Annotated in this window: 59 protein-coding genes (2 of these 59 running past the window's edge); 30 read left to right on the forward strand and 29 right to left on the reverse strand. The window is 64.7% G+C overall.

Going from position 1 to position 55,385, the window contains the following annotated elements; genetic code table 11:
• The 3 genes from RFM41_RS03850 to RFM41_RS03860 form a co-directional block, all read left to right on the forward strand.
• Positions 1–274, forward strand: partial view of a TetR/AcrR family transcriptional regulator gene (locus RFM41_RS03850; RefSeq protein ID WP_320246967.1) — the final stretch only. It extends 320 nt beyond the left edge of the window; only the last 274 of its 594 coding nucleotides appear in the window; its start codon lies off the left edge, out of view; the stop codon is at positions 272–274.
• Between the two features lie 126 nt (positions 275–400).
• Positions 401–805 carry a YciI family protein gene (locus tag RFM41_RS03855; protein ID WP_320246840.1) on the forward strand — a complete coding sequence of 135 codons (405 nt, stop codon included), beginning with the start codon at positions 401–403 and terminating at the stop codon, positions 803–805.
• Positions 802–2,052, forward strand: coding sequence for an RNA polymerase sigma factor (locus RFM41_RS03860; RefSeq protein WP_320246839.1), 1,251 nt, complete (start codon positions 802–804; stop codon positions 2,050–2,052). The genes RFM41_RS03855 and RFM41_RS03860 overlap by 4 nt, the downstream gene beginning before the upstream one ends.
• A gap of 155 nt (positions 2,053–2,207) precedes the next feature.
• Here RFM41_RS03860 and RFM41_RS03865 read toward each other — a convergent pair whose 3' ends face one another.
• The 3 genes from RFM41_RS03865 to RFM41_RS03875 all read right to left on the reverse strand — a co-directional run bounded on the left by RFM41_RS03865 (position 2,208) and on the right by RFM41_RS03875 (position 3,590).
• Positions 2,208–2,660, reverse strand: coding sequence for a hypothetical protein (locus RFM41_RS03865; RefSeq protein ID WP_320246838.1), 453 nt, complete (start codon positions 2,658–2,660; stop codon positions 2,208–2,210).
• A 110-nt stretch (positions 2,661–2,770) separates the two neighbouring features.
• Positions 2,771–3,133, reverse strand: coding sequence for a DoxX family protein (locus RFM41_RS03870; RefSeq protein ID WP_320246836.1), 363 nt, complete (start codon positions 3,131–3,133; stop codon positions 2,771–2,773).
• Positions 3,134–3,167: 34 nt separating this feature from the next.
• Positions 3,168–3,590, reverse strand: a complete 423-nt coding sequence (locus tag RFM41_RS03875) for a VOC family protein (protein WP_320246835.1) — start codon at positions 3,588–3,590, stop codon at positions 3,168–3,170.
• 16 nt (positions 3,591–3,606) lie between these two features.
• Here RFM41_RS03875 and RFM41_RS03880 point away from each other — a divergent pair, with 16 nt between their 5' ends.
• A complete protein-coding gene (locus RFM41_RS03880; RefSeq protein WP_320246833.1) occupies positions 3,607–3,909 on the forward strand; it encodes a helix-turn-helix domain-containing protein in 303 nt (100 codons plus the stop codon).
• A 13-nt stretch (positions 3,910–3,922) separates the two neighbouring features.
• Here the strand turns inward: RFM41_RS03880 and RFM41_RS03885 are convergent, their stop codons facing one another.
• Genes RFM41_RS03885 through RFM41_RS03895 form a run of 3 tightly spaced genes read right to left on the reverse strand, consistent with a single transcriptional unit; the run spans position 3,923 to position 6,117 of the window.
• Entirely contained in the window at positions 3,923–4,774 is an 852-nt protein-coding gene (locus RFM41_RS03885; protein ID WP_320246832.1) for a 23S rRNA (adenine(2030)-N(6))-methyltransferase RlmJ, read from the reverse strand.
• 40 nt (positions 4,775–4,814) lie between these two features.
• The gene (locus RFM41_RS03890) at positions 4,815–5,438 is read right to left on the reverse strand and encodes a hypothetical protein (protein WP_320246830.1); all 624 of its coding nucleotides are present in this window, start codon (positions 5,436–5,438) and stop codon (positions 4,815–4,817) included.
• A gap of 19 nt (positions 5,439–5,457) precedes the next feature.
• On the reverse strand, positions 5,458–6,117 hold the full coding sequence (locus tag RFM41_RS03895) for a TetR/AcrR family transcriptional regulator (RefSeq protein WP_320246828.1): 660 nt from the start codon (positions 6,115–6,117) through the stop codon (positions 5,458–5,460).
• 84 nt (positions 6,118–6,201) lie between these two features.
• Here RFM41_RS03895 and RFM41_RS03900 point away from each other — a divergent pair, with 84 nt between their 5' ends.
• The 4 genes from RFM41_RS03900 (at position 6,202) to RFM41_RS03915 (ending at position 10,182) form a co-directional block, all read left to right on the forward strand.
• Positions 6,202–6,675, forward strand: coding sequence for a carboxymuconolactone decarboxylase family protein (locus RFM41_RS03900; RefSeq protein ID WP_320246827.1), 474 nt, complete (start codon positions 6,202–6,204; stop codon positions 6,673–6,675).
• A 239-nt stretch (positions 6,676–6,914) separates the two neighbouring features.
• Positions 6,915–7,832 (forward strand): lysylphosphatidylglycerol synthase domain-containing protein, encoded by a 918-nt coding sequence (locus tag RFM41_RS03905; protein ID WP_320246826.1) that lies wholly within the window; start codon positions 6,915–6,917, stop codon positions 7,830–7,832.
• A 5-nt stretch (positions 7,833–7,837) separates the two neighbouring features.
• Positions 7,838–8,917, forward strand: coding sequence for a glycosyltransferase family 2 protein (locus RFM41_RS03910; protein WP_320246824.1), 1,080 nt, complete (start codon positions 7,838–7,840; stop codon positions 8,915–8,917).
• 86 nt (positions 8,918–9,003) lie between these two features.
• Positions 9,004–10,182 (forward strand): ATP-grasp domain-containing protein, encoded by a 1,179-nt coding sequence (locus RFM41_RS03915; RefSeq protein WP_320246822.1) that lies wholly within the window; start codon positions 9,004–9,006, stop codon positions 10,180–10,182.
• A 223-nt stretch (positions 10,183–10,405) separates the two neighbouring features.
• Here the strand turns inward: RFM41_RS03915 and RFM41_RS03920 are convergent, their stop codons facing one another.
• From RFM41_RS03920 to RFM41_RS03950, 7 genes are all read right to left on the reverse strand, one after another.
• Positions 10,406–11,401: a Rieske 2Fe-2S domain-containing protein gene (locus RFM41_RS03920; protein ID WP_320246821.1), complete on the reverse strand. Its 996-nt coding sequence runs from the start codon at positions 11,399–11,401 to the stop codon at positions 10,406–10,408.
• Positions 11,398–12,543, reverse strand: coding sequence for a GNAT family N-acetyltransferase (locus RFM41_RS03925; protein WP_320246820.1), 1,146 nt, complete (start codon positions 12,541–12,543; stop codon positions 11,398–11,400). The genes RFM41_RS03920 and RFM41_RS03925 overlap by 4 nt, the downstream gene beginning before the upstream one ends.
• Positions 12,540–13,796: a F390 synthetase-related protein gene (locus RFM41_RS03930; RefSeq protein WP_320246819.1), complete on the reverse strand. Its 1,257-nt coding sequence runs from the start codon at positions 13,794–13,796 to the stop codon at positions 12,540–12,542. Before RFM41_RS03930 ends, RFM41_RS03925 begins: the two co-directional genes overlap by 4 nt.
• The gene (locus tag RFM41_RS03935) at positions 13,793–14,617 is read right to left on the reverse strand and encodes an MBL fold metallo-hydrolase (RefSeq protein ID WP_320246817.1); all 825 of its coding nucleotides are present in this window, start codon (positions 14,615–14,617) and stop codon (positions 13,793–13,795) included. Before RFM41_RS03935 ends, RFM41_RS03930 begins: the two co-directional genes overlap by 4 nt.
• Complete coding sequence (locus tag RFM41_RS03940; protein ID WP_320246816.1) at positions 14,614–15,597, reverse strand: NAD-dependent epimerase/dehydratase family protein; 984 nt, start codon at positions 15,595–15,597, stop codon at positions 14,614–14,616. The genes RFM41_RS03935 and RFM41_RS03940 overlap by 4 nt, the downstream gene beginning before the upstream one ends.
• 2 nt (positions 15,598–15,599) lie before the next feature.
• Entirely contained in the window at positions 15,600–16,589 is a 990-nt protein-coding gene (locus tag RFM41_RS03945) for a 3-oxoacyl-ACP synthase III family protein (RefSeq protein ID WP_320246815.1), read from the reverse strand.
• An 86-nt stretch (positions 16,590–16,675) separates the two neighbouring features.
• Positions 16,676–17,473, reverse strand: coding sequence for an alpha/beta fold hydrolase (locus RFM41_RS03950; RefSeq protein ID WP_320246813.1), 798 nt, complete (start codon positions 17,471–17,473; stop codon positions 16,676–16,678).
• A 114-nt stretch (positions 17,474–17,587) separates the two neighbouring features.
• On the opposite strand from RFM41_RS03950, the gene RFM41_RS03955 reads away from it, so the two are divergent.
• The gene (locus tag RFM41_RS03955) at positions 17,588–18,478 is read left to right on the forward strand and encodes a LysR family transcriptional regulator (protein ID WP_320246812.1); all 891 of its coding nucleotides are present in this window, start codon (positions 17,588–17,590) and stop codon (positions 18,476–18,478) included.
• Positions 18,479–18,481: 3 nt separating this feature from the next.
• On the opposite strand, the gene RFM41_RS03960 is transcribed toward RFM41_RS03955, so the two are convergent.
• Together RFM41_RS03960 and RFM41_RS03965 are read right to left on the reverse strand one after the other, a co-directional pair.
• Positions 18,482–18,931 carry a DNA polymerase III subunit chi gene (locus RFM41_RS03960; RefSeq protein ID WP_041008379.1) on the reverse strand — a complete coding sequence of 150 codons (450 nt, stop codon included), beginning with the start codon at positions 18,929–18,931 and terminating at the stop codon, positions 18,482–18,484.
• 3 nt (positions 18,932–18,934) lie between these two features.
• Positions 18,935–20,452 (reverse strand): leucyl aminopeptidase, encoded by a 1,518-nt coding sequence (locus RFM41_RS03965; protein WP_320246811.1) that lies wholly within the window; start codon positions 20,450–20,452, stop codon positions 18,935–18,937.
• 357 nt (positions 20,453–20,809) lie between these two features.
• Here RFM41_RS03965 and lptF point away from each other — a divergent pair, with 357 nt between their 5' ends.
• The 8 genes from lptF (at position 20,810) to RFM41_RS04005 (ending at position 29,458) form a co-directional block, all read left to right on the forward strand.
• Positions 20,810–22,006 carry an LPS export ABC transporter permease LptF gene (lptF, locus tag RFM41_RS03970; RefSeq protein WP_320246810.1) on the forward strand — a complete coding sequence of 399 codons (1,197 nt, stop codon included), beginning with the start codon at positions 20,810–20,812 and terminating at the stop codon, positions 22,004–22,006.
• Positions 22,007–22,008: 2 nt separating this feature from the next.
• A complete protein-coding gene (gene lptG, locus RFM41_RS03975; RefSeq protein WP_320246809.1) occupies positions 22,009–23,091 on the forward strand; it encodes an LPS export ABC transporter permease LptG in 1,083 nt (360 codons plus the stop codon).
• The gene (locus RFM41_RS03980) at positions 23,091–25,493 is read left to right on the forward strand and encodes an LPS-assembly protein LptD (RefSeq protein WP_320246808.1); all 2,403 of its coding nucleotides are present in this window, start codon (positions 23,091–23,093) and stop codon (positions 25,491–25,493) included. The genes lptG and RFM41_RS03980 overlap by 1 nt, the downstream gene beginning before the upstream one ends.
• A gap of 224 nt (positions 25,494–25,717) precedes the next feature.
• Positions 25,718–26,641: a SurA N-terminal domain-containing protein gene (locus RFM41_RS03985; protein ID WP_320246807.1), complete on the forward strand. Its 924-nt coding sequence runs from the start codon at positions 25,718–25,720 to the stop codon at positions 26,639–26,641.
• Between the two features lie 75 nt (positions 26,642–26,716).
• Positions 26,717–27,745 carry a 4-hydroxythreonine-4-phosphate dehydrogenase PdxA gene (gene pdxA, locus RFM41_RS03990; protein ID WP_320246806.1) on the forward strand — a complete coding sequence of 343 codons (1,029 nt, stop codon included), beginning with the start codon at positions 26,717–26,719 and terminating at the stop codon, positions 27,743–27,745.
• Positions 27,746–27,752: 7 nt separating this feature from the next.
• The gene (gene rsmA, locus RFM41_RS03995) at positions 27,753–28,598 is read left to right on the forward strand and encodes a 16S rRNA (adenine(1518)-N(6)/adenine(1519)-N(6))-dimethyltransferase RsmA (RefSeq protein WP_320246805.1); all 846 of its coding nucleotides are present in this window, start codon (positions 27,753–27,755) and stop codon (positions 28,596–28,598) included.
• 68 nt (positions 28,599–28,666) lie between these two features.
• The gene (locus RFM41_RS04000; protein WP_320246804.1) at positions 28,667–28,870 is read left to right on the forward strand and encodes a hypothetical protein; all 204 of its coding nucleotides are present in this window, start codon (positions 28,667–28,669) and stop codon (positions 28,868–28,870) included.
• Between the two features lie 9 nt (positions 28,871–28,879).
• A complete protein-coding gene (locus RFM41_RS04005) occupies positions 28,880–29,458 on the forward strand; it encodes a Fic/DOC family protein (RefSeq protein ID WP_320246802.1) in 579 nt (192 codons plus the stop codon).
• A 14-nt stretch (positions 29,459–29,472) separates the two neighbouring features.
• Here RFM41_RS04005 and gmk read toward each other — a convergent pair whose 3' ends face one another.
• From gmk to fabD, 9 genes are all read right to left on the reverse strand, one after another.
• On the reverse strand, positions 29,473–30,147 hold the full coding sequence (gene gmk, locus RFM41_RS04010) for a guanylate kinase (protein WP_320246800.1): 675 nt from the start codon (positions 30,145–30,147) through the stop codon (positions 29,473–29,475).
• Between the two features lie 5 nt (positions 30,148–30,152).
• On the reverse strand, positions 30,153–31,043 hold the full coding sequence (locus RFM41_RS04015) for a YicC/YloC family endoribonuclease (protein ID WP_320246798.1): 891 nt from the start codon (positions 31,041–31,043) through the stop codon (positions 30,153–30,155).
• A 135-nt stretch (positions 31,044–31,178) separates the two neighbouring features.
• Positions 31,179–32,426, reverse strand: coding sequence for an endolytic transglycosylase MltG (mltG, locus tag RFM41_RS04020; RefSeq protein ID WP_320246797.1), 1,248 nt, complete (start codon positions 32,424–32,426; stop codon positions 31,179–31,181).
• Positions 32,427–32,584: 158 nt separating this feature from the next.
• Positions 32,585–33,847 (reverse strand): beta-ketoacyl-ACP synthase II, encoded by a 1,263-nt coding sequence (gene fabF / locus RFM41_RS04025; RefSeq protein ID WP_320246795.1) that lies wholly within the window; start codon positions 33,845–33,847, stop codon positions 32,585–32,587.
• Positions 33,848–33,881: 34 nt separating this feature from the next.
• Positions 33,882–34,118, reverse strand: a complete 237-nt coding sequence (locus tag RFM41_RS04030) for an acyl carrier protein (RefSeq protein WP_006203723.1) — start codon at positions 34,116–34,118, stop codon at positions 33,882–33,884.
• 219 nt (positions 34,119–34,337) lie between these two features.
• Positions 34,338–35,075, reverse strand: a complete 738-nt coding sequence (gene fabG / locus RFM41_RS04035) for a 3-oxoacyl-[acyl-carrier-protein] reductase (protein WP_320246793.1) — start codon at positions 35,073–35,075, stop codon at positions 34,338–34,340.
• Positions 35,076–35,111: 36 nt separating this feature from the next.
• A complete protein-coding gene (locus tag RFM41_RS04040) occupies positions 35,112–35,378 on the reverse strand; it encodes a type II toxin-antitoxin system RelE family toxin (protein WP_320246791.1) in 267 nt (88 codons plus the stop codon).
• A complete protein-coding gene (gene relB / locus RFM41_RS04045) occupies positions 35,362–35,583 on the reverse strand; it encodes a type II toxin-antitoxin system RelB family antitoxin (protein ID WP_127864915.1) in 222 nt (73 codons plus the stop codon). The genes RFM41_RS04040 and relB overlap by 17 nt, the downstream gene beginning before the upstream one ends.
• A 64-nt stretch (positions 35,584–35,647) precedes the next feature.
• The gene (gene fabD / locus RFM41_RS04050) at positions 35,648–36,589 is read right to left on the reverse strand and encodes an ACP S-malonyltransferase (protein ID WP_320246787.1); all 942 of its coding nucleotides are present in this window, start codon (positions 36,587–36,589) and stop codon (positions 35,648–35,650) included.
• Positions 36,590–36,865: 276 nt separating this feature from the next.
• On the opposite strand from fabD, the gene RFM41_RS04055 reads away from it, so the two are divergent.
• Positions 36,866–38,794 (forward strand): LTA synthase family protein, encoded by a 1,929-nt coding sequence (locus RFM41_RS04055; protein WP_320246785.1) that lies wholly within the window; start codon positions 36,866–36,868, stop codon positions 38,792–38,794.
• Between the two features lie 73 nt (positions 38,795–38,867).
• On the opposite strand, the gene RFM41_RS04060 is transcribed toward RFM41_RS04055, so the two are convergent.
• From RFM41_RS04060 to RFM41_RS04075, 4 genes are all read right to left on the reverse strand, one after another.
• Positions 38,868–39,683 (reverse strand): oxidoreductase, encoded by an 816-nt coding sequence (locus RFM41_RS04060; RefSeq protein WP_320246783.1) that lies wholly within the window; start codon positions 39,681–39,683, stop codon positions 38,868–38,870.
• A gap of 41 nt (positions 39,684–39,724) precedes the next feature.
• Complete coding sequence (gene fabF / locus RFM41_RS04065; protein WP_320246781.1) at positions 39,725–41,023, reverse strand: beta-ketoacyl-ACP synthase II; 1,299 nt, start codon at positions 41,021–41,023, stop codon at positions 39,725–39,727.
• A gap of 68 nt (positions 41,024–41,091) precedes the next feature.
• Positions 41,092–41,538 (reverse strand): PaaI family thioesterase, encoded by a 447-nt coding sequence (locus RFM41_RS04070; protein ID WP_320246780.1) that lies wholly within the window; start codon positions 41,536–41,538, stop codon positions 41,092–41,094.
• Between the two features lie 41 nt (positions 41,539–41,579).
• Positions 41,580–42,185, reverse strand: coding sequence for a TetR/AcrR family transcriptional regulator (locus tag RFM41_RS04075; protein WP_320246778.1), 606 nt, complete (start codon positions 42,183–42,185; stop codon positions 41,580–41,582).
• A gap of 210 nt (positions 42,186–42,395) precedes the next feature.
• Between RFM41_RS04075 and RFM41_RS04080 the strand changes: the two genes are divergently transcribed.
• Complete coding sequence (locus tag RFM41_RS04080) at positions 42,396–42,758, forward strand: hypothetical protein (protein ID WP_320246776.1); 363 nt, start codon at positions 42,396–42,398, stop codon at positions 42,756–42,758.
• A gap of 138 nt (positions 42,759–42,896) precedes the next feature.
• Here RFM41_RS04080 and RFM41_RS04085 read toward each other — a convergent pair whose 3' ends face one another.
• Positions 42,897–44,477, reverse strand: coding sequence for a Tad domain-containing protein (locus RFM41_RS04085; RefSeq protein ID WP_430691509.1), 1,581 nt, complete (start codon positions 44,475–44,477; stop codon positions 42,897–42,899).
• A gap of 537 nt (positions 44,478–45,014) precedes the next feature.
• Between RFM41_RS04085 and rpsF the strand changes: the two genes are divergently transcribed.
• The 11 genes from rpsF to RFM41_RS04140 form a co-directional block, all read left to right on the forward strand.
• The gene (rpsF, locus tag RFM41_RS04090) at positions 45,015–45,509 is read left to right on the forward strand and encodes a 30S ribosomal protein S6 (protein ID WP_073987204.1); all 495 of its coding nucleotides are present in this window, start codon (positions 45,015–45,017) and stop codon (positions 45,507–45,509) included.
• Positions 45,509–45,757 carry a 30S ribosomal protein S18 gene (rpsR, locus tag RFM41_RS04095; RefSeq protein WP_006203718.1) on the forward strand — a complete coding sequence of 83 codons (249 nt, stop codon included), beginning with the start codon at positions 45,509–45,511 and terminating at the stop codon, positions 45,755–45,757. The genes rpsF and rpsR overlap by 1 nt, the downstream gene beginning before the upstream one ends.
• A gap of 219 nt (positions 45,758–45,976) precedes the next feature.
• A complete protein-coding gene (rplI, locus tag RFM41_RS04100; RefSeq protein ID WP_320246772.1) occupies positions 45,977–46,561 on the forward strand; it encodes a 50S ribosomal protein L9 in 585 nt (194 codons plus the stop codon).
• Between the two features lie 230 nt (positions 46,562–46,791).
• Entirely contained in the window at positions 46,792–48,078 is a 1,287-nt protein-coding gene (locus RFM41_RS04105; RefSeq protein ID WP_320246770.1) for a cyclopropane fatty acid synthase, read from the forward strand.
• Between the two features lie 67 nt (positions 48,079–48,145).
• Complete coding sequence (locus tag RFM41_RS04110; RefSeq protein ID WP_320246768.1) at positions 48,146–48,469, forward strand: YnfA family protein; 324 nt, start codon at positions 48,146–48,148, stop codon at positions 48,467–48,469.
• A gap of 1 nt (position 48,470) precedes the next feature.
• Positions 48,471–49,436: a small ribosomal subunit Rsm22 family protein gene (locus RFM41_RS04115; RefSeq protein ID WP_320246766.1), complete on the forward strand. Its 966-nt coding sequence runs from the start codon at positions 48,471–48,473 to the stop codon at positions 49,434–49,436.
• A gap of 239 nt (positions 49,437–49,675) precedes the next feature.
• On the forward strand, positions 49,676–51,166 hold the full coding sequence (locus RFM41_RS04120; RefSeq protein WP_320246764.1) for a replicative DNA helicase: 1,491 nt from the start codon (positions 49,676–49,678) through the stop codon (positions 51,164–51,166).
• A gap of 251 nt (positions 51,167–51,417) precedes the next feature.
• Entirely contained in the window at positions 51,418–52,821 is a 1,404-nt protein-coding gene (gene radA / locus RFM41_RS04125) for a DNA repair protein RadA (RefSeq protein ID WP_320246763.1), read from the forward strand.
• Positions 52,822–52,863: 42 nt separating this feature from the next.
• Positions 52,864–53,556, forward strand: coding sequence for a CvpA family protein (locus RFM41_RS04130; RefSeq protein ID WP_320246762.1), 693 nt, complete (start codon positions 52,864–52,866; stop codon positions 53,554–53,556).
• A gap of 112 nt (positions 53,557–53,668) precedes the next feature.
• Entirely contained in the window at positions 53,669–55,138 is a 1,470-nt protein-coding gene (purF, locus tag RFM41_RS04135; RefSeq protein ID WP_320246760.1) for an amidophosphoribosyltransferase, read from the forward strand.
• Between the two features lie 79 nt (positions 55,139–55,217).
• A protein-coding gene (locus tag RFM41_RS04140) for an SDR family NAD(P)-dependent oxidoreductase (RefSeq protein ID WP_320246758.1) crosses the window boundary here: on the forward strand, positions 55,218–55,385 show its 5' portion. 576 nt of this gene lie beyond the right edge of the window; 168 of the gene's 744 nt are visible here — the first part of the coding sequence; its start codon is at positions 55,218–55,220; its stop codon lies beyond the right edge, outside the window.

Genomic DNA, 55,385 nt, shown 5'->3' on the forward strand with positions numbered 1-55,385 from the left:
CCAGGTGCTGCTCGACGAGGCGCCCGGCGACCGCGGCTCACGCGCCGCGCATGCTTCGTTCCAGGCGCGCTATCTTGAACATTACGCGGCGGCCGTCGCGCAATACCGCAAGCGCCGCAAGGATACCGAGACGATGGCGCGCGTGCTCTCCTCGGCGGTCGAAGGCGTGATCCATAATGCGGCGCGCCGCAACATGCTCGACGCGCCGGAATTGCAGAGGCAGCTCGGCGAGCTGATCTGTGCCTATCTGTCCGGGCAAGGCGTGCGGGTGTAACGACGGCGATGTCTCGTGGTCGACACGGGGCCCAGGATCGATCGACCTAATTTTTGCACTGTTGTCGATTCCGCCGATCCTCGTTCGTCGTAGGATCGAAGCAACCCAATCGAAAGGAAGATACCGATGCGCTTCATGATGCTGATGATCCCCGGCGGCTATGCGACCGCGGCTCCCGACGTGATGCCGAGCGCCGAGGCGGTGGAGGCGATGATGAAATACAATGAGGAGCTCAAGCGGGCCGGCGTGCTGCTTGCGCTCGACGGGCTGCATCCGCCGTCCTCGGGCGCGCGGGTTTCCTTCAAGGGCGGCAAGCCGACCGTCACCGACGGTCCCTTCGCGGAGGTCAAGGAAGTGCTCGGCGGCTACTGGATGATCGACGTACGTTCGCGCGAGGAGGCCATCGAGTGGGCCCGCCGCTGCCCCGCCGGGGAGAATGACGTCATCGAGGTCCGCCGCGTTCAGGAGCTGAGCGATTTTCCCGAGGATGTCCAGAAGGCGGCCGAAGGTTTCAGCGGGCTGAAGAGTTGACCGCAGCCGCAACCATCGAAGCGGTCTGGCGGATCGAGCAACCAAGGCTCGCCGCCAGGCTCACACGCTATCTGCGCGATTTCGGGCTGGCCGAGGAGGTTGTGCAGGATGCATTCCTGACGGCGCTGGAGCGCTGGCCCCGGGATGGCATCCCGCATAACCCGACCGCCTGGCTGGCGCGGGTCGCCACCAACAGGGCGCTCGACCGGCTGCGCCGAACGGTTATGCTCGACGGCAAGCACCGCGAGCTGGCGATCGATCTTGCCGAACTGGAGCGCCAGATGCCCGACATCGAGGCCGCGCTCGATGAGGATATTGACGACGATCTATTGCGGCTGATCTTCACCTCTTGTCATCCGGTGCTGCCGGCCGAGCAGCGCGCGGCACTTGCCTTGCGCATGCTCGGCGGATTGTCGACGGCGGAGATCGCGCGCGCCTTCCTGGTGCCGGAGGCCACGGTTGCGCAGCGGATCGTGCGCGCCAAGCGGACATTGCGTGATGCCGGCATCGCCTTCGAGACACCGCGCGGGCAAGAGCGGCGCGAGCGCCTCGGCGCCGTGCTGGAGGTGATCTATCTGATCTTCAACGAAGGCTATGTCGCTTCCTCCGGACCGGACTGGCTGCGCGCAGATCTCGGCAACGAGGCGATGCGCCTCGGCCGCTTGCTGGTAGCGCTGATGCCGGAGCAACCGGAGGCGATCGGACTGCTGTCGCTGATGGAACTCAGCGCCTCGCGCTTCGGCACCCGCACCGACGGAGCGGGCAATCCGATCCTGCTGCTCGACCAGGACCGCGGCCGTTGGGACTGGTCGCTGATCCGGCGCGGCCTCGACGGGCTGAAACGCGCGATGGCGCTCACGCCGTCGCCCGGCCCCTATCAGTTGCAGACGATGATCGCGGCCTGCCATGCCCGCGCGGTCAGCGCGGCAGACACCGACTGGATCGCCATTGCCGCCTACTACCAGGCGCTCGCGCTGGCGGCCCCCTCGCCGATCGTCGAGATCAATCGTGCGGTCGCGGTCGGCATGGCGTTCGGCCCGGCGCAAGGACTGGCCATCGCCGATGCGTTGCGGGACGAGCCGCGGCTCAAGGATACCCATCTCTTGCCCACGGTGCGCGGCGACCTTCTGGCCAGGCTCGGACGGATGGAGGAGGCCCGCGCGGAGTTTCGCCGCGCCGCCGAGCTGACCGGCAATGCGCGGGAGCGTGCGCTGCTGCTGGCGCGGGCTGGCTCGAACTTGAGCTAGGAGTTTGAATGCCGGGGGGTGTCGAGATTCAGGTCAGGCCGAGTCGAGAATGACGGTGTCCGAGAACCGGAGCGGAGCGTACTTAAAGTACGTGAGCACCGGAAGCGCAGGACGCCGCCATTCGCAAGCCGGCATCACCTGAATATCGGCACCCCCTACCGCAGCACGCGGCAGCGGCCGTTGTAGACCAGCCAGCGGTCGAAGCCCGACACGCAGAATTCGACGTTGTCGCCGATCGAGGCAAAGCCCTGGCCTTCCTCGATCAGGTAGAAGATCGAGCGGTCGCGGCCATCCGACAGGTTGACGGTGGCGCGGCAATAGTGACGGCCGATCGGCCATTCGTCGCTTGACGGCTCATAACGGTGCTGGCGGATGTTGCGGAAGTCGGTGATCGCGACCTGCGGCAGATGCGGCACGTGATGCACCTGATAGGAGAAGCGGTCGGTGATCTTGTTCAGGACCCAGGCCTCACCGCAGACGCTGCCATCGTCACCGCTGTAGACGGAAAGATCGGCGGCCTGCGCCACCTGGGTGAAGCCCAGCGGAGCGGCGAAGGGAGTGGACAGCGCAACCAGTGCGGCAAGGGCGGAATGGGCGAAGCGAGTCATGACAGCCTCTCAAGGTCGACTGCACGCACTGTGCGGATTCGCTTGGCAGCGGTCAAGCGGTTGCGAAAACAATGGTTTCCGCAAACTTCGTTCCAGAGACCACCGGCCAATCAAAGGCAGCCGGCAAGCAGCAGCCCGCCGATGACGGCGATGTTGATCAGAAACGCATTGCGCAGCACCTGTCGCTCCGGCTCCTCGCTGGCCCAGAAACGCAGCAGCATGAGGTTCGTCGCCAGCGTGAAAACGACCAGCGCACCGGCGGCGAAGGGCCGGGCCATGCCGACAGCAAGCAGGAAACCCGCAATGATCTCGACCGCCGAACCGGCAGCCAGCATCAAGGCCGGGGCCGGGAATTTCTGCGCGGCCAGATAGCCGCGCATCGCCCCGAATTTCAGGAAATGCTCGATGCCGGCGAAGACGAACACGCCACCGATGAGGAGAGCGCCAAGCGCTTGAACGATTTGAACGGGCATGGCCGCCTCCTCTCGATGATATGCGTCGCTCCGCTCAGTCCTCGGGGACGAACGCCGGGTTGTAGACGACCTCCCACAGGTGATCATCGGGATCCTGGAAGTAGCCGGCATAGCCGCCCCAGAAGGTCTTTTGCGCCGGCTTTGCGACGCGCGCGCCGGCCTTGACGGCCTCGGCCATCACGGCGTCGACCTCGGCCTCGCTGCCGACATTGTGGCCGATGGTGAGCTCGGTCGGGCTGCGGCCGCTTTGCGGCACGGTGGCATCCCAGGCGATGCTGGCGCGCTCGTAGATGGCGAATTTCAGGCCGCCGGCGAGCTCGAAGAAGGCGACGGCGCCATGCTCGAATTCACGGCCGATGATGCCCTCGGTCGGCAGGCCGAGGCCCTCGCGATAGAATTTGAGTGAGGCTTCCAGATCGTCGACGCCGAGCGTCAGTACGGTGATGCGAGCTTTCATTTCTCTCGACCCGCAGATGGATCAGGCCTTCGACGTCATCGACAAAGGTTTGCCGCCGGAGACACCGCTGGTTCCGTTCCTGCAACGCCAGCTGCATATGAGCGAGCGGACGCTGCGCCGACGTTTCGAGGACGCTTTCGGCTATGGACCGAAGACGCTTGACCGCATCCTGCGCTTCCATCGGTATCGGCGCCTGCAGCGACAGCAGGGCGATAGTTCGACCGCGCTGCTCGCCATCGAGGCCGGCTATGCCGACCAGGCACATCTGATCCGCGAAAGCCGGCGGCTGACCGGTGTGACGCCTACGGCGCTGGCTTAGGCGGCGCGGCGCCCTACTCGCCCGCCAGCCACTCGAGCGACCAGCGCGACGGTTGCCGGAGGGCGAGCGCCTTGTGCAGCGCCGGCAGCATGAGCCGCAATTCGCCTTCCAGCGTGTAAGGCGGATTGACCACGATCAGCCCGCTACCGTCGAGGCTGGGCTCGTCCGAGGCGGGCCGTATCTCGAAGGCGATGTCGAGCAGCTTCGGAATACCCGTCTCCTTCAGCGCCGATCGGAAGGCGGTGACCGCCTTGCGGTCCTTGATCGGATACCAGAGCGCATAGATGCCGCCCGGCCAGCGCCGGCGCGCCTTGCGAAGCCCTTCGACGAGCCGGGAGAACTCGCCCTCCTCCTCGAAAGGCGGATCGATGAGGACGAGGCCGCGCTTTTCCTTCGGCGGCAATTGCGCGCCGAGCGCCAGCCAGCCGTCGAGCTCGATCACCCTTGCTTGGAAATCGCCGGCGAAGACCGATTTCAGCCGCGCGGCGTCCTCGGGGTGCAGCTCGATCGCCGTCAGCCGGTCCTGGTTGCGCAGGAGATGGCGCACGATCAGCGGCGAGCCGGGATAGTGCTCTAGGCGGCCGCCGTCGGGATTTTGCGCGCGCACGGCTTCCAGATAGGGCTGAAGCAGCGCCGCCGCTTGCGGCTCGAGCGTCGCCTCCGTGAGCCGGCCGATGCCGCCCTGCCACTCGCCGGTCTTGCCGGCCTCGACGGAAGCAAGATCGTAGCGGCCGATACCGGCATGGGTGTCGATGACGCGAAAAGCCTTGTCCTTCTGCTTGAGATATTCGACGAGGCGCGCGAGCACGGCATGCTTGACGACATCGGCGAAATTGCCGGCATGGTAGGCGTGGCGATAGTTCATGCGCGTCTACCTCTAAAGCGCGTAATCACACTTTTCGGCATCATGCTCGTGGCGAACCGTTGCGGCCCCAGCGCGGCGGCGGCTGCGAAATGGGATTTTGCGGACGGCCGCCGTCGCGGCGGCCGAAGAGCAGCGACAGCGCCAGTCCGGCAAGGCCGACGCCCATCAGCGTATAGCCGGCCGGCCGCGCGCGTTCGTCGATCGAGCCGGTGCCGGCGCGCAGGATGAGATCGACCGCGCGCATGTCGATGCCGTCGGCATCGCCGGGGCCAACGGTGAAGACGTAAGGACTGGGCGTGACCCTATCGATGACACCGGCCTCGTCGCGAAAGATCTTGTCGGGCAGTTGCGGGCTGGCCTGGCGCGGATTGTCGGTGTGGTTGAAGGAGAGCGCCGCGGCCAGCGCCGTGCGGCCGTTGCTCGCGGTCAGCGTCAGCACCGTGCGCTGCTGGCCCGCGACCCGTTCGCCCCGCGCGGTCAAGTCGACCAGCACCCTCACCGGGGCGTCGCTTGCGGCGAGCTGCACGGTGACCGGCTGGAAGCGGCCGCCCTCATAGACGCGGTAGGTGCCGATCGCATGGCCGGAAAAATTGCTCATCGCCCAGGGATAGAAGATGCCGATGGCGGCACCGGCGATGAGGAGAAGGACGGAAAGGAAGCGCATTCAAAGGCGAGCCTTGCAACTATTTTTCATTTGCACCGTCTCGGATACGCTCCATTTCGTCCAGCAGCATTTCCAGGCCGATATCGAAGGTCTTGTCGAATTCCGCCGTGCCGAAAAAGCGGCCGGCGGCGGCGATGTTGGGAAAGTCCCGGCCAAGCTGTTCGTCGCTGACTGTCGTGACGGCCGACGGACCTTTGGCATAGCCCAGAGTCTCGTCCAGGACCGCGCCACTCAGATAGTAACCAACGACGCGGAATAGCCTGGCGGCCATCTCCCGATCAAATCCGCCGTCGTTGAACAGACCGATGACACGATCCAGATAGCCAAGGCAGGCAGGTGAATTCATACGGTAGGTCAGGAAATACGCAGCGAAAGCTGGATGCGCGCGTCCGACCCGGCGGTAATCCAGCACTGCCATGCGCATCCTCTGCCGCCATGGCAGTTCCGGATCCGGCATCTCAAGCGAACCGAAGAGACGGTCGACCAGCGCCTCGTAGAGATGCGCCTGCGAGGGAAAGTGATGGTAGATGCTCATCGCCTCGCAGCCGAGCCTTGCGGCGAGCTTGCGCATCGAAAAGCCGGACAGCCCTTCCCGCTCGATCACCTCGAAGGCGGCATCCTCAATCATCTCGCGGGAGAGTTTTCCGCGGGCTGGCTTTTTTTTGCTCGATGCATCCATGGCTGCGCTTGACAACTTACACTGTAAGGTTCATCTTCCACATACCTTACATCGTAAGGCTAACAAAAACCAGAGGAGAACATCATGTCAGTCATTCGCATCGTCTCAACCGTGCATTCCTGCCTTCGTTCCGCCTCGCTCATCGCCGCCGCGGGCGTGTTTGCCACCGTGCTGGGGTCCGCGCCTGCCCGGGCCGACGATTACGACGCCGCCCTCAAGGACATCCAGTCGACGATGGGCGGCGTGCCGAGCTTCGTCAAACAATTCCCGAAAGCCGGTCTGCCCGGCGCCTGGGCCGAGGTCAAGACCATCGAGCTCAGCGACAAGACGGCGCTGACGCCGAAGGAGAAGTCGCTGATCTCGCTGGCAGTCGCGGCGCAGATCCCCTGCAGCTACTGCATCTGGTCGGACACGCAGAACGCCAAGCACGCCGGAGCGACCGACGAGGAGATCCAGGAAGCCGTCGCCATGGCGGCGCTGACGCGCCACTGGAGCACCATCTTCAACGGCATGCAGGTCGATTTCGACCAGTTCAAGAAAGACATGGGCGGAGAGTAACGCCTATCCCGGCAAAGCGGGCGGGCGCGACGTCCGCCTGCTTTTTCGCCGTCCCGATCGAGGCTCCAACCAAGCTTGTGGATTCGCCGCCGCCGCTGCTCTATAGGAACAGCGCCTTGTTAAAGCCGGCACGGGTCCGATATCGGGACCAGCCGGCCGGGCCGACATTCGAGAGGTGCCCCTTTGCTGGCCCTCGGATAGCGCTTCCGCCTCGACCGGGCGGCCCATTGGAGACCTGATTGAAGCGAGCGATATCGATAGTCGTCACCCTGGCGCTGCTGGCATGGCTTGCCAGCGACTCCCGCTGGAAGATGGTGGGCGATGCCTTCGCCTCCATCAAGCCCGGCGCTTTCGTGGCGGTCGCGGCGGCGCTGTTCGTCACCTATGTGCTCCGGGCGCTGCGCGTCTGCGACGAGTTCCGCGACGATGTGAGCGGCCGCTTCGGCGCCGTGCTGCGCGTCATCCTGATCCACAATGCGATGATCAACGTCGTGCCGTTCCGCGGCGGCGAAACGGCTTTCCCGATCCTGTTGCGCCAGGTGTTCGGCGTATCGGTCGTGCGCGCCAGCGCTTCGCTTCTGTGGTTCAGGCTGCAGGACGCCTTCGTCGTCGGCGTGCTGGCCTGCCTCGTCTGGCCAGGCCTGCATCCGGCGCTGAGGGCAGCCGGCATCGCGGCGCTGATCGCCGCCGCATGGTACCTGCCGCGCTGGGCGCGCGCGCCGCACGACTGGGCGGCCGGCGGCAGGATCGTCTCGAAACTCGGCAAACTGCGCGACATTTTCACCGAGGCGACGGGACGCTCGCGCTATGGCTGGTGGTGGACGATCGCCAACTGGGCGCTGAAGCTCGGCGTGCAAGGCTGGCTGCTCGCCATGCTGCTTAACACCTCGTTCCAGACCGCCTTTCCGGGCGCCGTTGGCGCTGAAGCCGCCGCCATCCTGCCGGTGCAAGGCGTCGCCGGCTTCGGCACCTATGAGGCGGGCGCCGCCGCGGCGCTGCTTTATTCCGGCATCGCCATGAAGGATGGCCTCCAGGCGGCGCTGGCGCTGCATCTCTTCATCCTTTGCTCGGCGGTCGCAACCGGTGCGATCGCCTGGCTGTTCCCCTCGAAATCGACGCTGCCGCAAACCCCGGCGGCGGGACCGGCAAGGAAATGACCGCCATGAACGTGCTTCCCATCCCCGCATCGGGATTGCCCGAGGGCGCCGTCATGCCCGAGCACAAGCTCTCCATCGTCATCCCGATGTACAACGAGGCCGACAATGTCGAGCCGCTGCTTGTCCGCATCCATCAGGCGATGGAGAACTACAGCCAGCCCTGGGAAGTGGTGCTGGTGGACGACGGCAGCACCGACGCCACGCCCGCCGAGATCCGCCGGCTGGCGGCTCAATACGGGCCGCATGTGCATGGCGTGGAGTTGGTGCGCAACTACAAGCAGACCGCCGCCATGCAGGCCGGGCTCGACGCCGCGCGCGGCGACGTCATCGCGACGCTCGACGGCGATCTGCAGAACGACCCGTTCGACATTCCGCGCATGGTCTACCGCCTGCTGACCGAGGATCTCGACCTCGTCGCCGGCTGGCGCAAGGACCGCAAGGAGGGTTTCTGGCTGCGCCGCCTGCCCTCGCGCATCGCCAACAGGCTGATCGCGCGCGTCACCGGCGTGCAGCTCAAGGACTATGGCTGCAGCCTGAAAGTGTTCCGCGGCAGCGTCATCCGCAGCGTGCGGCTCTATGGCGAGATGCATCGCTTCATCCCGGCGTGGCTCGCGACCGTGACGACGCCGCGCCGCATCGCCCAAGAGGTGGTGACGCATCACGCCCGCATCCACGGCCAGTCCAAATACGGCATCTCGCGCACCTTCCGCGTGGTGCTGGACCTCGTCTTCATGTTCTTCTTCTTGCGCTACCGAACGCGGCCCGGCCATTTCTTCGGCGGCATCGGCATCGTGCTCGGCGTGCTCGGCTCGCTGATCCTGGCCTATCTGTTCGCGATCAAGGTTTTCTGGGGGCAGGATATCGGCACGAGGCCGATGCTGATCACCGGCTTCTTCCTGGTGATCGCCGGGCTGCAGGCGGTGACGTCGGGCGTGCTCGCCGAAATGCTGTCGCGTGTCTATCTCGAGGCCAACGGCGCGCTCGCCTATGTGGCGCGGCCGCAGCCCGCGCATGGCGAGGGCGACGGCTGGCATTGGCCGAGCAAGCCGGCGGCAGTTGAAAAGCCGAAGATGCGCCGGAAGTGATCGGGCAGGCTGGCCGGTATTGGCCGCATTGCCAATCGCATTGATTTCGCGCAACGGTCCTCGCGAGGAACGACCGCGAATGAGCGATGCCGGGGGCTGACGGATCCATCCTGATTACATCCATCCTGATCACGGGGGCACGCGCGCCGGTGGCGCTGCATCTGGCGCGCCTTCTTCATGGCGCCGGGCATAGGATGATCCTGGCCGACACGCCGTCGCGGCCAATCGCTGCGGCGAGCAAGGCCTGCGCGCGCTATCACCGGCTCCCGCCGCCGCGCTTCGAGCCGCAGGCCTATGCGGATGCTGTGGAGGCGTTGATCCGGGCCGAAGGCATCAGCCTCGTCATCCCGACCTGCGAGGAAGTCTTCCACCTTGCGCTTGTCTGGCACGGTCGGACCATGCCGGCGCTTTTGTTCGCACCCGATATCGGGTTGCTGGCGAAGGTTCACAACAAGCACAGCTTCATCCGGTTGGCTGAACAGATTGGCCTGGCGGTGCCGGAGACCGCGCTTCTCAATTCCCCCGATGATCTGGAGGCGGTGCGAGGCCGTTCCCGCGAGCTGGTGTTCAAGCCGGTCTGGTCGCGCTTTGCCAGCCACGTGCTGCTGCGTCCGACGCCGCAAGCGCTCGATGCCGTTGCGCCCTCGCCCGCCATGCCGTGGGTGGCGCAGCGTTTCATCGAGGGCGAGGAAATCAGCGCCTATGCGGTGGCGCGCGGAGGCAGGCTTAAGGCGCTGGCGCTCTACCGTCCGCTCTACCGCGCCGGCAAGGGCGCCGGCATCTTCTTCGAGCGGGTCGAGGACGATGCCGCGCGCGAGCTGGTCGAGCGCGTCGTTGCAGGCACGACCTGGACCGGGCAGATCTCCTTCGACCTGATGCGCGAGCCGGGCGGCCGCGTGCTGCCGCTCGAATGCAATCCGCGCGCCGTCAGCGGCCTGCATTTCTTCCGCGATCCGGCGCATTTCGTGGATGCCGTGCTCGACGACGGCCCGGAAGTCGCGCCCGACGTCAGCGCGCCGCAAACGGTGCGGCTCGCGATGTGGATCTACGGCTTGCCGGCGGCGCTGCGTTTAGGCGGGCTCGCCCGCTTTCGCAAGGCGATGCGCGAAAGCGAGGAGTTGCTCGATTGGCCTGGCGATTCAGCGCCGGTAAAGGCGCAATGGCCGGCGCTGGCGGAGATCGCCAGGGTGGCGTTGCGCCAGCGGATCAGCCTGCAGTCGGCTTCGACGCGCGACATCGAATGGAACGGGCCTGGATCGGGCTAGTCGTGCATATTGTAGACGCTGGCGGGACAGCGCCCCCCTCTGTCCTGCCGGACATCTCCCCCACTCGGGGGGAGATTGGCAGTTTCGGCGCCTCGCTCATCTTGTAACGTCGGTGATTGGCGAAAGCCGGCGCGACGTCTGATCTCCCCCCTTGTGGGGGAGATGTCCGGCAGGACAGAGGGGGGCGCGAAGGAACGCGACCTAACCTTCTCCAGAGCGAAAACTACAACTCAATCTCATGCACCCTCGGCTCGCTCGCCGCCGCCGGCATCTTCCCCTCCATGATCGCGGCAATATCGCGGCGCAGGAAATCGAGCGGGCCGATCACCGGCAGGGCTTGCGGCGGCAGCCGAGCGTTGTCGCTGGCCGATTTCAGCACGCGGCGGTCCTGCTGGAGGGCGATGTTGAACAGAGGCTTGAAGGCCAGCGCCTTCAGCTCACCGAGCAGGCCCTGGCGCCGGCCGATCAGCCACCCGACGCCCTCGACGGTGCGCTCGTCGGCCTGACGGAGGTGGAAGGTGGTGGCCAAAACCAGCCCATCCTTGCCCCAATATTCAAGCTCGGCAATGCCCGGATGGCGGAAGCGGCCGATGGTCTTTGCGCGCTCGCCTTCCAGGAGCCGGCTGATCAGGCCCTGCTGACGGTCCTCGCCGGTGTAGCTCGCCTCGACCCAGCCCTCCCCGCCGGTCACCTCGACCCGCACCAGATGCCTCTTGGAGGTCAGGCCGCGCAGAAGCCCCTTATGGGTGAAATGGGTATGGGTGGCATCGAGGATGTTTTCCGCCGCATCGATGACCGTCGATTGCGTCGATGAGCGCACGCGCCGCACGATCACGTCCTTGCCCTGCATGCAATGCAGGTAAGGTTCGCCTTGCGGCATGCCGGACGAGATGAAGACGACGCCGTCGCGCTCGATCGCGGCGAAACGGCGGACCCGGTAATGCGGCATCGCGCCGACATGGCCGGGGATCGCGGTGCAACGTCCGTCGCCGTCATAACGCCAGCCGTGATAAGGGCACTCGATTTCGCCGCCGACGATCTTGCCGGTCGACAATTCGACCAGCCGGTGCGGGCAGCGGTCGAAAAGCGCCGCGATGCCTTGCGCCGAGCGGAACAGCACCACCGGCTCGCCGTCATAGAGGATTCGCTTCGGCCGCCTGCCGATGTCGGCGGCCAGCGCCACCGCCTGCCAACGGGCTTCGCCGCGGCGTTCGCTCACAATTCGAACCTCCTGAGCAAGGGAATGCCGACCAGCGCCAGCACGGCTTCCATGGCGCGGATCGCCATGCGCCGTCGGCGCGGAAGATGCCCAGCATAGACGGCGTTGTATTCGATCGCGGCGACCGCGCCGCGCCGGCGTTTGAAACCGGCGGCGCCCGCGCTCATGTTGAAGAACAGGCCGCGCGAAGTGGCGTGATCCTGCGCCATCGCCATCATCATGCGATAAAGCCCGTCTGCGACCGGCAGGCCTGTGTCGTAGCCGACGATAGGCTGGGTCAGCGTGCCGCCGTTTTCGAACAGGCCGGTGACGGCGACCAGCTCGCCGCCCGGCCGTCGCAATCCCGCCAGGCTGATGATGCCACGCCGGTGCATCTCGGCGATGTAGCGGGCGGTGTAGTGTGGATTGAGCGGCGTGTATTTGTCGAGATAGAGCATCGTGTAGAGCTGCTGGGCACGCGCATAATCCGCCTCGGTGAAATCGCCATTGCCGACCCGCTCGAACGGCGTCGCGCGCAGGCGGGCGCGGTCGCGCTTCATGTCGCGCGTCATCGCCGGCGCGGCGCTGCGGTCGGCGAAGATGTAGATCTGGCGCGCCGCCAGCATGCGGAACCCCTCCGCCTTCAAGGCGGCAATGGTCGCCGGGTCGGCGATATCGTTCAACGAACGGATGACGATGGCGCAATCGGGGAAACGCGCGGTGAGAGCCGAGCGCAGCGAAGCGGCCGTCGGCCGGTCGAGCAGCGGCACCGGATTGGTCGAATAGAGCCAGTTGTTGACCTGCGCTTGACGGTCGAGGCCGCTTGCCCTGACCAGCGGCGCGCAGGCGCCGATCAGCGCGTTCAAAGCGCGTCGCAGCAGCGGGTGGGCGGCGAAGTTGCGCGTCTCGTCCATCGCGTAATCGATGTAGGCGCTAGTCGGGCAACAGATATAGCAGTTGTGCGCTTCACTCTCGTCGTTCAGCGTCAGCGGAAAAATGCGCCCGGCGACTTCGAACATCTCGACTTTCGTTTCCAGGTTGGCGATGAGATCGCTTACCGGCACCTCATTGAAAAGCCTCACAAAAGCCTCGACTTTTGCAGGCTTGTTCTCGACCCGGTCGACCTGCTGCCGAGGTCGCTCCATCGTCGTCGCGCCGCTCATCGCGCCCGGCCCAGGCGGCATTCGACGCGGCGCAATTTACGGCCTGTTTCCAGCGGCAGCGGCGCGCGAATGAGTTTCACGGTGGCCGCCGTCTTTCGCATTTCCAGGAGCGCGCGCACTGCTTGGTGAGCGGCCGCCGCCGCATCATCCGCGAGCATCGGCGGAAGCCTGAGCTCGACGCTATCCGGCCCGGTCTGGACGAGGCGGAAATCGTCGATGCGGCGATCGGCCTTGAGCACCGCGTTGCGCAGCACATCCGGCGTGACGAGGATCGGGCCATCCTGCGACATGAGCCGGAAGACATCGTCCATGCGGCCGACGATCTCGTCGACGCAGCGCAGCGGCGAACCGCATCGGCAAGGTTCTTTGGACAAGCGCAACAGGTCGTTCATCCTGTAGCGCGCCATGATCTGGGTTTGGCGGCGAAAGGCCGTCACCAGCGGCGTCGCCAGCCCCTCGCCCGCCGGCTCGAATTCGAAGAAGACGGAGTCCTCGGCAAGATGCAGTCCGCCTTGACGGCAGGTCACGGCGAACAGGCCTTCCGTCGCCATGTAGATCTGGTCGAGCGGCAGCCGGAAGAAATCCTCGATAACCGGACGATCGACCGGATCCAGCGTTTCAGCCGCCGAGAAGACGCGCTTCGGACGCAGGCGGAAACTTTCGCTTGCGAAATGGCGAAGGATTTTCGGCGGTGCGATGATCACCGTCGGATCGAAGGCTTCGAGCGCGGCACGCCAGCTTTCCGGCCCTACTGTCAGGTCGAAGAAGGCGAGCTTCACCAGGCGCGATTTGCGAGCGCTGTCGTAGAGCCCGGTGTTCTGCGGCAGGATGACGGCGACGCGCATGCCGCGCCACAGAAGATCGGGCGCCGCCTTGGCGAGGATTGCGCCCAGCCAGCGGTACTTCTCGGCCTCCGAAATCACGAACAGGCCGCGATTGCCGGAGGTGCCGGTGCTGGCGCCGATGGTGAGCGCGCCAGCGCGGCCGTCATCAGCCTGAGCAGCCCAAGCGTCCGTGGCTGTCAGGCCATGGATGTTGAAGTCCTCGAAGCGCGCCATCAGCAGCGCCTTGTCGGTCACCGGCAGATCGGCAAGCCGGGCCGGTGGTTTGCGGTAGAAAGGCGCCTGCGGCAGGTCGCGATCCAGGAAGCGCCGCAAGGCCGCCGCCTGCCAGCGCTCGAAATCCGCCCGACTTTTGCGCGAGACCCAGCGCGTCAGGGTGAAGGAGCCTGCCGCTTCCGCCAACCCGTTCATGCGGCCTCCGGCGCGAGGTCGTAAGATGTCGGCGCGGGATCATGGCAGAGCATCACCTCGCCGCCGGCAGCGAGGAAACGGCGCAGCATCGCGCTGGTCGGCTCTATCGCCGCGGTATCCTCGGCGATCAGCGTGGCCGGGAAGCCCGGCGTGCGGTTCTGGGTCAAGGCCGTGAGCAGCCATTGCACGTCGACGGCGTAGAGCAGCGGACGATCGAGCCCGGCAAACAGCAGGCCGAACTGGCCGTCGGCATGTCCGGGAAGATCGACCGCCATCACGCTGCCGTCGCCGAAGAGATCGGCGCCGCCTGGGACGTCCTCGCGCGCTTCGACCCGCCGCTTGGCAGACAGGCCCTCAAGCCGCGCCTCGAAATCCGGCGGGAAAAGCTCGGTGAAGACGCCGTGGCGCAGGTTCTGCATCGAGCCGCGCGCCTTGACCCGTGCCCAAGCGGCGTCGCTGGCGATGAAACGCGCATTGCGAAACAGCGACAGGCCCGAAATGTGGTCGGCGTGGAAATGGGTGACGATGATCGTGCGGATGTCATCGGGCGACAGGCCGAAACGCCGCAGCACAGGGAGGACCTGCTCGGTTGCATTGAGATCGGGCTTCAGCAACCCGCTGTAGAGCCGCAGCATCCGGCCGCGCCGCTCGCCGCTCAGCGCCTCCTGCGTGTAGCCGGTGTCGATGAGCACCGGGCCGGCGGCCGGGTGAAAGATCAGCCCGTAACGAACCCGCAGCCTGACGCTTTGCCAGCCGCCGCCGTGCAGGATCAATCGCTCGGAGGCGCTCACCCAGGCGCTGTTTGCGAAGGCGATCCTCATGGCCCAACCTCACCGGCAAACGTGCGGTCAAGCCCTTGTTCGAACGAGACTTTCGATGTCCAGCCGAGCATCCGCTTCGCCTTGTAAAGATCGAGGCTTTGCGCATAGGCGAAGAGGCCGAGCCCGTAGCGGGTGACCGGCGGCTCAGGCCGTCCAGGCAGTCGGAGCGCCACCGCTTCCATCAGGCCCGCCGCCAGCATCGCCGGCATGAGCGGCGTCGGCCGCCAGCGAGCCTTGAGACCGGCCCGGGCGCAGGCCTCGTCGGCGATGCGACGGACCGGCAGCACCTCGCCGCCGGAGATGTTGAAGATCTGGCTCTCGGCCTCACCGGGCGCCGCGAGCGCCGCCATCACCGCGTCGACGACATCGTCGACATAAGTGAGGTCGATGGCCGCGCGGCCATCGCGAAACAGCGGCAGCGGCCGGCTTTTTGCCGCCTTGATGAGCCGCGGCAGCAGCGCGCGGTCGCCCTTGCCGTAGATACCGCGCGGCCGCAGCACCACCGGATGGATGGCAGGCTGGCCGAGCACGATCGTCTCCGCCTCGCGCTTGGTGCGGGCATAGTGATTGACCGGTTCCGGCAAGACCGCGTCCTCTCGGAGTCCAAGCTGGTCGTGGAAGGCGAAGCAGACGGACGGGCTGGAGATGTGGACGAAACGGCCGACGCCCTGCCTCCTGGCGAAATCGACAAGGTTCTGGGTCGCCGTGACATTGGCCGCCACGAAATCCGCCAGCCGGCCGAAGGGCGAGGAGAGCGCCGCGCAATGGATGATCCGTTCGACCCTGCCCAGCCTGGGGTCGAGCACGTCGTCGAGCGGCTGCGCGAGGTCGTGGCGGATGATGCGATGGCCGGCGGCCTCAAGCGCGGCGCAACATGCTTCATCGCGACCGAGCCCGAGCGCCAGCGTGCCGGATGCGGCCAGCCGCTCGAGCACATGGGAGCCGAGGAAGCCGCTGGCGCCGGTGACGAGCACGGCCATCCTCAGACCTCCAGCGCCATGCCGCCGAAGGAGACGCCGGCCGACGTGCCGAGGAAGAGCAGCTTCATGCCCGGCGCGACGCGGCCCTCGCGGCGCGCGACATCGAGCGCGAAGGGAATGGAGGCGGCGATCTGGTTGCCGAAGCGGGCGGAGACGTCGACCAGCTTTTCCGGCGCAAAGCCGGTCTGGCGCGCCATATGGGCGAGCGCGAAGGGGCTCGCCTGGTGCGGCACGACGAGATCGACATCGCCATGCCGCCAACCGGCGCGCTCGAGCAGAGCGGCGACGAAGCCGTTGAAATGGCGCGCGGTGAGCCGGAACAATTCCTTGCCGTCCATGTGGAACAGGCTGTGCGCGGCGAACGCTTCCTTATCCTTGCGGAAATCGAAGCGCGTGCCGCCCGAACCGATGCTGCAGGCTTCCCAGCCGGAAGGATAGGTGCGCATCAGGCTCGCCGCCACCTTGCCCTCGCCCGGCTTGGCCCTGCGCAGCACCGCGGCCGCCGCGCCGTCGCCGAAGAGCGCGGCGATTTCCGGCGCGTCCAGCCACGGCAAGGCGCGCGAGGCGACTTCGGACGAGAACACCAGCGCCGTTTCGCATTGCCCGGCCTCTATCATGCGGCCGGCGGTCTCGAAGGCGGTGAGGAAGCCGAGGCAGGTGCTGTTGACGTCGAAGGCGGCGGCCGAGCCGTCGGCAAGGCCAAGGCGCTGCATGACCAGCGGCGCGGTCGCCGGAAGCGGCTGGTACGGCACGCCGCAGCCGCCGATGATCAGGTCCACGGCGCCAGGCTCCAAGCCGGCATCGGCAAGCGCAAGTGTCGCCGCGGCGCAGGCGAGATCGATTTGCGATTCGGCGTTGCAGACATAGCGCTCGACGACGCCGGTGGCGGTTTCGAGCGTGCCCTCGCCGAGGCTCAGCTTCGCCTCCAGCGCGCGTGTGGTGAGGCGCTCAGCCGGTACCGCCCTGCCGGTTCCGACGATCCTGATCCGCATTCTCCCCCCGCTGCACGAGCTTGGCCCTATCTACCCCAAAAAGCGATCGATAGCGACGTTTCCCATGCTCATACGGTACTACCGGGTCATGGCCTCCGGAGGAAACCTGCCACGGCTTGCATGAACTCCGCCGGCCGCTCGACATTGAGCAGGTGGACGCCGGGCAGAAGCAGAAGCTCGGAGCCGGGGATCGCCGTCGCGATCGCCTCGCTGTGGCTCGCCAGTGTCACCTTGTCGTCCTCGCCGCCGATGACCAGCGTCGGCGAGGTGATCAGCGAAATCGGGCGGCGCAGATCGGCGTCGCGGACCGCGGCGAAGCATCCCGCCAGCCCTTGGCGGGACATGGCCAGGACCGCGGCACGGAATGGCTCGACGGTCTTGCTTTGACCGCCCAGCATCGAGGCCGGGAACCAGTTGCGCATGAACATGTCCGCCGTGGCCGACAGGTCGCTTGCCGCAAGCACATTGTTTATCTGCTCGTCGAAATAGGATGCCGGCCCGAGATGCGGCGAGGTGTTGGAGAGGATCAGGCGCTCGATGCGCTCCGGCGCATGGATGCCCAGCCACTGGCCGACGAAACCGCCGAGCGACAGGCCGAGGAAATGGACACGGGCAAGCCCGAGGTAATCGAGCAGTTCCAGCACGTCGCGGCCGAGACGGTCGAGCGAATAGGCTCCGGCCGGCGCGTCGGAGCCGCCATGGCCGCGGAAATCGTAGCGCAGCACGCGGAAGGATTTGGCGAGTTCCGGAACCTGGCCGTCCCACATGTGGAACGTCGTGGCGATGGAGTTGGAAAACATCAGCACCGGACGGTCTTCCGAACCGTCCAGCCTGTAGGCGATGCGAGCGCCATCGCCCGCCGTGAAGTGAAGCGTGTCGGTCATTCTGGATCCTCATCCTTCGGCGCGTCTGCGCGGTTTTCGATGAGGCAAAGCTAGGCGTGGCAACTATCGAAGAAAATTACTATGATTGGACAGTCTCTGTAGGATTATTCGACTATGGATAACGTGAAGCTTCACGATCTCAGATGTTTCGACGCGGTCGTTACTCAGGGCAGCTTTCAGGCTGCGGCCATTGCCCTGCACCGGACGCACCCTTCCGTCTTCGCCGCGGTGGCGCGGCTGGAGGAGCAGCTCGGCCTAACGCTGCTCGACCGCGGCGGATATCGGGTGAACCTGACCGAGGAAGGCCGGCTGTTCCACCGCCGCGCGCAGCTGGCGTTGCGCGAAGTCGAGCATCTGAAAGACTATGCCGGCCAGTTGGCGAGCGGCGAGGAAACCGTGCTGCGCGTCGTCTTGGGCGATGTCTGTCCGAGACCCGGAATACTCGGCCTGCTCAGCCGTTTCTTCGCCGAGCGGCCGCGCACACGCCTGCATCTCGACTATGAGGCGATCGGCGGGCCGGTCGAGCGATTGATGGATGGCGAGGCCGATCTGGTCTTCCACCGCGCCAACCCGTCCGACCCAAATCTCGAGCGCATCGATCTGTGCGACGTCGCCTTCGTGCCGGTGGTGGCGCCCGGCTTCCTGCCGTTCGACACCGGGCATGACGTCACGCCGGAAGCGATGCGGCCCTTCACCCAATGCGTTATCCGCGACACGGCGCGGCGTCCTTCATCGGAAAACTTCTTCGTCCTCGATGGCGCGCATTCCTGCTCGGTGCCCGATCATATGATGAAGAAGGAGCTGATCCTGCATGGGCTCGCCTGGGGACATTTGCCCAAGTGGCTGATCGAGGACGAGATGCGCGAGGGACGGCTAATTTCTGTCGCCGGCAGGCACATTCCTGGCCGTGTTGAAACCGTGGCCGCTGTCCGGCGGCGCGACAAGCTGCACGGGCCTGTGGCCGACGCCTTGTGGCGGCACCTTCAGGGTAGTGAGGTGCTCTAAGGTCTAAGCCTTGCGCTCCCACCGCCTGTCCGGCGTCTGCTGCCAGTAAGTCACGGCGTGGCCGGCTTCCTTCATCGTCTTCCAATGGCCGCGGGCGGCTTCGAGCTGCGCGGCGTCATGGCCGTCGAACAGGAAGACCGCGCGTTCGTAGCCGGAAAGCTCGGGCGGGCTGGCGCCGTCAACCAGGAAGCGTATCTGCGCGGCGTTCTGGTTGCCCTCGCCCGTGGTGAGCAGGACCGGCTGCTCGGCCGGATAGGCCTCGCGGTCGGTGGCATGAGCCAGGAAGGAATCGTCGCGAAAGGTCCATAGATGCTGGTCGAGCGCGTCGCGGCGCTCTTCCGTGCCGGTCTGCACAACCGCGCGCCAGCCGCGCTCGACGCTGCGCTCGAGCAGGCCGGGCAGCGCCTCCTCGAGCGTCGATTCAGTCAAATGGTAGAACAGGATGTCGGCCATCCCCTACCCTTCGTAATGATCGCGCACCAGCCTATCGAGCAGCCTCACGCCAAAACCCGAGCCCCAGGACTGGTTGATCTCGCTCGCCGGCGCGCCCATCGCGGTGCCGGCGATGTCGAGATGCGCCCAGGGCGTGTCCTTGACGAAGCGCTGCAGGAACTGCGCGGCAATGATGGCGCCGCCATAGCGGCCGCCGATGTTCTTCATGTCGGCGTTCTTGGAATCGATCAGCTTGTCGTATTCGGGGCCGAGCGGCAGGCGCCAGACCCGCTCCTGGCTGGCCTGGCCGGCGCCGAAAAGCCGGCCGGCAAGCTCGTCATTGTTGGAGAACAGGCCGGCATAATGCTGGCCGAGCGCCACCATGATGGCGCCGGTGAGCGTCGCCAGGTTGATCATGAATTTCGGCTTGAAGCGGTCATTGGCGTACCAGAGCGCGTCGGCGAGCACGAGGCGGCCTTCGGCGTCGGTGTTCAACACTTCGATCGTCTGGCCCGACATCGAGGTGACGATGTCGCCGGGGCGCTGCGCATGGCCGTCGACGGCGTTCTCGACGAGGCCGATGACGCCGACCACGTTGGCCTTGGCCTTGCGGGCGGCCAGCGCGCGCATCAACCCGGTGACGGCGGCTGCACCGCCCATGTCGCCCTTCATGTCTTCCATGCCCGAAGCCGGCTTCATCGAATTGCCGCCGGTGTCGAAGGTGACGCCCTTGCCGATGAAGGCAAGCGGAGCGTCCTTGGCCTTGCCGCCGTTCCAGCGCATCACCGCGATCCGCGCGCCGCGCGGCGAACCTTGGGCCACGCCGAGCAGCGAGCCCATGCCGAGCTTCTTCATCTCTTTTTCAGTCAGGATCTCGACCTCGACGCCGAGCTGCTCCAGCACCTTGACGCGCTCGGCGAACTCGACGGGCCCCAGCGCATTGGCCGGTTCATTGACGAGGTCGCGTGCAAGCAGAACGCCGTCCACCACCGCTTCCTCGCCGGCGAAGGCCTTCTTCGCGGCCGCGGGGTCGGCGCAGTGCACGGTTATCTTGGCCGGCTTCGCCTTCTTGGCATCGGGCTCCTTTGGATCGGATTGCCCGTCTTCCTTGTCCTTCCTGGTCTTGTATTTGTCGAAGGAATAGCTGCGCAGCAGGATGCCGGCGGCAAGGCTGGCCGCCTGTCGTCCGTCGGGCTGCAGTTCGGGCAGATCGAGGACAATGGCAACCTCGGTCGCCTTGCGCAGCGAAGCGGCAACGGCGCCGCCGAGCTTCAGCCAGGCATTGTCGTCGAGGCTTGAGACCTTGCCGGCGCCGATCGCCACGAGCCGATCGACAGACGTTCCTTCCGGCGCCAGCACCTCGACCGAGCTTGCGAGCTTGGCGGAAAAGTCGGCGACCGGAAAGGCGCGCGCAAGCGTGCCGGCCGGATCGCAGGCCTTCGCCGCCTCGCCGAGCCCGTCGCCGTCGGCGGCGAACACGAAGACGCTGCCTTTTTTGGGCGCGGTGAATTTGGCGAAGGAAATGGAAGGTCTCGACGTCATCAGGTTCCTGCTTTCGGGGATGGCCGTGGGGTGTCGGCAAAGGTTTGGCAAGCGTGCGCGACATTTGGTCGTTTTGAGCCATTTGGCAAGACTTTGGCCGAAATCGTTGTCTATATCAGCGCCACAATAGACAAAGGATTCGCCTCGGCGCGGCGTTAGCTTGCTGCCGTAACCTGCTGTTAACCATCAATGTTTTGCATTTCTTATCCATTGGCGCGGAGACTCCGCCGCGCCGGGGCGCGCGGCGTGAGGCGACAATCCGGAGCGAGCCGTCTATGACCCAGTTGTGCACGCGCCGGCGGATCACTACTTTGTCGGCGGGCATGATGCCGTTCGGCAAAATCGAGAAAAGCCTTCATGAAGGTCGTTGAACGCTACATCATGCGCCGGGCGCTGACGATGTTCCTCGCCGCGCTGGCCTGGACGCTGGCGATCGTGTGGACGACGCAGGTGCTGGCCAAGATCGACCTCGTCACCGACAACGGCCAGTCGGCGCTGACCTTCTTCGAGGTCGCGGCGCTCATCATCCCCTCCATCATTCCGATCGTGGTGCCGTTCGCGCTGGTGGTGGCGGTGGCGCAGACGCTGAGCGCCATGAACACCGATTCGGAGCTTGCCGTGCTCAGCGCCGCGGGCGCCTCGCGCTGGACGATCGCACGGCCGATCCTGCTGCTCGCGGCTTTTGCTTGCGCCTTTTCCTTCATCGTCGACAATGCGATCGACCCGTATGCCCGGCAGAAGAACCGCCAGCTGGTGGCGGCTTCGCGCGCCGACCTCGTGTCGCTGATCATCCAGGAAGGCACGTTCCGCAAGATCGACGAGGGGCTATATCTGCAGGTTGGCGAACGGCTTCCCGGCAACCGGCTCGGCGGCATCTTCGTCGCCGATTCGCGCGAGGAAGGCGCGAGCCTCACCTACTATGCCAAGACCGGCAGCATCGTCGAAAAGGGCGACGAGAAGGTGCTGATGATGAATGACGGCGTCATCAACCGCAAATCGGTGACCGGCGACCTCTCCGTCATCCGCTTTACCTCTTACGCCTTCGACATGTCGGCCTTCATGTCGGCGACGAACGAGATATCGCTTTTGCCCAAGGACAGGACGACGGCGTATCTGCTCAACCCGGATCCCAACGACAAGATGTTCCAGCGCGAACCGGGCAGCTACCGTGCGGAGCTCAACCAGCGCTTCGCCGAATGGTCCTATTCGCTGGTGTTCGCGCTCATCGCGCTTGCGGTGGCTGGCGATGCGCGTTCGCATCGCGAAGCGCGCATAAATCCGCTGATCACGGCGATCGCGATCGCGCTTTTCGTGCGGTGGCTGGGCTTCTTCGCCGCCGGCAAAGCCGACAAGGTCTGGTACTATGTCTACCTGCTCTACGGCATACCACTCATCGCTTCCGCGGTTTCGATCTGGTTCATCGTCTCGTCCCGCACCATGGAATTGCCGGTCAGCTGGGCCGACTGGCTGACCGGCCTTGCCAAGCGCGCCGGCGAAAACTGGACGACATTCAAGCTCTGGCTCGCCCGGCGCACCTCGGGCCAGGGAGCCTGACCATGGGCTGGACGCTGGGCCGCTATTTCTTCTTCCGCTACGTCTCGATCACCTTCTGGTTCTTCCTGGGCCTGCTGGCGCTGGTGTTCCTGATCGATTTCACCGAGCTTTCCGGCCGCACGACCGGGCTGCCCGGCTTCACCTACGGCATAGCCTTCGCCATTTCGGCGCTCAGGATGCCGATGATCATGCTGCAGACGGTGCCGTTCGTCGGGCTGTTCTCGGCGATGGCGACGCTGGTGTCGCTCAACCGCCGCTATGAGCTGGTCATCGCGCGTTCGGCAGGCGTCTCGGCCTGGCAGTTCCTGTTCCCTTGCTGCGTCGGCGCGCTGATGTTCGGCGTGCTATCGGTCGCCATCATCAACCCGATCGCCGCGCATGGCTTTTCCTTGTCCGAGCAGATGGAGAACGACCTCAGGGCCGGCAAGTCGAATGCGGTCACGACCAACGTCACGCCGTGGCTCAGGCAAAAGACCGAATCGGGCGATACCATCATCGGTGCCCGCGCCATCCTCAACCAGGGGCTGGAGATGGCGGATGCGGTGTTCTTCATCCTCGACCCGCAGGGCAACATCGCCGAGCGCAAGGACGCCGCCAAGGCTTTCCTGCGCGACGGCTACTGGGAACTGCAGGACGTCAAGGTCTTCAAGAGCGGCAATATCCAGGCGCTCGCGTCCGACAAGGTGCCAACCAATCTCAAGCCGGAATTCGTGCAAGAGCGCCTGGCGCGCCCTGAAACCATCCCTTTCTACGAGCTGCCGCGCAAGATCGAGGTCGCCCGCTCCTTCGGGCTCAAGGCAAACGCCTTCGCCATGCAATTCGATTCGCTGGTGGCGTTGCCGTTCCTTCTCGTGGCCATGACGCTTATTGCCGCAACGGTTTCAATGCGTTTTGCGCGAATGGGGCAGTCGGCAACGATGATTCTGGGTGGCGTCGTGGCCGGCTTTCTGCTTTATGTCGTTTCGGTACTGGTCAAGGCATTCGGTGTCGCCGGATTCGTGCCTACGGTGGTGGCTGCATGGGTTCCGGTTGTCGTGGCTATGTTCTTTGGGGTGACGTTTCTGCTATACAAGGAAGACGGCTAGTGAGGGAGGCGGCTTTGCGCAGCCATAGGCAGGCCGGTTTGGCACGCCTCTATGGGGCGACCGCCTTGGCATGTCTGTTCGCTTGTGCGGTGCCGACGGCACCCGCGCTGGCGCAGCAGATCACTGCCAAGCCCGTCCCGTCCGGTTCGCAGATGCTGCTGGCCGCCGATACGCTTGTCTATGACAACGACAAGCATACGGTGACGGCCGTCGGCGGCGTGCAGATCGACTATGGCGGCAACAAGCTGGTCGCCCAGCGCGTGGTGTACAATCGCGACACCAAGCGCCTCGTCGCCAGCGGCGCCGTCGAGCTGATCAACAGCGACGGCACCAAGGTCAATTCCGACCACATCGACATCACCGACGATTTCGCCGACGGTTTTCTCAACGCGCTGCGCGTCGAGACGGTCGACAAGGCCTATTTCGCCGCCGAGAGCGGCGAGCGCATGGGCGGCGTGCTCACCACCTTCCATAACGGCGTCTACACCGCCTGCGAACCTTGCGAGGACAAGCCGGACAAAGCGCCGACCTGGCGCGTCAAGGCGCGAAAGATCATCTGGAACGGCGAGAAGAAGACGGTCCGCTTCGAGAATTCGAATTTCGAATTCTTCGGCTTCCCGCTCGCCTACCTGCCGGCCTTCGAGATCGCCGACCCGACGGTGAAGCGCAAGAGCGGCTTCCTGATCCCCGGCATCGTCTACAACAACCATCTCGGCGTCGGCGTCAAAGTCCCCTATTATTTCGCGCTGTCCCCGACCTATGACCTGACCGTCTCCGGCACCGGCTACACCAAGCAGGGTTTCCTCGGCGAGGCCGAGTGGCGCCAGCGCTTCAACAACGGCCAGTACACGCTGAAGATCGCCGGCATCAGCCAGCGGGATCCCGAGGCGTTTATCGATGCCGCCGGACACAATGTGAATTCCGGCCCGGCCGACGATCCGAACAAGTTCCGCGGCATGATGGGCACCAAGGGCCAGTTCGCCATCAACGAGCGCTGGAATTTCGGCTGGGACGTGCTGCTCCAGACCGACAAGGACTTCTCGCGCACCTACAACATCGACGGCTACAACGACCTCGTCCACCAGTCGTCGATCTATCTGACGGGCTTGAGCGACCGCAATTATTTCGATGTCCGCGCCATGCGCTTCGAGGTGCAGGAAGACACGCTCTCCACCGACCGGACAGCGCGCGCCGCCAAGCAGCCATGGGTGCTGCCGTCCTTCGACTACGCCTATATCCCCGATACGTCGGTGGCCGGCGGCCAGTTGTCGTTCAACGTCAACGCGCGCGTGATCAGCCGCAACCAGTTGGATGAGACTTTCGACAAGTTTTCGGACGTGGAACGGGTTCCTGGAATCGAGGGGCAATCCAGCCGGCTGAGCGCGGAAGCCGAATGGAAGCGCACCTTCACCACCGATGGCGGTCTGCAGCTGACGCCGTTGCTCGCCTTCCGCGGCGATGCCGGCTACGTCAACGCCAATTCGGCTTCGCTCACGGCGGTCAACGAGATGGCGACGAATCTCGGCCAGGACGTCGACATGCGCTCGTCGCTTGCCCGCTACATGGCCACCCTCGGCCTCGAGGCACGTTGGCCGCTGCTGTTCTCGATGGCCAACTCCAGCCACATCCTGGAGCCGACCGCGCAGGTCTTCGTCCGCCCGAACGAGCAATATGTCGGCGGGTTGGCGATCCCCAACGAAGACGCGCAGAGCTTCGTCTTCGACGCCACCACACTGTTCGAGCGCGATAAATTCTCGGGCTATGACCGCATAGAAGGCGGCACGCGTGCCAATGTCGGCTTCCGGTACTCGGGCGCCTATGACAATGGCTGGGCCACGAACGCCATCTTCGGCCAATCCTATCAACTCGCGGGCGAGAACTCCTTCACCGCACCCGATCTCGTAAATGTTGCGGCTGATTCCGGCCTGGACAAGCGGACCTCGGATTATGTCGGCCTGGTCGGCTTCAACAGCCCGAGCGGTTTCTCCGGGTCGCTGAGCGGTCGTTTCGACGAGCAGACCTGGGAGGTCAGGCGCGCCGAAGTGAAGGCTGCCTATTCCGGCCTGCCGGTATCGCTCAGCGCCAAATATGCCTTTATCCAGGCGCAGCCGCTCTATGGCTTCACCACCGACCGCCACGAGCTCACGCTCGGCGCATCGACCCATCTGGCGCAGAACTGGCGTCTGTTCGGCACCGGCACCTACGACATCGAGAACAACGTGCTGGTCAAGGACGGTGTCGGCTTCGCCTATAACGATTCCTGTTTCACCTACATCATGACGTTTTCGCAGACCCGCGATACCGTCACCAAGGAAGTGTCGCAGAACATCGGTTTCAACCTGTCGTTCCGCACGCTCGGCGATTTCGGTTCGTCAACAAGCGCGATCGATACCATCCAGTGACCATGCGGCAAGCGGCTCTGCATCCGAGCCGTGCGCCGGCTGGGGCGCTGATGTGGGCTTTGGTCTTGATTTCGAGCGTATTCCTTCGAAAATGGGCCTGATTGTCAGGGCTATGCGCCGGCGACATCGTTTCGCCGTATAAGACGGGCAAGGGGTCGACTGCATCGCGCAGGCGTTCGGAGGACGCGCGGCGCCGTCGTGGTGGGGAAAATTGGGAAAGCAAGATGAGGAAATACCTGTTTTCAGCGGGATTCGCGCTTCTGGTGGCGGCGACCACGGTTTCGGTCACGGCTGTTGTGCAGCCTGCTTTCGCGGCTGAGATCAAGTATGTCGTCAACGGCATACCGATCACCACCGGCGACATCGCGCACCGCGCCGCCTTCTTCAAGCTGCAGCACAAGAAAGGCGATGCGAAGGAGGAGATGATCGACCAGACGCTGCGGCTGGCCGAGGCCAAGCGGCTCGGCATCCGCATCAGCGACCAGCAGGTCGACGCCGCCTACCAGCGCTTCGCATCGAGCAACAAGATGCCGCTGGCGAGACTCGACGCAATCATGGCGCAGTCGGGCGTCAGCAAGGAGCATTTCAAGGAATTCATCCGCGCCCAGATGGCCTGGAACCAGGCGCTCAGCGCGCGCTACCGCTCCGGCGAAGGCGGTTCGGTGACCGAGCAGGACGCCGTGCGGCGCATGCTCGACAAGGGCGGCGCCAAGCCGACTGCGACGGAATACATGTTGCAGCAGGTGATCTTCGTGGTGCCCGCCTCGGAGCGCGCCGCCACGCTCGCCAAACGCAAGCGCGAGGCCGACGCCATGCGCGTCCGCTTCAGCGGCTGCAACACCACGCGCGAGTTCGCCAAGGGCCTGCTCGACGTCACCGTGCGCGACCTCGGTCGCGTGCTGGCGCCGCAATTGCCGTCCGACTGGGCCGAGCAGATCAAGGCGACCAAGGTCGGCGGCGCGACGCCGACGCGCGAAACCGAACGCGGTGTGGAATTCATCGGCGTCTGCTCCTCTCGCGAGGTCTCCGACGACAAGGCCGCGCAGATGGTGTTCCAGGCCGAGGGCAGCAACGACAAGGACGCCGAGGAGCTCAGCAAGAAATACGTCGCCGAGCTGCGCCAGAAGGCCAAGATCGTCGAGCGCTAGAGCGACAGGCGTGTCCCGACACAGCATCGCGTTCGCCCAAACCATGAGCGGTTTGATCCGCGCGCTGGGGTGAGTATGCAGAAAACCGATGCTCCGCTAGCGCTCAGCGTCGGCGACCCCTCAGGCATCGGGCCGGAGATCGCCATCGCAGCCTGGGAGGCGGGCGACAGCGCTGGCGTGCCCCCCTTCTATCTCATCGCCGACCCCGCTTTGATCGAAGCCCGCGCGCGTCTCGTCGGCGCAAATGTCACGATTGTCGAGACGCTGCCGGGACAGGCAGCGCACCACTTTGCCCGGGCCCTGCCCATCGTGCCGCTCGATGCACGCCATTTCGACAGGCCGGGAGAGCCGGACCGGGCCAACGCCGCGGGCACCATCGAAGCCATCGACCGGGCTGTCGCTGACTGTCTCGCCGGCCGCGCAGCGGCGATCGTCACCTGCCCGATCGCCAAGAAGCCGCTTTACGATGCCGGTTTCGGCTTCCCCGGCCACACCGAGTATCTGGCGCATCTGGCCTCGCGGCACACCGGCAGGGACGTGACGCCGGTGATGCTGCTGGCCGGACCCGACCTGCGCACCGTTCCGGTCACCATCCACATCGCTTTGGCCGAGGTGACAAAGGTGCTCACGACGGAGTTGATCGTCGCGACCGCGCGCATCACGGCCGCCGATCTCGAGAGCCGTTTCGGCATTGTGCGGCCGAGGCTTGCGATCGCCGGGCTCAACCCGCATGCCGGGGAAGGCGGCGCCATGGGCTCCGAGGATGCCGCGATCGTCGCCCCGGCGGTCGAGATGTTGAAAGCGGAAGGCATCGACGCGATCGGGCCCCTGCCCGCGGACACGATGTTTCATCCGCGTGCGCGCGCCTCCTATGACGCGGCGCTCTGCATGTATCACGACCAGGCGCTGATCCCGGCCAAGACTTTAGCCTTCGACGAGGCAGTGAACGTCACGCTGGGTCTGCCCTTCATCCGAACCTCGCCCGATCACGGCACCGCTTTCGACATCGCCGGTAAGGGCATAGCGCGCGCCGACAGCCTGATCGCCGCGCTGAGGCTGGCGCGCCGGCTGGCCGACAGCGGACGGCGGACTGCCGCCGCATGAGGCTCAATTGAACGGACGCACCACGATCGACGGGCTCCAGCCGCTGCGCGAGGTGATCGAGCGGCATGGGCTGCAAGCCAAGAAGGCGCTCGGGCAAAATTTTCTGCTCGACCTCAACCTGACAAGCAAGATCGCGCGTGCGGCCGGCGATCTCGACGAAGCGACCGTGGTCGAGGTCGGTCCGGGCCCAGGCGGACTGACGCGGGCGCTGCTCTTCAACGGCGCGCGGCGCGTGATCGCGATAGAACGCGACGAGCGCTGCCTGGAGGCGTTGGCAGAGGTTTCCAGCCATTATCCCGGCCGGCTCGAGGTCATTCCCGGCGATGCGCTGAAGACGGATTTTGCCGCACTTGCCGGCGCGGCGAATGGCGGGCCGGTGAAGATCGTCGCCAACCTGCCCTACAATATCGGCACGGAGCTTCTGATCCGCTGGCTGACCGTGGCCGACTGGCCGCCCTTCTACCAGTCGATGACGCTGATGTTCCAGCGCGAGGTGGCAGAGCGCATCACCGCAGGTCCCGGCAGCGACGCCTATGGCCGGCTCGGCGTCCTGGCCGGCTGGCGCACCGAGGCGAGGATCGCCTTCGACGTGCCGCCGCAGGCTTTCATTCCACCGCCCAAGGTCACCTCCTCCGTCGTGCATCTGGTGCCGCGCTCGTCTCCGCTGCCCGCCGACGCAAAAAAGCTCGGCCGCGTCACCGAAGCCGCCTTCGGCCAGCGCCGCAAGATGCTCAGGCAAAGCGTGAAGAGCCTGGGCGGCGAGGCCTTGCTGCTTCGGGCCGGCATCGACCCGACGCGGCGGGCTGAAACGCTGAGCGTGGAGGAGTTCGTCCGGTTGACGAATATGATTTAGCCGTTGTCGCCGGCTCGGCGCCGGCTACGCGATTGCCGGGAAATCACGGAACGTGGTAGTGTGGCTAGATGAAAAAGAGCCATGCCATCGTTCATTCCGGGCAAAATAGTCAGTTCGTCCTGACCAGCGACAGAGGCGAGAAGATCAGTGCGGTTGAAGGCCTCAAGCTGTCGCGCCGCATGGCGAAGATTCTAAAGGAAAGCCGTGCGCGCGGTCTCACCGGGGATGAACGCAGGGCGTTGATCAAGGAACAAGCATCTCGAAAGAAATAGGATCGACAGGTGGTCTACGCCGCTGAAGACGATCCACTATGCTATCCAGGCACGACTGTTCTTCGCAACAAGCTGAATATCGGGGATCAGAATAAGCTCGACGAATTCGAGCTCGCGCTCTTTCTAACAAGAGCGGATGAAGAGGTGCCGGCCGGCAACCTGGACTATGATCACTATAAAGCCATTCATCACCATCTATTCCAGGACATTTACGAATGGGCTGGCGAGGTTCGCGCCATTCGCATCGGCAAAGGCGGCAACTGGTTCTGCTATCCCGAGTATATCGATCAGGAGATGCGCAAGATCTTCAGTGGGCTGGCCGAGGCGGACTATCTTTGCGGGCTCGCTATCGAAGACTTCGCAGTTCGAGCTGCGCATTCTTTGGCCGAAATCAACGCCGTGCATCCATTCCGGGAAGGCAATGGCCGCACCCAGCTTACCTTTCTGGCGATGCTGATGGAGAACGCCGGATTCTCGTTCAATGCCGATGCTCTGGAGCGCGAGCGTGTCTTGGACGCGATGATCGAGAGCTTTGCGGGTGACGAGATGCTCTTGGCAGAGCTCATACTGGACATCGGCAAGCCTTAAGTGAGCGACTGGAACTAAGTCGTCTTCTCGTCCAGCAGACCGGAGATGAAATCGAACAGCCCCGGCCGCCGGTCGCGGCGAAGCCGCTCGGCCGTGACGATGGCGCGGACCTCGGCGAAGGCCCGGTCGAGATCGTCGTTGACGATGACGAAGTCGTATTCCTTCCAATGCTCGATCTCGAGGCGAGCGTTCTTCAGCCTGGTCTCGATGACGGATTCCTGGTCCTCGGCGCGACGCTTCAGGCGCGCCTTCAATTCCTTCATCGACGGCGGCAGGATGAAGATCGAGACGATGTCGGCGCGCATCTTCTCCTTGAGCTGCTGGGCGCCCTGCCAGTCGATGTCGAACAGCATGTCGCGGCCTTCGGCCAGCGCCACCTCCGCCGGCTCGCGCGGCGTCGCATAGCAATTGCCGTGAACCTCCGCCCATTCGAGCAGCGCATCGGAATCGCGCAGCCGCTCGAACTCGCGCATGGTGCGGAAATGATAGTGGACGCCCTCGATCTCCGAGCCGCGGCGCGGCCTTGTCGTGACGGAGACCGAAAGCTCGAGACTTCCATCGCTTTCCAGAAGATTGCGCGCGATCGTCGACTTGCCGGCGCCCGACGGCGACGATAGCACCAGCATCAATCCGCGGCGGCGGATGCGGGACCCCAGATCCCTGGCAGCCGTCGGCTCCTTGGCAACCATTCCCGTCACTCCAGATTCTGGACCTGCTCGCGAAACTGGTCGACCACCGCCTTGAGCTCCAGCCCGATCGCGGTGACCGCGGCGGCGTTCGACTTGGAGCATAAGGTATTCGATTCGCGGTTGAATTCCTGCGCGAGAAAATCGAGCTTGCGGCCAACGGCGGCGCCACTTTTGAGCAGCGCCCGCGCCGAAGCGACATGTGTCTTCAGCCGGTCGATCTCCTCGCGTATGTCGGCCTTGGTGGCGAGAAAGGCCGCCTCCTGGTGCAGCCGGACGGCATCGAGATTGGCCGAGGCATCCATCAACAGACGCAACTGCTCGGCGATGCGCTCGCGGATCGCGGCGGGCTCCCGCGAGGGGTCGGCCTCGGCCTTCAACGTCAGCGCCTCGATGGCGTCGATATGGCCGGCAAGCAGCGTTCCAAGCGCTGCCCCCTCGCTGCGGCGCGCCTGCTCCAGCCCGCCAAGCGCCGCCTCGAGCGCCGACAGGATCGCGGCGTCGAGGGCTGCCCGCTCCTCCTCGGTTTCGACGGCTTCGGGAATGTCGAGCACGCCGCGCAGGGAGAGCAGGCCGTCCGCGGTAGCCGGCTGGGTGCCGAACTGCTCCTGCAAGCGCTTGGCCAGTCCTGCAAGGTCCTTGAGGAAGGCCTCGTTGACCACCGGCTGGGCTTGCCTTGCGGCGGCGCGGCCGACGGTCAACGTCGCCTGGAAATTGCCACGCGCGAACCGCTTCTGCACGGCCTGCCGGACAGCCGTCTCCAGCCGGTCGAACCCCTGCGGCAGTCTGAGCCTCACCTCGGCGCTCTTGCCGTTCACGGATTTCGCCTCCCAGGCGATCGAGGTGCCGTCGCTCTCGGCGGCGGACCGCGCAAAACCGGTCATGCTTTGCAGGCTCATTGCCCTGTCGTCCCCCTGTCGCAGGCCAGGGCATGAAAGGCCCGGCGCAGCGCGCCCCAGAAATCGCCCGGCAATCCGCCGGCGCCCCCTCAAAACATGAATATGGCCCCGCGTCAAAGGACGCGTGCGGCAAGCCTACTGCGCGGCGTCGCCGCCGGCGTCGCCATTCTCGCCGCCGTCGCTGTTGTTACCGCCGTCGGCGTTGCCATCGGGAGCGGCCGGCGCCGTCGTCTGGCCGGAAGCCTTGGCGGCGGCGTCCGCCTGCTTCTTCTGCAGCGACCGGTAGCGGGCGACGTTCTGGTTGTGCTCTTCGAGCGTCGCCGCGAAAACGTGGCCGCCATTGCCGTCGGCGACGAAATAGAGGTCGTCGGTCTTCGACGGATTGGCGACCGCTTCGAGCGCCGCACGGCCCGGATTGGCGATCGGCGTCGGCGGCAGGCCCTTGATCATGTAGGTGTTGTAAGGCGTCTGCTTGTCGAGGTCCGACTGATAGATCGGCCGGTCGGCGGGCTTTCCCTTGCCGCCGAACAGGCCGTAAATGATGGTCGGGTCGGACTGCAGCCGCATGCCCTTGGCGAGGCGGTTGAGGAACACCGCGGCGACGCGCGAACGCTCGTCGCTCCTGCCCGTCTCCTTCTCGACGATGGAAGCCAGCGTGACGAAGTCGTCGATATTGGCGATCGGCAGGTCGGGCGCGCGATGCGACCAGACGTCGCCGACCAGCTTCTTCTGGTCGGCGATCAGCTTGTCGACCATCTGCTGCCTTGTGGCGCCACGGGTGAAGCGCAGCGTATCGGTGGCGATGCTGCCCTCAGGCGGCAAGCTCGCCGGCATGTCGCCGGTCAGCGCTTCCTGTTCGGCCACGCGCTGCAGCGCCTGATCGACCGTCAGCCCCTCAGGAATGGTGAGCGAGTACATCACCGACTTGCCGCTCTTGAAGAGCTCCATGATGTCGCGCATCGAAGCGCGCGGCTTGATGGCGTATTCGCCGGCCTTCAGCGCCGAGTCATTGCCCGTGGCGCGCACGCCGAGCCGGAAGATGCGGGCATCGCTGATCAGGCTGCGGCGTTCGAGCTGGTCGGCGATCTCCTGCACGCCGGTGTTCGGCTTGATCATGAAGGTGTCGCCATTGGCGGATGGGCCAGGCTCGACAAAAGCCTGCATGCCGAAATAGAGCGCCGCACCCGAGGCGAGCACCGCCAGGATGACCAAGGAGAGGAAGAAATTCAGGAACACGACGACCTGGCTGCGCGAGGCGCGCGAACGCTTCGACGGCGGCGGCGTGCCGGCTTCCGGACGCAACGCCTCGGCCGCGGTCTTCGGCACGATCGGTCCCTTCGTGCCTTGCCGTCCGAATTCCCCGTCGCTCGGATTAGTGTTCATGACGCCCTGCCGTCTGATCTTGCAACGAATCCCCCAGCGAAAACCTAGGAGCGAATTTGGCAAAAATGACGGCAGTTGGCGGACTGCCGATTAGTCTGTCTCTGAGCAATTCCGGAGCGGAAACCGCGCGCTCTCCGTGGGACTGCTCCGGTTGCTACTCAGCCATTGTAGCGCTGGAACACGAGCGAGGCGTTGGTGCCGCCGAAGCCGAAGGAGTTCGACAGCGCGACGTCGATCTGGCGCTGGCGCGGCTTGTTCGGCACGAGGTCGATAGCCGTCTCGCGTTCCGGATTGTCCAGATTGATGGTGGCGGGCGCAACGTTGTCGCGGATGGCGAGGATCGAGAAGATCGCTTCCGCGGCGCCAGCGGCGCCCAGCAGATGGCCGACGGACGACTTTGTCGACGACATCGAGATCTTCGAGGCGGCATTGCCGACCAGCCGCTCGACCGCGCCGAGCTCGATCGTGTCGGCCATGGTCGAGGTGCCATGGGCATTGATGTAATCGACGTCGGCCGGCGAAAGCTTCGCCCGGTTCAGCGCCGCCGTCATGCAGCGGAAGGCGCCGTCGCCGTCCTCGGCCGGGGCGGTGATGTGATAGGCGTCGCCGGTCAGCCCATAGCCGATGACTTCGGCATAGATCTTGGCGCCGCGCGCCTTGGCGTGCTCGAGCTCTTCCAGCACGACGACCCCGGCGCCCTCGCCCATGACGAAGCCGTCACGGTCGCGGTCATAGGGGCGCGAAGCGGTCTGCGGCGCGTCGTTGCGCTCGGTGGAGAGCGCGCGGCAGGCGGCGAAACCGGCGATCGACAACCGGGTGATCGGCGCCTCGGCGCCGCCCGCCACCATGACATCGGCATCGCCCCACATGATCAGCCGGGCCGCGTCGCCGATGGCGTGGGCGCCGGTCGAGCAGGCGGTGACCACCGCATGGTTCGGGCCCTTGAGGCCGTGGCGGATGGAAACCTGGCCCGAAACCAGATTGATGATCTGCCCGGGAATGAAGAAGGGGCTTATGCGGCGCGGGCCGCGCTCCTTCAGGATCATCGCGTTTTCAGCGATGCCGTCGATGCCGCCGATGCCGGAGCCGATCAGCACGCCGGTGGCGCACTGGTCTTCGTGCGTTTCGGGCTTCCAGCCGGAATCAGCCAGCGCCTCGTCGGCGGCCGCGATGCCGTAAAGGATGAAGTCGCCGATCTTGCGCAGTTCCTTCGGCTCGAGCACGGCCTCCGGATTGAAGGTTCCGTTCGAGCCATCGCCACGCGGGATGATGTGGGCGATCTTGCAGGTAAGATCGTCCACCTCGAATTCTGTGACGCGCCGGCAGGCGCTGCGGCCGGAGAGCAATTCCCGCCAGCTGTGCTCGACACCCATGCCGAACGGCGAAAGCAGGCCAAGGCCCGTGACGACGACACGCCTCATCGCAGGTCCTCCCCGATGATGCCCGCGAAAGAACTCAGGCCGAGGCCTTGTCGATATACTTCACGGCATCGCCAACGGTCAGGATGGTTTCGGCGGCATCGTCCGGAATCTCGACGCCGAACTCTTCTTCGAACGCCATGACGAGTTCGACCGTATCGAGGCTGTCCGCGCCAAGGTCGTCGATGAAGCTCGCCTGCTCCGTCACCTTGTCGGCATCGACGCCGAGATGCTCGATGACGATCTTCTTGACGCGCTCTGCGGTGTCACTCATTTGGGGCAATCCTCGTCTTATGTTGTCTATCTTCGTTAGCGGGCGGAATGCCGCTAATCAAGTTGAAAGATGGTCTTGCGGGCAACGCAACGCCACAGGACCGGTTTTTGCCCGAACCGCCGGGTTGCGGGCCGCATTACACGAAAAATGACGGGCGTCCAAGCCGAAATGGCTGTTTTCACAGGCGCCCGACCCTCGCCTCCCCTGGATCATCACCCCTTAGATCATCGCCATGCCGCCATTCACGTGAATGGTCTGGCCGGTGACGTAAGCCGCCTCATTGGAAGCAAGATAGGCGACGGCGGACGCGACCTCGGCGCTTGTGCCCATGCGCCTTGTCGGGATGGCGGTCATGATCGTCTCTTTCTGCTTGTCGTTGAGCTTGTCGGTCATGGCCGATTCGATGAAGCCCGGAGCGACGCAGTTTACGGTGATGTTGCGGGTGGCGATCTCCTGCGCCAGCGACTTGGAGAAGCCGATCATGCCGGCCTTCGAGGCGCAGTAATTGGTCTGGCCGGGATTGCCGGTGACGCCGACCACCGAGGTGATGTTGATGATGCGGCCATGGCGGCGACGCATCATCGGATGCGTCAGCTCGCGGGTGAGCCGGAACACGGCGGTCAGGTTGACCTCGATCACGGTGTCCCAGTCGGCGTCCGACATGCGCACGAACAGGCCATCTTTCGTGATGCCGGCATTGTTGACCAATATGTCGACGCCCTCGAGTTCTGCTTCCGCCTTCTGCCCGAGCGCCTTGACCGCGTCGCGGTCGGTCAAATCAGCCGGAAACAGCTTCACGCGGTCGCCCAATTCGCCCGCCAGGGCTTCCAGCTTCTCCACACGGGTGCCATGCAGGCCGACGATCGCGCCCTGGCTGTGCAGCACCCTGGCGATAGCCTCGCCGATGCCCCCCGTTGCGCCGGTGACGAGCGCCTTGCGGCCGGTCAGTTCGAACATTTTTTTTCCTTTCAAATCGGACAGGCGAGCGCTCAGCTATCTGTCGACGTCGCCTCGGTGACCGATCGTTACGACAAGAATGACGAGCCGCCTGTCTTGCACATCGCAGATAATCCGATAATCCCCAACCCGATATCTCCAGAACGTCGCTAACGGCCCCTTCAGCGGTTTGCCCAATTCACGCGGATTGTCGAGTTCGGCAAGTCGGTTTTCGATGAAATCGCGGATGCGGTTGCGCGTGTACAGGTCAAGTTTTTCAACGAACTTGCGAGCCGAACGAGCATATTCAAGCGTCCAGGCCACGCCAGAAATCCTCGCTCTTCACAACGTCTTCCTCACCACGCCTGATCCGCTCGAGCACTTCGGCAGCGAGATAATAGTCCTCCACGTCTTCAAGCCCACGCTCGATGAGTTCGCGCAGATAATAAGCCTTGCTTCGACCGGTCTTGGCAGCAAGAAAGTCCAGGCGCTCCTCGATTTCAGGTGCCAGGCGAATAGAAGTCGGCATGAGAGCCTCCATGAATACATGTATTCATGTACCGCCTTAAGGCCGAAAATTCCAGCCGGGACGATCATCCCAACGCCGCCAGCGCCGCCTCGACTTCCGCCGCCGTGCCGACGGCGCCAGTGGCGATGTCGCGGTTGATGCGGCGCGCCAGGCCAGACAGCACCTTGCCGGCGCCGACCTCGTAAAGCGTCGACACACCATTGGCGCCGAACCATTCCACGGTCTCGCGCCAGCGCACACGTCCAGTCACCTGCTGGACCAGGCGGCGAGCGATCTCGTCCGGGTCGCTGGTCGGCGTCACCGTGACGTTGGAAACGACAGGGACCACCGGCGCCTGCTTGGCCACGCCCGCCAGCGCCTCGCGCATGATATCGGCCGCCGGCGCCATCAGCGCCGAGTGGAAGGGGGCGGAAACCTGCAGCATCAGCGCCCGCTTCGCGCCCTTTTCGGTGCACAGCTTCGCCGCCAGCTCGACCGCCGCCTTGGCGCCGGAAATCACCAGCTGGCCGCCGCCATTGTCGTTGGCGACCTGGCAGACGGAGCCCTCGGCCGCTTCCGCGCATGCCGCTTCGACATCGGCATGTTCGAGGCCGATGATGGCGGCCATGGCGCCCTCGCCGGCCGGCACCGCCGCCTGCATGGCGTTGCCGCGGGTCCGAAGCAGCCGTGCCGCGTCGCCGACCGAAACGAAGCCGGCCGCGGCAAGCGCGGAATATTCGCCCAGCGAATGGCCCGCCACGTAGGCCACCTTGTCCTTCAGCGAGAAGCCGCGCGCTTCGAGCGCCCGCATCGCCGCCAGCGACACCGCCATCAGCGCCGGCTGGGCGTTGGCGGTCAGCGTCAGCGTCTCTTCCGGCCCTTCCCAGATGAGTTTGGACAGTTTTTCGCCGAGTGCGGCGTCCACTTCCTCGAAGACGCGGCGCGCTTCCGGGAATTGATCGGCGAGGTCCTTGCCCATGCCGACAGCCTGGCTGCCCTGTCCCGGAAAGGTGAATGCGACGGCCATTTTGGTCTCTCCAGAGGCTGGTTTTTCCCTGCCTCTGGCGCAAGGCGGACGGCCAAGTCAAGTCCGCTGGCGCCCCTTGGGCGCGTATTTCAGCCCGAAAACCCGGCTGACTCCCTGTTCCGAAAGGCTTTTTGGCGATCACACCTGATGAAAACCGCTCACGTTTGGTTTGCTGGCTCTTCTTATTTCCGCCACAGGCGCTAGCTTTGCGTGACACTTCGATGACAGAAGCGTGACGGGCGTGGAAGGCGTGTTGCGTGGCCGGGGGAAAGCAGAGTGGCAAGGATCAGAAAAGGCGCGGCCAAGCCCGTGCCGGGATTTTTGGAAGACGATCCGTCCACCGGCTATCTGCCCGGACGAACCTGGCCGACTGTACGCTACGGCCTGACTACAATACTTGCCGCCGCCCTGCTCGTATTCGCGATCGAATGGATCGTGCGCGGCGATTTCTTCGGCACGGTCGATTTCTTCCTGCAGCCCTTCAAGCCGGGCTGGACCACCATCATCGTGTTCGCGCTGGTGCTGGTCGGGCTTGACGCCCTACTGGGCCGCAGCCATCAGAGCCTGATGATCGTGGCGCCGCTGACGCTGGCGCTTGCCTTTGTCGGCCACCAGAAATCGCATTATCTCGGCGACCCGCTCTATCCGACGGATTTCCTGTTTGCCCGCCAGATCGTGGCGCTGATGCCGCTTTTGGTGCGCGAGCGGCCGTGGACGGCCATCATGCTGGCCGCGGCCATCATCGGCGGCCTGACGCTGCTCGTCTATTGTTGGCGGAGCTGGCGCCGGCGAGTGCCGATCCTCAGCCGCAAGGGCCGCCTGGCGCGGCTGGCGCTTGCCGTGCCTCTGCTCGCCTTCTTCGTCTCGATCATGGACTACGCCACCTTCTCGTGGACGCGCGACCGGCTGCAGATCATCCCGATCATGTGGGACCAGAAGGAGAACTACGCCTCCAATGGCTTTGCGCTCGCCTTCGCGATGAACGTGCCGATGGCGCATGTCTCGGCGCCCCCCGGCTACTCGCAAAAGACGATGGACGCGATCCAGCGGCCTGATGTCGCCGCTTCGGTGCCGGACGAGAAGCCGGATATCGTGGTGGTGATGAGCGAATCCTTCTGGGATCCGGCGCAGTTGCCAGGCGTCAGCATCAAGCCCGACCCGATCCCGACGGTCAGGGCCTTGCGTTCCGGCTCGATGTTCTCGCCCGAATTCGGCGGCATGACCGCCAATATCGAATTCGAGGCGCTGACCGGCTTTTCCAACGCCTTCCTGCCGGCGGGCTCCATTCCCTACCAGCAATATGTGCGCACCCCGACGCCCTCGCTGGCGACCTTCCTGAAGAGCGAAGGTTACAATGCGCGCGCCATTCATCCCGGCACCAACTGGTTCTGGAACCGCGGCGCCGTCTATGCCGATTTCGGCTTCAAGGACTTCAAGTCGGAGGAGACGCTGCCGCCAATGGAAAAGCGCGGGCCGCTGGCTTCCGACGCGGCGATGACCGACGAGATCATCCGCGAAGCCGACGCCAGCGACGATCCGGTGTTCTTCTTCGCCGTCAGCCTGCAGAACCACGGCCCTTACGAGCCCTACCGCTACTCCAATCCGACGCATTCGGTCGACGCGCCGATCAGTCCCTGGGCACGGGAATCGCTGCTTTCCTATGCCGAAGGCTCGGCCGACGCCGACCGCGGCCTGCAGCGGCTGATCGACTGGGCGAAGGCCCGCCAGCGGCCGACCGTCATCGCCTTCTTCGGCGACCACTTGCCGCCGCTCGGACCCGTCTATGTCGAGACCGGCTTCCTCAAGGACAATGTCGCGCCGCGCAAGGAGCCCAGCGCCGACGCCGCGCTCGAGCACCACGACACGCCGCTGATCATCTGGTCGAACCGCTCCGGTCCGGTGCAGAACCTGGGCTCGGTCAGCCCGGCCTTCCTGCCCTACCACATCCTGACCACGGCAGGGATCACCCACCCCTATTACACCGGCTTCCTCGGCGCGCTGCGCGAGCATTACCGGGTGGTCGACCGCAACCTGCTCCTGTCGCCGGCGGGCGAAGCGACGCCGGATTGGGCGCGGCAGAAGCAGATCGATCCGAAGATCAACGATTTCCGCCTCATCCAATACGACATGATGTTCGGCAAGCGCCACTCGGCGCCCGATTTCTTTCCCGAGACAGTGGAAAAGCTCGTCGCGCATACGAGTTGAGACGAGGTTGCTAGAGACGATTTCGTCGTGTGTCAGCTTGCGGCTTGCCTGGGGATGCTCTTGATTTTCGATTTCAGGCCGGCAACCCGAGTTGCTTTCGGAGGCTCTTTTCAAATGCGGATGCGGGGACGAAACGGCGCAGAAGACTGACTTGGCGCGCCATTTTTCCCGCCGGGTAGCGCCGCTTCGGAGCTGGGTCGGTCGCTGCCGCCAAAACGGTGTTGGCCACCACGTCGGGCGTGTCACCTTTTTCCATCGCCTTCCGCACGGCTATAGCCATGCCGGCGCGCCCGTCGTTGTAAACATCGATCAATTGGTCCGGCCTGGCGAGATTGTCTTCGAACGAGGTGCGGGTATAGGCCGGCTCGACCAATGCGACGCGAATTCCGAACGGCCGCAGTTCGTGGTCAAGCGATTCGGAATAGCCTTCAACGGCATGTTTGGTCGACGAATAAAGCGCGAAATAGGGAGCGGGGATGAAGCCCTGCACCGAGCTCAAATTGACGATCCTACCCTTCGCTTGCCGTCGCATAGTCGGCAGCACCGCATTTACCATTCGAATGACGCCGAAGACGTTCACGTCGAACAGAGCCTGGGCCTGAGCGGTGGAGGATTCTTCCGCGCCGCCAAGCAGGCCCATACCGGCATTGTTGACGAGCAGATCGATGCGCCCCGCCTCGGCCAGAACCTCGTCGACCAGCTTTGCCACGGACGCGTCGTCGGTCACGTCGCAGGTCAGCATGGTAATGCCGTCGGATTTTTTGGAGACTGCGCGACGGCTGGTTCCGAACACGCGAAAGCCTGCGTTCTGCAAGGCTTTGGCCGTCACGTGCCCGATGCCAGAGGACGCCCCTGTAACGATGGCGACGCCTGGATTGGTTTTGTTCATGGAGATCGCTTTCTTTCGGTTGGATTGGAGAAGCAGGAATTTCAGCCGGGGGCGGCTTGACCGTTCGCGCCATGCCCATCCCAGCGCCGGAACAGCGCGCTGGCGTTGACACCGCCGAAGCCGAAGCCGTTAGCGATCGCGTAGTCCATCTCCATCGGCCGAGCCTGGTTGGCGACGAAGTCGATCCCGTCGGCTGCCGGATCGGGTGCGCTCAGATTGAGGGTCGGCGGCGCCATCTGGTCCCTGAGCGCCAGGATCGAGAAGATGGCGCCGAGCCCGCCGGCGGCGCCGAGCAGGTGTCCGGTCGCCGACTTGGTTCCGCTGACGGCGATCGAGAAATCCGCGCCGAACACGCTCTTGATCGCTTCGATTTCTCCCAGGTCGCCCACCGGCGTCGAGGTCGCGTGGGCGTTGAGATGGCGTATCTCGCGTGGCGAAATGCCGGCTTGGGCAATCGCGATCTCCATGGCGCGGCGCGCGCCATCCCCGTCCTCGGGGCCGGAAGTGACGTGATAAGCATCCGCCGTGGTGCCGTAGCCGACGACCTCGGCGAGCGGTTGCACTCCGCGCGCAAGCGCATGGTTCAATTCCTCGATGACAAGAACGCCGGCGCCTTCGCCCATGACGAAACCGTCCCGCGAAACGTCGAACGGACGCGAGGCCTCGTCGGGACGGTGATTGAAGGAGGTCGAGAGCGAGCGTGCCGCCGCAAAGCCGCCCAGGCTGACGACATTCATGCAGGCTTCAGTGCCGCCGCATACGGCGATATCGGCTTCATCGGCGCGGATGATACGAGCCGCATCGCCGATCGCTTGGATGCCTGCGGCGCACGCCGTCACCGGTGCGCCGATGTGACCCTTGAAGCCGTAGCGGATCGAGATGTGGCCCGCCGCGAGGTTCACTAGGAAAGACGGCACAGTGAATGGAGAAAGACGCCGAACGCCGCGCTGATCGACTGTCCGCACCGCCTCGGTTATAGCGGGGAAGCCTCCGATACCTGAAGCAATGATCGTCGCGGTACGGAGCCGCTCATCTTCCGAAACCGGCTTCCACCTTGCCTGAGCAAGCGCCTCTTCCGCCGCCGCCAGCGCGAAGAGAATGAAGCGGTCGACCTTGCGCTGATCCTTCGGAGCCAGGAAGGCATTCGCATCGAGGCCGGCTTCGGGGTCTTCCTCCAGGGAGGGAACCACGCCGCCGACCTTGGCGGGCAAATCTCTCACCATTTCCTCGGGAAGCCGGCGAATGCCTGAGCGGCCGGCCAGGAGGCGCGACCACGACGTCTCGACATCAGCGGCCAAGGGCGTGACCGCACCCATGCCTGTAACAACAACCCGTCGCATCGATACTCCTGTTTGGTATTCTGGCGCCGCTGACGCTGCCGGCGCCGCAGTTCCATTTCGTGCAGGCATTACTGCTTTTCGCGCACGATCAGGCATGTCGAGGTGCCATGAGCGTGAAGTCCGCCTTGCGAATTCTCGATCCTGCCCTCCAGCGTGATGACGGTCCGGCCGCGGGAAACGACATGGGCGATGACACGCATTACGCCGGTTTCGACTGATATCGGGCGGACGAACTTGGCGGAGGTTTCGTGCGAAGGGCAGATTTCGCCAGGCGCAAGCGTAGTCTGAGCAGCAAGCGACATGGCGGTGTCGAGCATCGTCATGATCCAGCCGCCATGGACGGTATTCGTTAGATTGTAAAAACGCGGCTCGGGGGCGGCCAGGAGTTCCACCTTGCCTTCCTCTGGCGGAAGCAAGGTGAATGGGAGCGTTTCCGCCATTGATGGGCGGCGGATGCTCCCGTCGGCCAGCCCAGCAACGAACTCGAGCCCGGAGCACCCGGTCAACTCGGTCATGGAGGCTATTGCCCCGCTCCCCTCGGTCGGAGAACCCGTCGTCATTGGGGCGGCTCTTGTCGGACGTTGCCGGCCGACGACATCGTCAGCACGCCGTTTGCGCCCGCGTCCAGGAACTGCTTCGACAACTGCTCGTCATTGACCGCCCGCGAGAGGACGACCGCGCCGACCATCATCGAGAGGATGGCCTTGGCCTTGGCGCTGGGCTCCTCGTCGTCAGCCTCGCCAACCCAAGAGGCCAGCATCTCGAGATATTCGTTGATTCCGGCTTCGAACGACGCCTTCACCTCAACGCCCTGCCTGGCCGCATCCGAGCCGAGCGCTACGACCGGGCAACCGTCCATCATTTCTTCGCGATGGCCCGTGCTGAGATAGAAGTCGATCACCGCGCCGAGCGGATTCTCGGGTTTCGCCGCGACCGCAGCCGACCACCGGTCCGCGGCGCTCTCCAGAGCGCGCCTGGACGCCTGTGCAGCAAGGTCCTCCTTGGATGCGAACTGCTTGTAGAAAGCACCTTGGGTCAGCCCGGCACCTTTCATCAGATCCTTAAGGCCGATGCCATCAAACCCGTGTTCCCGAAAAAGTCGGCTTGCCACATTGATCACGGTTTGCCGGTTTTCCTCAGCTTGAATTCGGCTTACGCGCATCACCGATCTCCGTATTTAGATTGCGTACAAAATCTATATTTCAGTTAGAGACCGAACGCAATCTATCAAGAGGAGAGTACGAAATACGCAGCTCGCCATGTGATCGGTGCGGCGGCTCGCCGCGGACTGGATGCCTCTCTCTTTTTAGATTGCGACCGACATCTATATGATATAGAGTTCGATTACAATCTATCAAGAGGAGACACGACGATGATCCGCAGAACCCTGAGCGCATCACTTCTGGCCGTGCTGGCTATGGCGACACCGGCCGTTGCCGAGGAAGCCACCATTGGACGCCCCATCCAAGCTGGCAGCCTGCACGAGGGAGGCCTCGACATGGTGGTCTATTACGCCCCGGTCGCCGGCAACCTCCTGGAGGTTACAGCGACCTTCGCGCCGAAGGACGGCAGCGATCCGCAGCGCGTCGTCATGGGTCTTGCCGATCGCGACTCCGTGGCCTTCTCAATGCCGGGCTACCGGGGCTCGCTCTATACGTTCTCGAGGTCCGCAGGCGAGGTCACAGTCTCGAGTGAGACCGACATGTATCAGCGCGTTGACGCACGAACGCACTGACTCGCGCCGGGACCGCGTCCGAAAGCGGGAGCAATTGGCGATGAACCTCAATCCTTCCGCGATCGCCGTTCGCGAACGCGCCAGATGGTCGTTGCGGTTCCATTCCGCCACCACCACTCTCATACGGCGCGCGCCTCGTCAGTTGGTGAGCTGCAGCCTGGAGAACTTGTTGGCGATCGTCTGGAACACGTTGGGCAGCTTGGCCGGGTCCTCGACGGCGTAATAATCGCCCGGGTCGGAAGCGCAGGCGCTGTAGAGCGAGCGGTTGGCCGCCGTGTCGGCCTGCAGCACCATGGTGTAGATTTGCACGCCCTGGTTCTTCAGCTGGGTGCAGACGTCCTTAGTCCAGCCGTCGACACTGCGCGCCGCCGCCGTCTGGTTGCTTGAACCGAAACGGCCGCCGGCGAGGTAGCCGTAAGAGGTGTAGTCCGATTTCTGCGGCGTGTTGGAGGCGCCGTAGACGACGTTCTCGCCGTCGGTCAAAAGCATCACCACCTTGGTGACGCCGGCCGTCTTGTAAGGCGAGGCGTCGGTGTAAGGCGGCTGCGGCGACAGCACCCGCATGCCCCAGGCGAGCCCCTCCGAAACGTTGGTGCCGGAGCCGTTCCATTCGCTCATCTGGGCTGCGGCGGTGCGCAACTGATTGAAATCGGCGGACAGCGGCACGATCGGCGTCGGACAGGAGCGGTTCGGACCGATGGTGATCGTATTGCCGACCTCGGTGATTATCTTCGTGGTCGAGGCGACATATTTTCCGATGACCTTCAAGTCCGCGCTGAGAAGCGCGTTGACTAGGCCGGTCACGAGGCCACTAAGGTCGATGCCCAGAATGTTCTGGTTGAGCTTGCTGTTATCGATCGTGTCATCGAGGTAGGAATTGTTGTAGCCGGTCGCGGAATTGCCGTAGGAGGCCGAGGGCTTCTTGGCGACGTCGGGATCGTCGGGCGCGAAATAGGGCACGAACAGCGTCTCGGGCTTCGACGGATCGGGCGGCGTATCGGAAATGTTCAAGGTGCCTGGCCGCGCCTCGACGCAGCCCTTCCAGCCTGTATTGTTCCATCCGCCCTTCTGGCCAAGCTGCCTGAACAGCGCCATATGGTTCGGCCGCTTGCCGTCGATGACAGGAAAATTGATGCCGTTGTTGGGCGATGCGCCGTCCATGTCGATCCAGGACGGGTCGAATTCGGAGCCGTTGACGTTGACGGCGGTGACGAAGGGCACAAGCGCGGCGCGCACCTGGCGCGTCGGCGACTTGACCGCCTCCAGATAGTCGAGCAGCGACTTGGTCGCCGTCCGCAGCGCGCTGATGCGCGCACCGGCCATCGAGCCGGTGTTGTCGAGCACCAGCACCACTTCGAGCTGGTTGTTGGATTCGACCGCCGAAGCGTTGACGCTGATATGCTTTTCGGCGCCAAACAGGAATGCGAAGTTGAGATTGACGTCGGCCGACGCGGCGGCCCTGGTCTTGACGAAGTTGACGCCTCTGTCGACGGTGAGCGTGGCCTTCGCGTTGGAAAGCTCGCCATGGCTGGCGACATTGGCCTGGAAATAGCTGTTGAAGGCGTCGCTGCGCGTCACCTCGGCGTCGCCCAGATGCGAGGAGGCGAGATTTGCCGCGTCCAGCGCGTTCTGCAGATTGCTTTTTGCCCGCATCAGGGTGGAGACATCGGTGGCAAACGCCACCGCGCCCAGCATGGCTGGCACGCCCAACGCCAGCATCAACGAGAAATTGCCGCTCCGAGAGCGCCAAAACTGCCTGGGAAGCATCCCTTACCCCCCCTGGAATTGCCCGATGGGAATTGCCCGATTTCCTGCCTTGCGGCCCGCGTGCCTCTCATGCGCCTTTCATGATAAACGGGTGGTTACAACCTGATGCAACCTTTTGGGGTGGTTAAAGCCCGATTACTGGAAAATCGATGAAATCCCACCTCGTCTGGTGTTGGCGTTTTTCCAAAGCCGCGACATATGCAGTCTCGCCCGGCTGCCTGCCGGCCTTTCGGCAACCGGCCTTGCCTTCGCCGGAAATTCCTGTATAGACCCCCGCAATCTGCCGGTCCTTGCTGGGGGCTGAACGGAGGGCCGTGGTTTTTCGAAGCCGCGACACGAAGCCAGAAGCGCTTTTAGCCTCCCGTGTCTCCGCTCTCGACCGTCTCGCGATGCTCCTTTCTTCCCCGCGCCTTGGCGACGGGTCGGACAAGTTGCAGAGGCTTAGCCGCGAGGGCCGGACAGAGAAACGAAGAAAGGCAGAAAGACATAATGGCTCTTTACGAACATGTGTTTCTTGCCCGGCAGGACCTGTCGCAGCAGCAGGTTGACGCGCTTGTCGAACAGTACAAGGGCGTCATCACCGCGAATGGCGGCTCGGTCGGCCGGATCGAGAACTGGGGACTGAAGTCCCTCACCTACCGGGTCAAGAAGAACCGGAAGGCTTACTACACGCTGATGGACATCACCTGCCCGCCGGCCGCGCTCAACGAAATGGAGCGCCAGATGGGCCTGTCGGAAGACGTCCTGCGCTTCCTCACCATCAAGGTCGAGGCTCATGAGGAAGGCGCTTCGGCGATGATGCAGAAGCGCGAAGAGCGCTCCGAGCGCGGCGGCTTCGGCGATCGTGACCGTGGCGATCGTGGCCCGCGTTCCTTCGGCGACCGCGACCGCGGCGACCGTGGTCCGCGTTCGTTCGGCGACCGCGAAGGCGGCGACCGTGGCCCGCGCCGTCCGCGCGAAGGCTTTGAAGGGGGTGCAGAATAATGGTCGACATCAACCAGATCCCGACCCGGCGCCCGTTCCATCGCCGCCGCAAGACCTGCCCGTTCTCCGGCGCCAACGCCCCGAAGATCGACTACAAGGACGTGCGTCTCCTGCAGCGCTACATTTCCGAGCGCGGCAAGATCGTGCCCTCGCGCATCACCGCCGTCAGCCAGAAGAAGCAGCGCGAGCTCGCCAAGGCGATCAAGCGCGCCCGCTTCCTCGGCCTGCTGCCCTACGTGGTCCGCTAAGGCCTGATGAAGTTCAAGGCGGGCGGCTTGCCGCCCGCTTCCACCCCGCGGCGACGGGCGCCATGGAGGTTTGACGTCAAATCCCGAGTTGGGGCCGACAGCCTCTAACTGCCCAGACAGGCAGGACAGCGACACTGGCGGCGACGCCCTTTTGCTTCCTGACCTGTTCCAACGAATCCGACGCCGTCCCAGATGGCGCCAACCGAAAGGAACGAAACCATGGAAGTCATTCTCCTCGAGCGCATTTCCCGCCTCGGCCAGATGGGCGAGACCGTCAAGGTCAAGGACGGGTTCGCCCGCAATTTCCTGCTGCCGCAGGGCAAGGCGCTGCGCGCCAACGAAGCCAACAAGAAGAAGTTCGAAGGCCAGCGCGCCCAGCTCGAAGCCCGCAACCTGGAGCGCAAGTCGGAAGCCACGCAGGTCGCCGAGAAGCTCGACGGCAAGAGCTTCATCGTGGTGCGCTCGGCAGGCGAGACCGGTCAGCTCTATGGCTCGGTGTCGACCCGCGACATCGCCGATCTGCTCACCGCCGAGGGCTTCACCGTCAGCCGCAACCAGATCGAGCTCAACCAGCCGATCAAGACCATCGGCCTCTCGAATGTGGCGATCGCGCTGCATCCGGAAGTCGAGGTCACCGTGACGCTCAACGTCGCCCGTTCGGCCGACGAGGCGGAGCGCCAGGCCAAGGGCGAGACGCTGACCACCGCGGAAGCCATCTATGGCGAAGACATCAACGACAACGCCCGGCCGGAGAACTTCTTCGATCCGAACGCCGAGTTCGAGGGCGGCGAAGAGAACGCCTGATCGACCACACCGCCGAGGCATCGCTTCGGCTCGCAGGTGTCCAGGATTTCTGGACCAACGCCCGGGTCTCCGACCCGGGCTTTTTTGTGCCAAATGGAACTTTCCGACACCCCATATCTTGTGCACATTACAGCGTAGCGCGTCGATTGGACGCGGGCGATGCGCTGTGGCACTTTCGCTTGGCATTCCAGTCCGATTACCGGGTGATCCGACTGAGGGGACATTTGGTCATGAATATCCTGTTGAAACACGTTCTCGAACGCCTGGTGCGCGTCGGCGACCTCAAGGTGACCGGCCCGAAGGGCACGACGCACAAGTTCGGCGACGGCAGCGGCGAGCCGGTGCATATCCACATCAAGACTGTGCATGCCGAGCGCGCCATCAGCTTCGACCCGATGCTGGCGGTGCCTGAGGCCTATATGGATGGCGAGCTGGACGTCATCGAGGGCGGCGTTCTCGGGCTGATGCGCATCGCCTTCCAGAACATGGGCTCGAGCGGCATCGACGTCACCTGGTCCAAGGCGATAGAGGGCCTGCGCCACGCCTTCCGCCGGCTGCAGCAGGTCAACACCGCCGCGCGCTCGCGCCGCAACGTGCAGCGCCACTACGACCTGTCCGGCGATCTCTACAAGCTCTTCCTCGACGAGGACATGCAATATTCCTGCGCCTATTTCGAGCAGCCCGACATGACGCTGGACGAAGCGCAGCTCGCCAAGAAGCGCCACATCGCCGCCAAGCTCCGGCTGAAGGCCGGCCAGACGGTGCTCGACATCGGCTCGGGCTGGGGCGGGTTGGGCCTCTATCTCGCCAAGGCCTTCGACGTCGACGTGCAGGGCGTGACGCTGTCGACCGAGCAGCACGGCGTCTCCACCGACCGCGCGCATGCGCAAGGCTTGCAGGACCGGGTGCATTTCGATCTCAAGGATTACCGCCACATCAACGAGCGCTTCGACCGCATCGTCTCGGTCGGCATGTTCGAGCATGTCGGCGTCAACCACTACCGCACCTTCTTTGACAAGGCCGCGACGCTTTTGAAGCCCGATGGGGTGATGCTGCTCCACACCATCGGCCGCTCCGGCGTGCCGTGGGCGACCAGCGCCTTCATCCGCAAATACATCTTCCCCGGTGGCTACATCCCGGCGCTTTCCGAAGTGATGCCGGCGATCGAGAAATCCGGCCTGGTCGTCACCGACATCGAAATCCTGCGGCTGCATTACGCCGACACGCTCAAGCATTGGGGCGCGCGCTTTGCCGCCAATCGCGACAAGGCGAAGGCGATCTATGACGAGCGCTTCTGCAGGATGTGGGAGTTCTACCTCGCCGCCTCGGAGGCCGCCTTCCGTTGGCAGGACCTGGTGATCTTCCAGTTCCAGATCGCCAAGAAGAACGACACGCTGCCGATGACGCGCGACTACATGGCCAAATGCGAGAAGGCGCTGGAGCTGCGCGACATCGGCCACAAGGAGCCGGCCGCGCCGACGCCCGCCAAGCCGACCCGCCGCAAGAAGGTGGAATAGACACGCATTGCCGCTTGCCATTGCAGCCTGACGTCACGAAAAAGGTCTCGTTCGCGGGACCTTTTTCATGACCTACCTCATCTACACCGCAGCCGCTCTTGCCGAGATCGCCGGCTGCTTCTCGTTCTGGGCATGGTGGCGGCTGGAGAAGTCGCCGCTCTGGCTTCTCCCCGGCCTCGCCTCGCTGGCGCTGTTCGCCTTCCTTTTGTCGCTGGTCGAGACGGACGCGGCAGGCCGCGCCTATGCAGCCTATGGCGGTATCTACATCGTGGCGTCACTCGGTTGGCTGTGGCTGGTCGAGGGCGCGCGCCCCGATCGCTGGGATCTGGCGGGCGCGGCGCTCTGTGTCGCCGGGGCCTCCGTCATCCTGCTTGCACCGAGGGGTGCCTGAGGTGGAATTGCCCGCCCCGCTCCGGCAAGGCGTCGACAGCCTCCTGGAGAAGGTGCCATTGCCGGCGCTGAAACAGGCAGCGCGAACGCTTTCCGAACGCTACCGCGCCGAGTTGCGCGACGGCCGCCTGCATATGGGCGAGGAGATGGCGGTCAAGGCCTATCTGGCGACGCGGCTGCCCGCCACCTATGCCGCGGTCCGTGCCAGCCTCGATGCGCTGGCCGACGCGCGACCGGATTTCCACCCGAAGACCCTGCTCGACATCGGCGCCGGCCCTGGCACCATGCTTTGGGCCACGACAGACACCTGGCCGGAGCTGGAACAGGCGGTTCTGGTCGAAGCAAGCGCTGCGGTACGCAAGGTCGGGCAATCGCTTGCGGCGGGCACGATCGCCACGCGCGCCGAATGGCTCGCGGGCGACGCCACCATCGATCTCGACGACCTCAAGCCCGCCGATCTCGTCAGCATCGCCTATGTGCTCGATGAAGTCGCGCCGGTGTCGTTGCCAAAGCTCGTCGACCGCCTCTGGCGGTTGACCGCCGACACGCTCATCATCGTCGAGCCCGGCACGCCCGCCGGCTGGCAGCGCATCCTTGCCGCGCGGCAGCAACTGATCGAGGCGGGAGCGCACCTGCTGGCGCCCTGTCCGCACGCGGCGCCCTGCCCGCTCACGCCGCCCGACTGGTGCCATTTTTCGCGCCGCGTCGCGCGCTCGCGCCTGCACCGTCTGGTCAAGGAAGCCGACGTGCCGTGGGAGGACGAGAAATTCATCTATCTCGCCGCCTCCCGGCAGCCGGCGCCGGCGCGTGCCGCACGGGTGATCGCGCCGCCGAAAGGCGGCTCCGGCAAGGTGGTGCTGAAACTATGCCAGCCGGACGGCAGCGCCGGCGAGCGGCTGTTCAGCAAGCGCGACGGGGACGTTTTCAAGGCGGCGCGGCGGACGGACTGGGGCGATGCGATGGGCTGAGGGCGCGTAGGCCGAAACGACAATCGGTCGCCCAAAATGTTCTTGCTTCGTTCCGTTTTTGCAACTAAGAATCATCCCTTGCAGAGTCAAACGGAATCGGGCCACCGGAATACTGTCCTGTGGACGGTTCGCCGTTCCTGTGAATCAACCCCGCACCGACACCTACTGTTGCAGAAAGGTCAGCATCCGATCCGTTCCGTTCTGGTATCGAGGAGAGCGGGATCGAAATCGGGGATATCATGGCAGAGGCGGCACTGAAATTCGGCGCGGCGGAAACGCCGCTTTATCGCGAGGCCCCGAACAACATCGAGGCCGAGCAGGCGTTGCTCGGCGCCATCCTCGTCAACAACGACGCCTTCTACCGTGTCTCGGATTTCCTGAAGCCGGCGCATTTCTACGAGCCGCTGCACCGCCGCATCTTCGAGGTCGCTGCCGAGCTCATCCGCATGGGCAAGATCGCGACGCCGATCACGCTCAAGACCTTCCTGCCGGCCGACGAGAAGGTCGGCGACATGACGGTGGCGCAATATGTCGTGCGGCTTGCCGTCGAAGCCGTCACCGTCGTCAACGCCACCGACTATGGCCGGGCGATCTACGACCTCGCCACGCGCCGCGCGCTGATCACCGTCGGCGAGGATATGGTCAACATTGCCTATGACGCGCCGGTCGACATGTCGCCCTCCGACCAGATCGAAGACGCCGAGCGGCGGCTGTTCGAACTCGCCGAAACCGGCCGCTATGACGGCGGCTTCGAGAGCTTCAACGATGCGGTCAAGACCGCCGTCGACATGGCCAACGCCGCCTATATGCGCGACGGCCATCTGTCCGGCATCTCGACCGGCCTGCGCGACCTCGACCGCCGCATGGGCGGCCTGCAGCCCTCCGACCTGATCGTGCTCGCCGGACGCCCGGGCATGGGCAAGACCTCCTTGGCCACCAACATCGCCTTCAACATCGCCGAGGCCTATGTGCCGGCGCAGCAGGCCGACGGCACATTCAAGGCCGCCAATGGCGGCGTTGTCGGCTTCTTCTCGCTGGAAATGTCGTCGGAGCAGCTCGCCACCCGCATCATCTCCGAGCAGACCGAGATTTCGTCCTCGAAGATCCGCCGTGGCGAGATCACCGAGATGGACTTCGAAAAGCTCGTCGCCTGCTCGCAGACGATGCAGAAGATCCCGCTGTTCATCGACCAGACCGGCGGCATCTCCATCGCGCAGCTCTCCGCCCGCGCCCGCCGGCTGAAGCGCCAGCGCGGCCTCGATCTCATCGTTATCGACTATATCCAGCTGATGCAGGGCTCCTCGGCCCGCGCCTCGCAGAACCGCGTGCAGGAAATCACCGAGATCACCACGGGCCTCAAGGCGCTGGCCAAGGAACTCGGCGTGCCGATCATCGCGCTGTCGCAGCTGTCGCGTCAGGTCGAAAGCCGCGACGACAAGCGCCCGCAGCTTTCGGACCTGCGCGAATCCGGCTCCATCGAGCAGGACGCCGACGTGGTGCTGTTCGTCTATCGCGAGGAATATTACCTCAAGAACCGCGAACCGAAGCTCGGCACCGAGGAATACGTCAAGTGGGAAAACGAGATGAACGAGGCACGCGGCAAGGCTGAGTGCATCGTCGCCAAGCAGCGCCACGGACCGACCGGCACCGTCAGCCTCGCCTTCCACGGCGAATTCACGCGCTTCTCGGATCTGGCGGAAGAGCATCATCTGCCGGAGAGGTTTGAGTAGAGGCTTGCTCGCGCCCCCTGCAAAAATGACGAGCGTTGGCGTTCTACGGCGCCCCCCTCTGTCCTGCCGGACATCTCCCCCACAAGGGGGGAGATCAGCTGCCGCCCTCGTCGGCACCCTTTCTTGCAGCGTTGAAAATTGGCGAAACCCGTCGCGCTGCCCAATCTCCCCCCAAGTGGGGGAGATGTCCGGCAGGACAGAGGGGGGCGCGAAGGAACGCGGCGTCCGCCTAGAGCCAAAAAGGTAACAGCGTGGCCAAATCCCGCGTTCAGTTCATCTGCCAGAATTGCGGCTCGGTGCATCAGCGCTGGGCGGGCAAATGCGATGCCTGCGGCGAGTGGAACACGCTGGTCGAGGAAGGCACGTCCGGCGGCATCGGCTCGGGACCGGCGAACACCCGCAATGCCCGCAGGGGCCGCGCCGTGGTGCTCACCAGTCTTGCCGGCGATATCGAGGACGCGCCGCGCATCGTTTCCGGCATCGGCGAGCTCGACCGCGCCACCGGCGGCGGCTTCGTACGCGGCTCGGCGCTTCTGGTCGGCGGCGATCCCGGCATCGGCAAATCGACGCTTTTGACGCAGGCGGCGGCCGCGCTCGCTTCGAAAGGCCATCGCATCGTCTATGTCTCGGGCGAGGAAGCGGTCGCGCAGATCAGGCTGAGGGCGCAGCGGCTCGGCGTCGCCTCGACGCCGGTGGAGCTCGCGGCCGAAACCAATGTCGAGGATATCCTGGCGACCATCGCCGACGGCAGGCGGCCGGACCTCGTCATCCTCGATTCCATCCAGACGTTGTGGACGGACCTTGCCGATTCGGCGCCGGGCACCGTCACGCAGGTGCGCGCCGCCGCCCAGGCGATGATCCGCTACGCGAAATCCACAGGCGCCGCGATCGTGCTTGTCGGCCATGTCACCAAGGAGGGGCAGATCGCCGGACCGCGCGTGGTCGAGCACATGGTCGATGGCGTCCTCTACTTCGAGGGCGAAGGCAATCATCACTTCCGCATCCTGCGCACGGTGAAGAACCGCTTCGGGCCGACCGACGAGATCGGCGTGTTCGAAATGTCGGACAAGGGCCTGCGCGAGGTCTCCAACCCGTCCGAGCTTTTCCTCGGCGAACGCCACGCGAAATCGCCGGGCGCCGCGGTTTTCGCGGGCATGGAGGGCACGAGGCCGGTGCTGGTCGAGATCCAGGCGCTGGTAGCGCCCTCCTCGCTCGGCACGCCGCGTCGCGCGGTCGTCGGCTGGGACGGGGCGCGGCTGTCGATGGTGCTCGCCGTGCTCGAGGCGCATTGCGGCGTGCGCTTCGGCCAGCACGACGTCTATCTCAACGTCGCCGGCGGCTACCGGATCTCTGAGCCGGCCGCCGATCTCGCGGTCGCCGCCGCATTGGTTTCGTCGCTCACCGGTCTTGCCCTTCCCGCCGATTGCGTCTATTTCGGCGAAATCAGCTTATCGGGCGCCGTGAGGCCGGTCGCGCATGCGCAGCAGCGCCTTAAGGAAGCCGAAAAGCTGGGTTTTGGAAGCGCGGTGCTGCCGCTCGGCAGCGAGGAAGTTGCCGGGGGGATCGGGGCCGGCGCGTTCCAGCCCACCGAGCTTGCCGACCTTGTGGCGCGCATAGCCGGCTCACGGCGCGGCCGTGCCGACGACGAGGAGTGACACGGCTCGTCGGGCCGTAAGACAGGAAGTGGGGCGAGAACCATGCCGATTACGCTGCTTGACGGAATCCTCGTCGGCTTCACGCTGGTCTCAGCAATGCTCGCCATGGTGCGCGGCTTCTCCCGCGAAGTGCTGTCGGTGGTTTCCTGGGCGGCGGCTGCGGCGGCGGCGTTCTTCTTCTACAAGCCGGTCCTGCCCTACGTTCAGCCCTATATCGAAAACGACAAGATCGCGATGGCGGCTTCCGCCGGCGTCGTCTTCCTCATCGCGCTGATCGTCGTCTCCGTCATCACCATGAAGCTCGCCGACTGGATCATCGATTCGCGCATCGGCGCGCTCGACCGGACGCTCGGCTTCCTCTATGGCGCGGCGCGCGGCATCCTGGTGGTCGCGGTGGCGCTGCTGTTCTTCAACTGGCTGGCCGGCGCCAAGGCGCCCGCCTGGATCGCCAACGCCAAGTCGCGGCCGCTGCTGGAGACGATCGGCGCCAAGATCGAAAGCGTGCTGCCCGAGAACACCGAGGAACTGGTCAACAAATACACGCATAAGGGCACGCCGCAGGCCGGCGCGCCGGCCACGACCGACCAGCCTGCGGCCGAGCCGCCGGCCACCGGCGACGACAACGCGACGGCGCCCGACGACAGCGAGGGCGAGGCCCCGGCCGACAATGAACCGGCTCCGGCCACGCCCGCGCCGGCCCCGGCGCCAGCCCCCGCGCCTGCGCCGGCAAATTGATTTGGCAGGCCGCGCGGCCTGCCGTCATCCTATTTGTCAATGCCCACAGGCATGCGTTGCGTTCCGGCAGGGATCGACCTATATGGCAGCTTTAGCGGAGCTTGAGCACCAGATGGCAGATGCAGGCAAAGTCCTTTCCGCCGAGGCCGACGACCATTTCCACGACGAATGCGGCGTGTTCGGTATCTTCGGCCGGCAGGATGCGGCGGCCATCGTCACACTTGGCCTTCACGCCCTGCAGCATCGCGGCCAGGAAGCGGCCGGCATCGTCTCCTATGACGGCACTCAGTTCCATGTCGAACGCCATGTCGGCCTGATCGGCGACACCTTCACCAAGCAGCACGTGCTCGACCGCCTGCAGGGCAACCGCGCCATCGGCCATACGCGCTATGCCACCACCGGCGGCGCCGGCATCCGCAACATCCAGCCCTTCTTCGCCGAGCTCGCCGAAGGCGGGCTGGCGGTCGCCCATAACGGCAACCTCACCAACGCGCTCACCGTGCAGCGGACGCTGCAGAAGCAGGGCTCGATCTTTTCCTCGACCTCCGACACCGAGACGCTGCTGCACCTGGTCGCGACCAGCAAGGAGCGCGATCTGAATTCGCGCTTCATCGACGCGGTACGCCAGGTCGAGGGCGCCTTCTCGCTGGTGGCGATGACTGCAAAGAAGATGATCGGCTGCCGCGATCCGCTGGGCATCCGCCCGCTGGTGCTGGGCGATCTCGACGGCGCCTGGATCCTCGCTTCCGAGACCTGTGCGCTCGACATCATCGGCGCCCGCTTCGTGCGCGACATCAAGCCTGGCGAGATGGTGGTGGTCACCTCGAAGGGTATCGAGAGTATTTTTCCGTTCGAGCCGCAGAAGACGCGCTTCTGCATCTTCGAATATGTCTATTTCGCGCGGCCGGATTCGTCGGTCGAAGGCCGCAACGTCTATGATGTGAGGAAGCGCATCGGCGCCGAGCTCGCGCAGGAAAGCCCGGTCGAGGCCGATATCGTCGTGCCGGTGCCGGATTCCGGCACGCCGGCCGCGATCGGCTTCTCACAGGCCGCAGGCATCCCCTTCGAGCTCGGCATCATCCGCAACCACTATGTCGGTCGCACCTTCATCCAGCCGGGCGATTCGATCCGCCACATGGGCGTTAAGCTGAAGCACAACGCCAACCGCCGCATGATCGAGGGCAAGCGCGTGGTGCTGGTCGACGATTCGATCGTGCGCGGCACCACCAGCCAGAAGATCGTGCAAATGGTGCGCGACGCCGGCGCGAAGGAAGTGCATATGCGCATCGCCTCGCCGCCAACCAGCGCATCCTGCTTCTATGGCGTCGACACGCCGGAGAAGTCGAAGCTGCTTGCCTCGCGCATGTCGGTCGAGGAGATGGCGGAGTTCATCCGCGTCGATTCACTCGGCTTCCTGTCGATCGACGGGCTTTATCGCGCCGTCGGCGAGGCGCGCCGCGACAACGATCAGCCGCAATTCTGCGACGCCTGCTTCACGGGACAATACCCCACCCGCCTGCTCGACTTCGAAGGCCACGACAATGTGCGCACGCTGTCGCTGCTGGCGTCGAGCGGGTCTTAATATTTGTTTTGACGCAATTCCGGACGGAAAACCGTAAAACACTTTTCCTGGAATTGCTTTAGTTCACGGACATTCTCGCATGACCCTCGACCTTTCCGGCCGCGTGGCGGTCGTAACCGGCGCCTCGCGCGGCATCGGCTATTTTATCGCCAGGGAGCTGGCGGCGGCGGGCGCGCATGTGATCGCGGTGGCGCGCACGGTCGGTGGGCTGGAAGAACTGGACGACCAGATCAAGGCCGATGGCCGC

This window comes from Mesorhizobium vachelliae (genome assembly GCF_033977325.1).
Classification (GTDB): Bacteria; Pseudomonadota; Alphaproteobacteria; order Rhizobiales; family Rhizobiaceae; genus Mesorhizobium; species Mesorhizobium vachelliae.

Coding starts and splice junctions, on each gene's coding strand:
- RFM41_RS03900 (WP_320246827.1), top strand. CDS start 6,202: ATGTCAGTCATTCGCATCGTCTCAACCGTGCATTCCTGCCTTCGTTCC.
- fabD (WP_320246787.1), bottom strand. CDS start 36,589: ATGGCCGTCGCATTCACCTTTCCGGGACAGGGCAGCCAGGCTGTCGGC.
- RFM41_RS03950 (WP_320246813.1), bottom strand. CDS start 17,473: ATGACCGACACGCTTCACTTCACGGCGGGCGATGGCGCTCGCATCGCC.
- RFM41_RS04110 (WP_320246768.1), top strand. CDS start 48,146: ATGACCTACCTCATCTACACCGCAGCCGCTCTTGCCGAGATCGCCGGC.
- RFM41_RS03890 (WP_320246830.1), bottom strand. CDS start 5,438: ATGCGCTTCCTTTCCGTCCTTCTCCTCATCGCCGGTGCCGCCATCGGC.
- rpsR (WP_006203718.1), top strand. CDS start 45,509: ATGGTCGACATCAACCAGATCCCGACCCGGCGCCCGTTCCATCGCCGC.
- RFM41_RS03865 (WP_320246838.1), bottom strand. CDS start 2,660: ATGACTCGCTTCGCCCATTCCGCCCTTGCCGCACTGGTTGCGCTGTCC.
- gmk (WP_320246800.1), bottom strand. CDS start 30,147: ATGGTTGCCAAGGAGCCGACGGCTGCCAGGGATCTGGGGTCCCGCATC.
- RFM41_RS04000 (WP_320246804.1), top strand. CDS start 28,667: ATGAAAAAGAGCCATGCCATCGTTCATTCCGGGCAAAATAGTCAGTTC.
- RFM41_RS03880 (WP_320246833.1), top strand. CDS start 3,607: ATGGATCAGGCCTTCGACGTCATCGACAAAGGTTTGCCGCCGGAGACA.
- RFM41_RS04130 (WP_320246762.1), top strand. CDS start 52,864: ATGCCGATTACGCTGCTTGACGGAATCCTCGTCGGCTTCACGCTGGTC.
- RFM41_RS03855 (WP_320246840.1), top strand. CDS start 401: ATGCGCTTCATGATGCTGATGATCCCCGGCGGCTATGCGACCGCGGCT.
- pdxA (WP_320246806.1), top strand. CDS start 26,717: ATGCAGAAAACCGATGCTCCGCTAGCGCTCAGCGTCGGCGACCCCTCA.
- RFM41_RS04080 (WP_320246776.1), top strand. CDS start 42,396: ATGATCCGCAGAACCCTGAGCGCATCACTTCTGGCCGTGCTGGCTATG.
- fabF (WP_320246795.1), bottom strand. CDS start 33,847: ATGAGGCGTGTCGTCGTCACGGGCCTTGGCCTGCTTTCGCCGTTCGGC.
- RFM41_RS03885 (WP_320246832.1), bottom strand. CDS start 4,774: ATGAACTATCGCCACGCCTACCATGCCGGCAATTTCGCCGATGTCGTC.
- rplI (WP_320246772.1), top strand. CDS start 45,977: ATGGAAGTCATTCTCCTCGAGCGCATTTCCCGCCTCGGCCAGATGGGC.
- relB (WP_127864915.1), bottom strand. CDS start 35,583: ATGCCGACTTCTATTCGCCTGGCACCTGAAATCGAGGAGCGCCTGGAC.
- lptG (WP_320246809.1), top strand. CDS start 22,009: ATGGGCTGGACGCTGGGCCGCTATTTCTTCTTCCGCTACGTCTCGATC.
- RFM41_RS03955 (WP_320246812.1), top strand. CDS start 17,588: ATGGATAACGTGAAGCTTCACGATCTCAGATGTTTCGACGCGGTCGTT.
- RFM41_RS03930 (WP_320246819.1), bottom strand. CDS start 13,796: ATGAACGGGTTGGCGGAAGCGGCAGGCTCCTTCACCCTGACGCGCTGG.
- RFM41_RS03940 (WP_320246816.1), bottom strand. CDS start 15,597: ATGGCCGTGCTCGTCACCGGCGCCAGCGGCTTCCTCGGCTCCCATGTG.
- fabG (WP_320246793.1), bottom strand. CDS start 35,075: ATGTTCGAACTGACCGGCCGCAAGGCGCTCGTCACCGGCGCAACGGGG.
- RFM41_RS03870 (WP_320246836.1), bottom strand. CDS start 3,133: ATGCCCGTTCAAATCGTTCAAGCGCTTGGCGCTCTCCTCATCGGTGGC.
- RFM41_RS04085 (WP_430691509.1), bottom strand. CDS start 44,477: ATGCTGGCGTTGGGCGTGCCAGCCATGCTGGGCGCGGTGGCGTTTGCC.
- RFM41_RS04105 (WP_320246770.1), top strand. CDS start 46,792: ATGAATATCCTGTTGAAACACGTTCTCGAACGCCTGGTGCGCGTCGGC.
- RFM41_RS04060 (WP_320246783.1), bottom strand. CDS start 39,683: ATGAACAAAACCAATCCAGGCGTCGCCATCGTTACAGGGGCGTCCTCT.
- RFM41_RS04075 (WP_320246778.1), bottom strand. CDS start 42,185: ATGCGCGTAAGCCGAATTCAAGCTGAGGAAAACCGGCAAACCGTGATC.
- RFM41_RS03910 (WP_320246824.1), top strand. CDS start 7,838: ATGAACGTGCTTCCCATCCCCGCATCGGGATTGCCCGAGGGCGCCGTC.
- mltG (WP_320246797.1), bottom strand. CDS start 32,426: ATGAACACTAATCCGAGCGACGGGGAATTCGGACGGCAAGGCACGAAG.
- RFM41_RS03935 (WP_320246817.1), bottom strand. CDS start 14,617: ATGAGGATCGCCTTCGCAAACAGCGCCTGGGTGAGCGCCTCCGAGCGA.
- fabF (WP_320246781.1), bottom strand. CDS start 41,023: ATGCGACGGGTTGTTGTTACAGGCATGGGTGCGGTCACGCCCTTGGCC.
- RFM41_RS03985 (WP_320246807.1), top strand. CDS start 25,718: ATGAGGAAATACCTGTTTTCAGCGGGATTCGCGCTTCTGGTGGCGGCG.
- RFM41_RS04120 (WP_320246764.1), top strand. CDS start 49,676: ATGGCAGAGGCGGCACTGAAATTCGGCGCGGCGGAAACGCCGCTTTAT.
- RFM41_RS03965 (WP_320246811.1), bottom strand. CDS start 20,452: ATGACGTCGAGACCTTCCATTTCCTTCGCCAAATTCACCGCGCCCAAA.
- RFM41_RS03960 (WP_041008379.1), bottom strand. CDS start 18,931: ATGGCCGACATCCTGTTCTACCATTTGACTGAATCGACGCTCGAGGAG.
- lptF (WP_320246810.1), top strand. CDS start 20,810: ATGAAGGTCGTTGAACGCTACATCATGCGCCGGGCGCTGACGATGTTC.
- RFM41_RS04030 (WP_006203723.1), bottom strand. CDS start 34,118: ATGAGTGACACCGCAGAGCGCGTCAAGAAGATCGTCATCGAGCATCTC.
- RFM41_RS04070 (WP_320246780.1), bottom strand. CDS start 41,538: ATGACCGAGTTGACCGGGTGCTCCGGGCTCGAGTTCGTTGCTGGGCTG.
- RFM41_RS03915 (WP_320246822.1), top strand. CDS start 9,004: ATGCCGGGGGCTGACGGATCCATCCTGATTACATCCATCCTGATCACG.
- RFM41_RS04015 (WP_320246798.1), bottom strand. CDS start 31,043: ATGAGCCTGCAAAGCATGACCGGTTTTGCGCGGTCCGCCGCCGAGAGC.
- purF (WP_320246760.1), top strand. CDS start 53,669: ATGGCAGATGCAGGCAAAGTCCTTTCCGCCGAGGCCGACGACCATTTC.
- RFM41_RS03925 (WP_320246820.1), bottom strand. CDS start 12,543: ATGAGCGGCGCGACGACGATGGAGCGACCTCGGCAGCAGGTCGACCGG.
- RFM41_RS03895 (WP_320246828.1), bottom strand. CDS start 6,117: ATGGATGCATCGAGCAAAAAAAAGCCAGCCCGCGGAAAACTCTCCCGC.
- RFM41_RS03945 (WP_320246815.1), bottom strand. CDS start 16,589: ATGCGGATCAGGATCGTCGGAACCGGCAGGGCGGTACCGGCTGAGCGC.
- RFM41_RS03875 (WP_320246835.1), bottom strand. CDS start 3,590: ATGAAAGCTCGCATCACCGTACTGACGCTCGGCGTCGACGATCTGGAA.
- rpsF (WP_073987204.1), top strand. CDS start 45,015: ATGGCTCTTTACGAACATGTGTTTCTTGCCCGGCAGGACCTGTCGCAG.